The sequence below is a fragment of the Flavobacteriales bacterium genome, assembly GCA_016704485.1.
GTDB lineage: Bacteria > Bacteroidota > Bacteroidia > Flavobacteriales_F > PHOS-HE28 > PHOS-HE28.
In genome coordinates this window covers 2016943-2074613 of sequence record JADJAA010000001.1, presented here as the reverse complement: position 1 = coordinate 2074613, position 57671 = coordinate 2016943, and the positions used below count along the sequence as shown (strand labels likewise).

The following is a 57671-nucleotide window of genomic DNA, read 5'->3' as shown; positions in this document are numbered from 1 at the left end:
CCGTAGTTTATCGATCCGGCCGGGCCAGTCGCAGACACCAGGGCACCGTAATTAGTAGTACCATCACCACCAATTGCCACACCCTTGTACGCATAATTAAACGCGGTTCCGTTAACTCCCTTAGAGTTTACACCATAACTGTTGGCGATATTTCCATTTGCTCCATTCGATTCCGCATGCAATCCATAGCCACTTCCAATGGTTCCTGCACCATTGACCAAACCATGCAAACCCCATGCATTCGTCATAGTACCACCCGCAACGGTAGCCACCGCGCCTCTAGTTCCAGAAGCCTTTGTTAGCGTTCCGCTCGTTGGGCAATTTGCTAAACCTGTGACACCAACAATTTCAGTTGATGCACCACCGATTGCTTGGGCTGTGACCTCTCCACTTATTGCTGTTCCGATATTTTCAACCCCCGTTACACTTGACCTTATCCCTGTCACAATACCCATGCTGGAACCAGCCAATGGTTGAACTACGGTATTGATTCCATAAGTAATCCCGGCTGAGTTCCCTAGGTAATTCACCTTTAGACCTCCACTAAAGTTCGCATCAGCAGCCGAATGTTTTACATCAAGCTTATATAGTGGGTTCCATATACCAATACCAACCGCACGATCTCCTTGCGGGCAACCTGGATTCCCTGGATAAGCAGTAGCAACATTCGAATTCGTTCCTGCGCCACCCGGAAGTGTCCATTCACAAGTACCCGGCAAGTCGGTTGCCGGGCGGTGCTCTAGCAACCCAGTTGCCATATCCACCATCACTACCTCGTCGCTATTACTTACAGCGTCGCTTGGTAATTGCCGAATACGAACTTTCCCACTCCCAACATCCAAACGATCGAGGGGTTCACCACTTATCGCATTAAAATCGCCGATACCTACGTTGATCTCTTGATCATTCTTTGGCCAAAGACGCATGCCTTCCAACCCTTCCAATGAATTCATACCGGTTGGTGTTCCCACCAAATATTCAGATGTAAAAATGAAACGCATTCGGTCGGCCCGTACAAAACCAGGGTTATCGCTCCATTGGATCACCATGTCGGAAACGTCCTGACTTCCGTATTTGTGCCCCACGTAACCATGGTCATCATTACCGGTGAAGGTTATACCATTGCGTTGCCAAAGCCTGTAGCCATGTGGTGAGGCGTTTCCTGTTACGCCCTCTGCTAGATGTAACCTACTGTACGGACTGCCAGCTAGGCCGCTTAAGAACGTATTATCCGGACTGATCAACGTAAAACCATGTGCAGGTGCATTCGTAAAGCCGTTCAACGAAAAAGTTCTCGTAGGGTTGATCCGTGCTCGAAACAACTGCGCTGTGTAAAAGTCGATGGGCTGGTCGCTTGCATCGTGGCGAATCTGAAGGGGTACAATGCTGAGATTGTCCGCTCCGAACCACTCGACTCCATTAATAAAATTTCCGGCTGTGTTCCAATCCGGCGGTTGTGCACTCACATTTAGCGCAAGCGTCATAGCTACTATGCAGCTTAACAATTCTCTCTTTTTCATGATCTTCGATGTTTGTGTCGAAGACCGGATATGTGCTATTTCATCACCACGAAACGAACTTGTCTTCTATTCATACTTCCCAATTTCAGGACGTACTCACCATTTGCCAATTGTTGCACTGGAATGCCTAGTATCGTACTTGTACTAACACCTGCCCCAAGTAATCTACCCATAACATCATACACTTGCCACTCAGTGCCAACATCCACATTCACACTTATTCGGTTTGACGACGGGTTGGGCCAAACATATGTGCCAATTTCTTCGATCTCAGGGACAGTCGTTAAAAACTCACATGGTTGCCCACTTCTTCGAACACACACGCCATCAACGAAATAGTATGCACCCAACGAATTTCCGGGAACTATGTGGAACGTATCTGTAAGCGCATTGCTAAAAAAATTACCAATCACCAAATACTGGTAGGCACTATCAGCTACGAAACTACCACTCACCAAACGCCAATCGACTGTATCACTGTTTACTATTGAACTATTCAAATGAGCATAGTTCCTTGCGTTGAAAGGAGGTTGATTAACTCCAGTCCAAACATTTGGTTCCATAGTGAAAAGCATTCCCATGTTATTGCATGCCCAAGTCGGAGCCCAGTAGTTACCACCGAAAGCTACATTTGTGTAACAACTCATTTCATACGTTTCGCCTACTACCAACGCTTCAATGAGCTGGCATCCTAAGAACTCCCTGTAGTCTACATTTCCTCCAGTTGCCCCATATGCATACATCCCAACATAAGCCTCCCCATGCATAGGGTACTGAAACCCAAATCCATTTAGCGGCACAGAGATTAATGTATCCACACCACCTAAACTACCTGCACAAGAGTGGAAGTAATCCGGTGACTGGTTCCAACCATTCCAGTTTAGTGGTTTAGAATTTCCTTGGAAACCAAAAGTGTATGGGCACGTGTCGTTCAATTCGAAGCTTGGGTTCGGCACTAAGTTTTGAGAAGCACTAGGGGCGATCGCAAAGCACAACAGAAAGCCCAGCAGCAACCAACTGTTGCTGCCGAACCTTCCGTTCTCTGTCTCGGAAAAAAACATTCGTTCGTTATTCGTATTGACCGTATAGCATTGTTCCGGTCTCTGCTGCTTCGATGAACCCCTACCTGCGCAGGTTAAGTGGGGTACCCAATTGAACCGCTTTGGTTCGGGAACGCTGCCCGGCGCTGCCGAGGAGAAGTTCTATCTTTGCGCTGTTCTGTTTCGTTTTCCTTTAGTCGGGTTAAGTGGGACATGAGCAATCGGCCCTCGATGTTAACGCATCGGGGGCTTTTTATTGGATGAAATGCAAGGTGTGGCGCTTACTTTTAGCAGCCATATTCTTTCGAAGTCTCGAAGTCTCGAAGTCTCGAAGTCTCGAAGTCTCGAAGTCTCGAAGTCTCGAAGTCTCGAAAGCTCGCGTGTGAGGCGAAGGCAAATGTGAGTCTTGGCAGCAAGTTTTTATGGTGAGCTTGCAACAACATTTTACCGAATGTACATCGATCTTGAACGATCGGTACTTTTTGTTGAAAAAATAGCGAAGGTCCAATGTGGTCGCGCTCACACCGCTCCCAATCCTACTAGCACGTGGTCTTTCAGTTGGTAGTGATCGTAGATCAACACATTCTTGAACCCGCCGGATGAGCGGCCCTGCATGGCGATCTCCTTCGGAATGGAACCGGATCGGATCGCGGAGTAACCCATCCAAACACCGAGCGCGTTGGCCGTATAAAATTCACCGAACAGTGGTTTGTAGCACGCTATCGTTGCGTTCGGGAATTGGGCACGCACGGTGTCATACGCTCGGTCCTGGGTGTGATCGCCGTTGTAGCCGAGTAGCACAAGGTCCACATCGTTCAACGTTCTATTGTTCTTGGCGAAAAGTTTTTCCGCGCGGTCCTTCACGTGTACTTCTCCGGGTTTGAAGAAGGCATCCACACCGAGGATCTCAACTGCATTTTTTCCCGGTTCGCTATCGAGCACGAAGAATGCTGAACCTTCGCCGGCGAGCGCTCCGTTATCGGTGCTGTTCAGCACTTCGAGGTTCTTTACCGCGTGGTTCTTCCAAAGACCCGTTCTGCGGTGCGTGATATAGAAATCGGGCGTAATAACATCCGCCGCACCGACCAACACATTGCGTGCATCTTCCGACCCCACGTGCATCAACCCATCCATCAACGCACTGGAGAATGACAGTCCGCGTTGCAAGTACGTGTAATTGTATGCTTTGCTATTCACGGCCATGGCGATCTGCCCGGCCAAACTGTTGTGCGTGGAACCGATGAATGCCGTAGGATTTGCCACCGTCTCATCGTGATCGATCATGTTGTCAAGAAAGCGTGCTACACTGTCCTTGCACCCATCGCCGGTACCCATGATCACGGCACTGGGTTCTTTTACATCGGCTCTTTTGAGTGCATTCAACGCCGCCATCAACCCGATGCGCGTATGGCGTGTCATGCGGCGCACGCGATTGGGATCAACGTAGCCCGTAATATCCGGCACGATCACGTTAAGTGGATGGGTATCGTAAGCAACCACTTTCTCCAGATCATCACGATCGAAGGTGGGTTGCGGGGAGATCGCAGAAGCACCGGTTATGTAGACCGGTTTCATCACGGTGCGGAAATAACTAGCGAAGAATTGTTTCCACCGAACCCGAACGAATTGCTCAGTACATGTTCGATCCGTTGATCGCGTAACGTATGCCAAACAGGCGTTACAGCAGCTTCAGGCATAGGGTCCGTGAAGCGAAGATTCGCGAAGCACACGTTGTGTTGGATCGCAAGCGTTGCATACACCGCTTCCACCGCACCCGCTGCACCAAGCGTGTGTCCAGTGAACGTTTTCGTACTGGAGAACGACGGGATAGAATTGCCAAATAACCGTTGCAACGCACGCCCTTCGGAACCATCGTTGTTCGACGTTCCGGTGCCGTGTACGTTGATGTAACTGATCGCTTCCGGCTTCAGCTGAGCGACGTTCAATGCATCTTCCATCGCATGCAAAGCGCCATCGCCCTCAGGCGAAGAAGCCGTCACATGAAATGCTTCGTTGCGATTTGCGTAGCCGGTAACACGCGCCAAACTTTTTGCGTTTCGGGCTTTCAAATGCACATCACTTTCCAGGATCACGTACGCCGCTGCTTCGCCTAAATTCAAACCAGTGCGGCTTGCATCGAAGGGTCGGCAAGGCTCCTTGTCCAGGATCATCAAACTATGGAAACCGTTCACGGTAAAGCGCGACAGTGCATCGGCACCACCAGCGATCACCACATCCAATTGCCCGCTCTTGATCATTCTGCTCCCGAGCATGATCGCATTCGCGGAAGAAGAACACGCGGTGCTAATGTTCGTCAAGAACCCGGTGATACCAAGCTCAGCAGCGATGCGCTCGGCATGTTCACCGGGGTCGTGCGTGCCTACGTATTGTGCCACATCATCGGGCAATTCATCGTCGAACAGTTGCTTATAGATCGGCTCGGACTTATCCATGCCGCCTGCGGTTGAAGCGGAAATAAATCCAACGCGAGGTTGCTGCGGATCAACCCCTGCGTGCGCCAAAGCTTCCTTCACCGCTTTTAGCCCGAGCAGTGCAGTGCGTGTCCAACCGTGCATGGATCGTGGATTCGCTAAAATACCCAGATCCTCATCGCTCAATTTCACCTCAGCCGCAGGATAGAGTTCACTGTGGCGTGTTTGCAGTCGGGTGATCGGTGCAATTCCGGTACGTTCGTTCAACAGTGCATCCAAGTTGGTTGCAACATCATTCCCAATAGCCGAGATGATACCCAAACCAGAAATGTGTACCGTGTTGTTCATTTACGACTCGTAATCCGCTCAGCGAAGATGGCGACTGCAGTGCAGATAGCGGTAAAGATCAGCAACGGCATCAGATATGGCCATAGTTCGGCCATGTTACCATCGCGTAGCAGCACTGCGTTGTAGGCCTCCATGCTCCAGTTCAACGGGGTTAATTCCCCAACGGTACGCATAGCCTTGGGCATAATGTAAAGTGGCACCCAGATCCCGCCCAATGCAGAAAGGATCACCACGGATGTAGACCCGAATACGGCCGATTGTTGTTGCGTAGTGGAGAATGCACCGACCAGAACACCGTAAGAAGTTGCAGCCGCCCCAACAGCCAAGGTCACGAGCAATAACATCAACCAATTGATCGCTTGAAGATCCAATGCGGGCAACCCTAAGATCGGCAACAGGAAAACGCCGATCGCAAATATCAAGGTGGCTTGTGACACACATACGAGCAAGAATGCCATCACCCGACCAGCGATCCGTTCAGCGGCGCCACCGGGCATGGTCAGCATGCGTGCCATGATGCCACTATCTCGTTCCTTCACCATGTTACCGGCCATTAAAACCACGCTAAAGAACATAGCGAAGATGGTCCAGGCGGGTACGTTGTGCTGGGTGGAATCGGCTGCTACGTGGGTGCCGCTCAACTCGATGCCGGCCATCCGTTGTTTCACGCGGATGAAAGGCTCCTGTATACGCAATGGTTCCAGATCATTGCCGGTGAGGTTTTCCATTTGCGTGGTCATGTCCTGGAGCATCCGGTCGGCGCTCAGCCCAGCTAGAACGCGGTTCACTTGGGCGTTCATCAATTCGCGGAATGCCTTTTTTACCACGGGGTCGATCAGCACTTCAACGAACGCGCTATCCGGTTCTGCGGCCGTGATACTATCACCTGCGATCTGTCCGAACAACCCCTTCACCACAGCATCGGAACTCTTCACCAAAACCTCCGAAACACCGGAAGGCACGGTAATACCCACCTGGAATTCCCCGGTGCGAACACGTTCTTGAAAAATGGCATCTGTAGTACCGGCATCACCTGTGATATCCGTTACCATGAACGGTCCTGCATCGTTGAGGCCCTCCAACAGTTGTTTGCCGACCACACCTCCATCGAGATCGCGGTAGAGCACCAACACCTGTTTATCCGAAAAATCCTTGAACGGCGCATCTTGCACAACGGCCATGATGCTCACCAAGCACACGGGCATCAAATAAAGCAGCGCCAATCCACCGCGATCACGCAGCAAGAGCAGCAGCTCTTTTTGGATGTGGGCGAGGATTCTGGACGTCATGTCAATGATCACGGTATTCCATTCCGGTCAACCCTAAGAAAACCGCTTCCAATCGCTCCGTTCCGCCTTGACCTTTTGTATCCGTGACTTCACCAACGATACGGCCTTGATCCATGATCACCACGCGGGAGCAAAGCCGTGCAGCTTCTTCCAAATGATGACTGGTGTAAACGATCGTTGTACCTGCTTTGTTGATCTCTTCCAACAACACCCAGATCGCTGTACGCGATTGTATGTCGATACCCACGGTAGGTTCATCCAAAAAAACGATCCCGGGTTCATGAAGCAAAGCAGTGATCAAATTCAATCGCCGTTGCATTCCGCCGCTCCATGTCCCAACGCGTTCATGCGAGCGGGCAAGCAGGCCAGCTCGTTCCAGCAAATGATCACTTCGCTGACGGATCTTAAGGGCACCCATACCATGCAGCTTTCCGAAAAAAGAAAGATTCTCACGCGCCGTAAGCATCTCGTACAGTGCAATGTTCTGTGGAACGAACCCAATGCATTCATGCACAACATCAGGAACGTTCGCAACATCATGATCTTTGATCAACACGCTGCCTGCTGATGCCGATCGTACTCCGGTGATGATGGAGATCAGCGATGTTTTACCCGCACCGTTCGGACCAAGAAGTCCGAGGAATTCACCGGAGCGTACATCCAGGTCGATATGATCCACGGCATTACCAGCGCGGTTGCCATACTTCTTCACTACCCCACGCACACGGATATCAACGTTGCCTTGCATCACTTACTGATGCGCATCAGGTCCTTGAAGAACATCTGTTCCGCCTTACCGATCACATCCAATTTATCGGCCATGGAAGCAAACGTTGAACCGGCTTCCGCGCGGCCCTTTACCATACGCCCGGCTTCAAATGCAAACTCGCGCCAGAGATCACCAATACGGGTCATTTCCTTGGCCTTTTCGCGCAATTCCGGCTTTTCCAACAAGGCAGCTGCTTCTTGCAAGAACGCGGCATACATGAACCTGAAACCTGCACCACCGGTACCGATCTCCTCTTGCATGCGTATCAGATTCCCCAGAAATAGCAAGGCCCTTCGGTTGCCCAATTTGGTTTCATACTTGCGCAATCTCCCGGCGAGATAAGGAATGCCTTTTGCGCCGAACATCGGCAACGGAGTTGTGGCCATATCGCGTGCAACACGTCGCAAACCTTTGGCGGCGGCCTTCTTCAGATCAGGTCCAGTTGGCACGACCGTGGGGTAGTACATGCGTCCCTTCGTATCCGGTGTTCCCTTGGCAAAACGTGCACGGATCAACGCGGTGCGGTGGATGGTCGTAGTTTCATCCATCACGGGATCGCTCACTAGGTATTCATCGCCCTTGCGACCGAATACCACGATGTTGTGCGCATTGAAATGAAAGCGGAATGCCTTGGGCAAGTAGGGCAAATAGAAGACGCTCGTGAGCATTCCAACAGGCAGACCTTGGTCCAGCACACGATCCAATTCGCGCATCGCTTCATCCTGATCACGGAATGACATACGCTTCATTTCCACTCCGATATTCCTGGAGAAACGTTTGAAGATATGCCCTGGCAGGATGCGGTAAGTGGTTACCGGGATCCCATTCAATTTCAAGAACGGCATGTGGCTATAGAACAGACCGGAACCGATACCAAAGGCCATGGGTTCGCTCACCCGCAGACCATGGAACCGCATCAGATTGGAGATCACGCCCGTTTCGCAATGGGCCGATTGTTGGTGATCGAAAGGAACAGTAATGTCTTTTGTCATACAGGCAATTTCTTCAGCTCTTCAACAGAAAGGAGCAGTGCATCGGCATAGATCTGAAGTGTAGATGCATCAAGTTGCGTGAACTCCGCAGGCTCCAAATGCTTCTTCACCGCACGTGCGGAAAGTCCCGTGTGTTTGCCGAGCAATGCGGCATCCATCATGTTGACCTCCATGTGATAGGCCAATGTGCTTAGGGTCCCGGCTTTTACTTTTTTCCGGGCTTCATCCACTTGCTCATGGACAACATCCCACGCCTGTTCGAGTGCCACGTTCTCTGGCTCCCAGCCTACACTTGGCACTTTCTCGTACTCGCCGTTCTCGTTCACGGCATACTTCACCACCTTGAATTTTCCTTCAAGTATGTTCGCATCATCCTGCGGTACATCTTCTTTTTTCATTGGTAGTAGTTGAGTAACAAAGGTATGGACCGGCATTACGACATGCTTTCCGGGTCTTAACCTAGATAGACATTCCTTATTCGTGCTTGTTCGATGAGCTGATCAAGACCGGGTTCTCAGGTCAGCAATTCATTTGTCTTGAAGGACTTCTTTCACAAGATACAAATGGTAGAAAATCAGAAGTGGTCCAACTTGAAATTGACGCCATTTAGTGCCTGAAAATTCAGATCATAGAGATCATACTTATCAGCGTCATCAGCGTTCCGATCAAACCACCTTCATCAAGGCGAAGCCCAGGCTGAAGCGCGCACTTTCGGGCACCATGAGCAGCAGGCGTTGTCCTTTTTTAACCTTGCCTGTGGCGATCAGGTCGCGGAGCATCAGGTAGATCGATGCGGAAGCAACGTTGCCAACGTCCGGTAAGTTCAGGTACCACCGGTCATAAGGGACGTGGATATTCCGCGCAACCAATTCCTCCTGGATCTTATCGCGGAAGAACATGGACGATAGGTGCGGCATGAAGTGGTCCACCGTATCGATGTCCACCTTCTTTTCTTCCAACACCTCGGCGAGCCATTTCACAGCGAATTGGCACATGTGCTTACCAAGTAGGCGGGTATCCTGCTTCATGCTCATGATCGCATTCGGCGCTAATTCCTCAGCGGAGTATGTTTTCCATCCACGGAAGTCACCTTCAGCATCCTTTTCTCCGCCGAAATACATGCAGGTCTCCAACTCATGTGCGAACGATTTGGAAACGACCCATTCCACTTGCAGATCGCATTCGCCACGGGGTTTGTTCTCCAGTAACATCGCTCCGGAACCATCGCTGAGCATCCAACGAAGGAACTCCTTTTCAAATGCGATCATGGGGTTGGCCTCCAACTGCCCGATCCGTTCCGCTTCGCTCTCAAAATTGCGGGAGAGCATCATGGGTGAAAGCAGTTCGGAACCAACAGCAACAGCATTGCGTGAATTGCCGGATGCCACGCTCATGTGCGCATATTTCAATGCACCCATACCAGCGCAGCAGGCACCACTAGGCGAGATGATCTCCATCGGATGCGGCATGTAGCCATGCACCTGCGACGCATGTGAAGGCATGAATTGGTCGGGCGAAGAAGTTCCAGCAGCCAAGACCTCGAAGTCCTTAAGTTCTATGCCATTACCGGCCAGTCCTTTCACTGCTTCAAAAGCGATCTGAGCATTCGTGTGCGTAAGCTTGCCACCTTTTTCCATGGCATAGTACCGTTGCTTGATACCGTTGTTACGCAGCACCAATTTACGCGCTCGGGAGGGCACACCATTGATGTAGCCCAAATACTCCTCCATCTCATCATTTGAAATGGGGGAATTGGGAAGAAAGCCCGATACGCGTGTAACGAAAACGTCTTGCATACTACTGATCGTGAACAGTTTACTAAGAAATACCTACACCTCACAAGGAACCGCAGGGATGCAAAAATACTGCATCATTCTTACCTGAACACCTCAGAAGCCATTTCGTTCAGTACGAAAGCAGTTCATCCACTTCACGTTGGATCGCTTTGCGTCTGAATATTGAAACCAGAAAAGTGGTGAGTGCGGTGATGGGTGAAAGTATGAAGGCCCCGATCGGCAAGGCAACGGAGAAGATCCGCACCCTTTTATCACGACTCGTTGGATCCGTAGCCACTTTGGCAAGCATGAACGAACGGTATTTACCGAACAGGACCAACGCTCTCTTCTCCAGGATCAGCAAGGCAGGTTTGATCTGTGCCGAGCCAAGCTGCAATATCTTCTTGTTGAAACCATCCCAGTTCCGGGATTCCAGTCGAGCGAGGATCTCCGGAGCAAAACGCGCATTCGAAGCAATATCGGCTTCTCGAATTCCCGCAGGTGGAAAAAGAAAGAACGCCTCCTTCTTGCCCCAGAACATCCAACGGATAATGGTAACAAGGCTTACCATATTGGATGCTCGATCCTCCGCTACGATATTACCAACGGGTATACCACCAAGACCCTTCAGCATTTTCCTCACTTTTTCCTGGGCATGCACCCACATATTACGTGCACCAATAACTGTGAGGACCGGTGTGTTCCGGAACAATGCAGGATCCGCTTGTCTTAAAAAGGAGTTGGCCGGTATTGAAGGGTTCAGGTACCATATTGTATACCCGAAAATGATCAGATCATAGTTGCTACTTGGCGCAGCAGCCGGTAGCAATGGAACCGGGTCACCATTCACGGATTCCGGGAACACGCCGAAGAAGCCCATCCGCGACCACGGGAATGGGTAAGGCGTAACGGGCGTTATCGGCAAATGATCCACTTGCACGCCAGCAAGCGTAAGCGGTTGTGTCAGCGCCTTTAGCACTTCGGTCAGCTGCCCGGTCTGTGAGTAATGGATAACTAATATCTTTTTCATACTGCCAACTCGTGACCCTATCCGGAGCACAAAGCGGTCCGCAAATTTAACGGACTAGGATTTCTACGCACTTTTGCGCCATTATTACTTCATCACGTAATATTCATAACCTGCCTCATTCCGGTCGGGGTCATTCGTGTTATCGATCAAGCTGAACAATGGCGCGAATAACACGGAGAGATATAGATCGCTTAGCCTTTCCGGCTATCATAGCTGGTATCGCGGAGCCGGTGATCAGCTTGGTGGATACAGCATTCGTTGGTCGTTTGGGCACTGCGGATCTGGCCGCTGTTGGAATTGCCAGTAGTTTCTTTCTCTTGGTGGTATGGACATTGGCCCAAACACGGAGCGCGGTCCTAGCTGTTGTTGCACGCTATTATGGGGAGGACAAGTTAGATGAGGTAGCGGGTCTTGTTCCTATAGCCGTGTGGATGAATTTCTTGCTTGGCTTTCTGTTCTTCGCATTAACGAATGCCTTTGCGGAACCCATTTTTCGCATGTACAATGCGCAAGGTGATGTCTTGAGCAAAGCCGTTGAATACTATCACGTTCGCAGTTATGGCCATCCGATCGTATTGGCCACATTCGCCATTACCGGTGCATTCCGGGGTATCCAGAACCTTAAATGGAACATGTGGATCAGCATTGCGGGTGCGTTGGTCAATGGTCTTTTGAATCCGATCATGATCTTCGGTTGGGGTCCGGTCGAAGGCATGGGCATGGTGGGCAGTGCATGGTCCAGTTTGATCGCGCAAGGGGTCATGTTCGTCATGGCCGTTTACATTCTACATACCCGAACACCGTTCTCGCTCTTCCCCAAGGGCATTCACCATCCCGAATTATTGAACTTATGGAAATTGAGCGGCAATCTTTTTGCGCGTACTACAGCATTGAACGTATGCTATTACCTCGGCAACAGGTATGCAACAGGGTATGGTGAAGCCTACATCGGAGCGCATAGTATTGCGATGCAGATCTGGTTGTTCAGCGCTTTTTTCATAGATGGTTATGCAGCAGCCGGCAGTGTTCTGGTGGGTCGCTTGAATGGTGAAAAGAATTGGCGCGATCTCTATCGCGTTTCATGGCAGGTCGTGCGCATGTCCGTAACCATAGGAGTGATCCTATCGGTGATCTACCTGGCCGGCTACAATGTGATCGGTGGTCTGTTCACGAAAGATGGTGCAGTGCTGGATCTGTTCCATGCGATCTTCTGGATGATCGTGATCACGCAACCGATCAATGCGATCGCATTCGCTTTCGACGGAGTGTACAAAGGCTTAGGCGATGGAAAGATCCTACGCAATGTACTGATCGCCTCTACCCTATTCTTCTTCATCCCTGTAGCTGTGGGCGGCAATGCGTTGGATGGGAAGTTGTATGCGATCTGGAGTGCATTCCTGGTATGGATGTTGGCTCGCGGCGTTCTATTAGCAGTGCATTTCGAGAAAAACTTTGGAAAAGCAAGCTTAAAGATCCGCGTGCGCACCTAGGACATCGATCGGATGAAGACGCTTCAGCCGGATCCACTCCCTTTCAGCCCCTGTATCTTTGTCACCATGAAACGCCTATCGTTCATCCTACTGATCGCATTCTGTTCAGCACAGGTCATCTATGGGCAGGACACCGACACTCCGTCCACGCCACCACAAAAGGAGCGAAGAGACACCAGGCCTTTGAAGGAACGGATCTGGTTCGGTGGCGGTATTGGTCTCAGCTTTGGAACAGCAACGTCCATCCAGCTCGACCCTATGGTCGGTTACAAGGTGGATCTAAAAGGCAAATTCACCACGGGTGTTGGCATAAGTTATTGGTATAGCAACTATGCAGGATCACCGAGTCCATTCACAGCCTATGGATATCGCCCTTTCGTTCGCTACAGGATCATACCTCAGCTATACACCCACGCTGAATTCCTGCACATGAACCGCGAGATCTACAACGAACCCTATGAACCGGGCACACGACTTTGGGTGCCTCATCTGTTGATCGGAGGTGGCTATGTACAATCGTTGGGTGGTCGTTCTTCGATATTCATTCAAGCCCTTTTCGAAGTGCTACAGGATCCCAACAGCCTTTATTACGGTCGCGGTCCGATCTTTGGCGGTGGAATTGGCATCGGTTTCTAACAATGATATCCGATACACCACGCAAGGGCCGCGCTTGGCGACGACTAGGCAGAATTGTAATTATCCTTATTTCGCTGATCCTACTTGGCGCTATTGGGTTCGCTATTGATGTATACATACCTGCACCGTTAGCGGATGGCGAAGAAGCTAACCTTCCCGAACGAACAACAACAGCCGATGGCAGATATCACGTAGGCAACAATTGGCTGGGCAGGGATACGGCAGGGTTGTACGAAGTGTATATTGAAGGTGCCGACTTGGAACGCGGCTTAGCCTATGGATCCCTAGCTAAGGAGTTGATCGTTCACCAGGAAGAAGTCTTCATCGATCGGATCCAAGCCATGATCCCTGGAAAAGGGAAGCTCACTTATCTGAAGTATTTCTCGGCGTGGTTCGATCGCGATATCGATGAGTACATACCACGGGAATACTTGCGGGAGATCTACGGTGTGAGCCGAGCATTCAGTGATGAATTCGATGCGGTAGGCCCGAAATTCATCCGCGCCTTGAACTACCATGCAGCTCATGATATTGGCCATGCTCTGCAGGACTTGGCCGTAGTTGGCTGCACGTCATTCGCAGCGTGGGGTGACCGAACAGCTGACAATGAACTACTGATCGCACGCAACTTCGATTTCTGGATGGGTGAGGAATTTGCGCGGGACAAATTGATCACATTCATCAACCCTGATGGCGGCATTCCGCATGTGCTTGTTTCCTGGGGTGGATTCATGGGCGCCACCTCAGCTATGAATCTAGAAGGTCTTACCATTACCATTAATGCTTCGCGATCCAGCATTCCTATGGGTGCTCGGTTGCCGATCTCGCTCTTGGCACGCGATATTGTTGAACATGCAAAGAACATGGAAGAAGCGATCGCAATTGCACGGCAGCATGAGGTTTTTGTTTCGGAAAGCATCCTTATCGGATCCGCTTCTGACGGTAGAGCCGTGATCATTGAAAAGGCACCCGATGGCATGGATGTGTTCGACCCGGATAACGGGCTTGTGGTGTGCAGCAATCACTATCAAAGCAATCGTTTTGCCTCCACAGAGGTGAATGAAGCGAATAAGCGGGAAAGCGACTCCATGGCGCGTTTCAAGCGGATGATGCAATTGGTGGATAGCACACCGGGCCTTGACCCTACCAATGCGGTAAGTATTCTTCGTGATCGGAAAGGCCAGGATGGTTCCGATGTTGGTCTTGGGGATCCGAGTACGATCAATCAGTTGCTGGCGCATCATGCAGTTGTAATGCAACCGGAACAACGCAGAATATGGGTTTCGAATGCTCCGTATCAAGAAGGTGCTTTTGTGTGTTACGATCTTCGTGATGTATTCGCGCGTTGCGAAAATGGAATAGTGCGTGGAGCACTTAAGGACACAGCATATACTATTGCAGCAGACCCGTTCATCCTAACGGATGAGTTTGCTGCACACGAACGTTGGCAACGCGTTCGTATGGCAATTACGGAACGGATACTTACCGGAAATTCGTTCACACTAGATGCCAGGGAAGAAACAGACTTCATTGCCGACAACCCGAATAGTTGGCTCACGTATGCGGCCCTAGGTGATCTTCGCAAAGCCGAAGGAAACCATGGATCAGCGGCGGATCTGTACCGAAAGACATTAACGTTACCGATCTCATCCTTGCAGGAAGAAATGAAGATCAAAAGAAAATTGGAACTTTGTTCGACAGAAAAATGACACCCGTTAGAACAGTATCCGCATTACAGGACCAAGAATTAGCGAGTATGCAAGCGCACGTTGCTGATCTGTTCCAACGCTCACCGTGGTACAAAAAGGTACTACATGACGCGGGTGTTTCGCCGCAGGACCTGCGCATCTGGAAAGATATTCAGGATCTCCCGTTCACTACCAAAGAGGATCTGGCTTTGCACAATGAACGTTTCCTGTGCGTACCGATGAACAAAATAGTTGACCATGTGTTCACTTCGGGTTCCACCGGTCTTCCTGTACCGTTCCAACTATCCGAAAAAGACCTTGATCGGTTGGCCAAAAGCGAAGCAGGATCTTTATCCTCCGCGGGAATAACCAGCAATGATGTGGTACAGATCACCACTACAATGGACAAGCGCTTTATGGCTGGATTGGCATACTGGCTTGGTCTACGTCGGATCGGTGCAGGTATCATACGCAGTGGCCCAGGCAATACTGCAGGCCAATGGGAAACCGCAGAACGCTGCGGCACAACGGCCTTGATCACGGTACCGAGTTTTTTATTGCGCATGCTGGAAGAACGTGCATTACACGTTCAGGACATTCGGAAGACAACGATCAAACGCGCCATCTGTATCGGTGAACCGATAACCGATCCAAATGGAGGGCCGAACGTACTGGCAAAGCGCATTATGGCCTTAAGCGACATTGCGCTTTTCGGCACCTATGCGAGTACGGAAATGGCCACGGCCTGCACAGAGACAAAGCCTTTCGGAGGTCACGTGGTTCCGAACGATCTGATCATCATCGAAGTGTTGGACGAAAATGACCAACCGGTTGCGGATGGTGGAATTGGCGAGGTAATAGCTACGCCATTAGGTGTTGAAGCCATGCCATTATTGCGATTCCGAACGGGGGATATTTGCTCGCATCGAATTATCCTCACAGCAGATGGGTCCGAAAAACGCGTTCTGGGGCCGGTGATCGGAAGAAAAGGCCAGCGTTTGAAAGTTAAAGGGACCACTGTGTATCCTCAGCAGATCGTTGATGCAATGAACAATGCCGCCGGTGTGCGATCATTTGTCATACTGCGGGAACTGGATGAGAATTCCCAGGATGTGGTACGTGTTTTGTTGGAAGCGCCACAGGAGTCTTTAGAACTTGTAGGAACTCTGCTTAGTGATACCTTGCGTGTAAAGCCTCTATTGGAAATTGCGGATCGAAAGACCATCGAAAAACTAAGGAACGATCCACGGAATAGAAAGCCTACACCGTTCATAGACAATACCCACAAACCAAAACCATAACCAAATGAAAAGAACAACTCTATCACTGGCCGTAATGCTTACGCTAGGAGCGGCAGTCAACGCGCAGACCATGGCGGATGCGCTGAATAACAAATGTGCAGTAACATGGATCGGTCTGGATTTTTCTGAAGCAACGTTAGTACCTACCGTAGAGTTCGCTCCGGTACAAGCCGACCCCGGACTAATGATCATGAAGTGGAACAACTTGTTGGAGGCGGAAGCCGAGAAATTCAATATGGCAAAGGCTTTGGGAATAGGCGCTTGCACGAACAATACCTCATACGTACAAGGCGTGAATGATGGTTTGACCGGCACCGATCTTTTGAGCCGAAGCGCTGGTACATTGGACAAGGAAAAAGTACCTGCCATGGTAAAGAAGTACAAAACCGAGGATGGTGAAGGTGTTGGTATCGTATTCATTGTGAGCACATTCAACAAAACACAGGAGATGGCTGAGTATTATGTAACATTCTTCAACATGAAGTCCAAGGCCGTGCTTCACTCTGAGCGTATCTCAGGGAAACCTACCGGTTTTGGATTGCGCAATTTCTGGGCAGGTTCTGTGACCAGTGTATTGAAGAACATTGAAAAGGAATACAGCAAAGCCTGGCTGAAGCGCTTCCAATAAGGGAGCAGGTCCTACATAAGTGTCGCTTATGCGTCCAGTGTTGAGAACGAAAGCCGAATTATGAAATGCCCCGTGCAACAATGGTTTCACGGGGCATTGTACTTTTGGCCCGGTTCTACTGAACCAACTTGTGGAACCTTTCCACACATTGAACATCACCCTTATACGGTATCAAATTAATGGAACACGTTGATGCACTGATCATTGGTGCAGGTCCTTCCGGCACGGTTGCGGCCGCTTGGTTAGCTGATAGAGGACATAAGGTGGCGATCGTAGAGAAGGCGATATTCCCGCGTTTCGTTATTGGTGAAAGCCTATTGCCGTTGAGCATGGGGCACTGGGAACAAACCGGCCTATTACCTGCGCTTAAGGCAAAGAACTATGCCGTGAAGGACGGAGCCAGTTTCTTTCGGGGCGACAAGCTTTTCGACCTGGCGTTCGGCGAAGGTTTCACACCGGGCTGGGACTGGACCTGGCAGGTACCACGAGCTGATTTCGATGATACGTTGGCCAAGGCTGTTGTGGCCAAGGGCGTACCGATCCACTTTGGCCATGCTGCGGTTTCCGTAGATCTGGATCATGCGAAAGGCGTGCATCTGGTAGCACAGGACAAGGACGGAAACACCAAAGAATTCACAGCGCCATTCATGATCGATAGCAGTGGCTATGGTGGCGTACTCGTGCGGCTCTTAGGTCTTAGCGATAAACCGGAGGGCAACGGTCGCATGGCCATGTTCACGCACATTAAGGAAACCGACGAGCATCGATCCAACTTCAAGGAACCTATGCGCATCAGTTTCGAAGTACTGGAACGCGACCTGTGGTTCTGGAGCATCCCGTTCAGCAATGGTAGCACTTCCGCAGGATTCGTGGGGCACAAAAGCCATTTCAACAAAGCGATGGAAAGCGGTTGCAACAAAACGGCCATGCACGAAATGCTGAAGCTTTCCAACGAGTTCAGGGAACGCTTCAAGGGTGCTGAATTCGATTTCGAGCCGCACGTGATCAACGAATACACACACTACGCCGCAGACCTTACCGGAAAGCGGTTTGTACTAACCGGTAATTGTGCGGGTTTCTTGGATCCTGTTTTTTCCAGCGGTGTGGGCTTTGCAACGGAAAGTGGCTTGCGCGCTGCCAAGTTGTTGGATCGCCAATTGAAAGGTGAGACCATCGACTGGAAAACGGAATACGAAGCGCATATTAAGCAAGGTGCCGCGGTATTCAAGAGCTACATCGATGATTGGTATAGTGGAGATCTGCAAGAAGTGTTCTTCGCAGACAATGTAGAGCAGTCACACAAAGAACGGATCGTCAGTGTTCTGGCCGGCTACGTGTGGGACCAGAGCAATCCGTATGTTACCAAGCATGATAGGTTGATCAAGGCCCTAGCTCACACCATTCGTATGGTGAAGAGCTAGCTCGCTGCGAGCACCTTGTTCACTAAGTATTCCTTACCTACCAGCTCGCTACAGGTTGCAATGGCGCTGACCGTTACGCCCAGCAACCCATGCAGATTCATGTTCTGTCCAGTAAGCAACAGGTTCGGCACTTTGGTGCGCGGTGCCAAAAAAGTGCGCATGGGATCGTTGCTGTTCTTATGCACACCGTACATGGAACCAGTAGGCGAGCCAATGTAATCTCGGAAAGAAAGCGGTGTACTGCTATGCATGGACTTCACCTTATTGGAGATCCCTGGAAAACGCTTTTCGATCAACGCCAATAACTCAACTTCCTTCTGTTGTTTGAATTCCTCGTAGTCGGAGCCACGCTCGTCCGGCGAGACAATGGTATTGTAACTCCCACCCCATTTCTCCCATTCGGAATAGCGCATATAGGTCATAACGGTCACTGCATCCGCATAGCCCCCAGCGCGCGAAGAAAGCGGTGTGGTGAACATATAACCCGAAGGCCATGGGTCGTTCGCCTTTTCCACTGCGGACCAAACATTGTCAACATCAGTAGAGTAGATATTGTAGTCCATGTACGGAAACTCGCCGGGCTTCATGATCAGATGAAGGGTGAACGACGATATCGTATCCTCCAACGAGCGTATGCGCGATGCATAGGCAGGCCTCAAATGTCCAGGACCTACCATATCCAACACCAGACTTGGATGCACATTCGCAATACAGTATTTGCACGTGTACACTTCGCCTTCTGCAGTATGAACGGCTTTGACACCGTTGCTGCCGATATCAAAATGCGTAACCGTACTCCGGTTGTGGATCACGGCACCTTCTTTTCTCGCATTGGATGCCAAATACTTCGCGAATTGCGAACCTCCGTCAATGCAACGCCATGCACTTTCTATGTAAGTATTGATCACCAACGCATGCACATAGAAAGGTGAAAAATGATCACCGGCATACAACGCGCTGGTTCCTGCGAGAACATTTCGCAAGGTCAAGTTATCGGTCAATGAGGCGATGACCTGTTCTGCGTTCAAATTCAGTTCCTCTCCCAACCATTGCGATTTGTCATCCAAGCGGACGCGGTATAATGGGAAGAGATCGCATACCTCTTGGATCTTTGCGCAATACGTTTCGATGGCTGCCCGCTCGTTCGGAAAATCCTCGACCATGCGCCGGATGAAATTGGGATAACCTTGAGCGTAATGGTATTGTTTGGGATCACTTCCCAGCTCGATCCGATCGAACCCGTCCATATCCATTTGATGGATCTTCACCTTATCCATGATCCCCATATAATTGAGGTAAGTATGAAGGTTCTGACCGGGTTCCAATCCGCCTATGTAATGCACTCCGGTATCAAGGATCGTCTTATCGCGGCTGAACACCTGAAGGCTACCACCTAGCTGATGATTCTTCTCCAGAACGCACACTGAATAACCTTCACGTGCCAAGATCAAGGCACACTCCAGGCCACCCATTCCCGACCCAACGATCACCACATCAAAATCACTATCGTTCATCCCTTTGTCAAGATCACTAATTCATTCGATGTTCGCATTTCCTTGGTGGCCCACTCCACGTTCAGTCCAGCTTCCTTAGCAATGGCCACAATTCCTTCCTTGGTCATGAAATGCAACTCACCCTTGGCTTGATTGAAACCTAGCCCAACGGAGTAACGCTCGGTTCTTTTCGTTCTATCGTGCCGCTCATCGTTCGCTGCAAAACCATCACGTACAAAGATCGCACCCTTGGGTGAAAGTTCCTTAGCGCATGCCAGAATGAGTTCACGCTGTTCAATTGGTGGAAGGTAGTGCAGCACATCCTTCAGAATGTATGCATCCGCAGGCGGCGGTATCAAGCCTTCAAGGTCAGCAACGGAGAATGTTACGTTGGGGCTTCTGCTATATGCGTTGTTGGCGATCGCCACCTTGTCGGCATCGCGCTCGTACCCTTGAATAACTCGATCCGGAGCACTCCAGCCCAATAAAAAACTCACCATGCCGTGGCCGCTACCAAGGTCAACGATGCGGGCATCTATGGGGATCCGCTTGTGCAAAAGATCATGGAGACCAGCATCCATGCGTGCTTTAATACGCGTATGCCATTCCAGCACAGGGCCTTTGTACATGAAGTTCCGCATCAACTGTTCATGGTACCAGACGGGTCCTTCCTTGGTACTTCTGATCTCTTCGTACTTTGCTTTATACCATGCGCTGATCTTCTTGGTGCGTTCACGATCACCTTCACCGAACTGTGGGTCGCTTGGTTGGATCACGGGCAACGTGCGGATCGTCAATAACGCATTCTTCAACAACGCGTCATTCTTGGACATTGCTTTTCCGAAACCATGTAGAACTACGGGAACTATTGGCACTTGCAGTGCTTCCGCAATATGGAACGCCCCTTTATGGAACCGACCGATCGTTCCATCCTTCGTACGTGTTCCTTCAGGGAAAATGATTACTGAAAGACCTTGAGCCATCGCTTCACGAACGCGTTCAGTGTTCACCTCCACTCCATCTTCCGTCCTGAGGTAACCTGCATAGCGAACTGCTCTGCCGAAGAATGGGCTATTCCATACCCAACGGTTGGTCATCATCACCACGTTGGATGAGAACATAAGCATAGCGAGAATGTCGATGAACGAAGCATGATTTGCGATGATGATCGCTGGTTGATCTTTGATCGCCGGTACGTATCCTTGAATATCCTTGCTCGTATTCGCCATCGCATAAACAAGCGACCCAGTGAAGGCTCGTAGCACATGCCGGAGCCAATGCTGCTTTATTCTCTTCGGGGCAGGGAAGATCAATAGCAACAACCAGATCAACGCTGTAAGGATGCAACCGATCAAAAAGTACAGGAATGCAAAACCGGAGATCAGGAATGAGAATAACGTGAACGGTTGCTTACCGGCGGCCGCACGACCACCAATGAACAAGCGGAAAAGAACGGGTTGTACGGTCAACGAAATAACAAGCAGGACCACCATTCCGATCACACTAAGGGTCGCGATGGAACGCAAAGCGGGATGCTCAGCGAAGAGCAGCACACCCGTACCGATGATCGTAGTAACTACCGAAAGTACCACGGCATTCCGATAGGAACGGGTATGATCCACCCCGGTCTTGTATCGCGCAAGCAGGCCTTCCGTCGTGAAAATACAATAGTCATCTCCCAAACCGAAAACGAACGTGCAGACCAGAATATTCACCAAGTTGAATTGGATCCCAAAAAGTCCACAGATGCCCAGGATCCAGAACCACCCAAGTGCCATCGGCAAGAACGTAAGCAGCGCCAGTTCGATACGACCGTAGGTGAGCAACAGCACAATGAATACGATCAGTGAAGTGCGCCAGAGGATCGCATTCAGATCACTACCGACAAGCTCTTGTATGCGCTCACTGAGCATTCCACGATGCAACACGCTGGTATTCTTCATTGAACCGACCATGGGTTCCAGCGCTGCGATCTCATCCGGTGGAAGAAGCATTCGCCCCGCGATCGTTACGCTATCCGATCCATGGACCAATACGGCATCGCCGATCATACGAACTACTTCGGCAGGTCTTCGTACTTGATCCACGTCCAATTGATCAAGGAATGGATCGAAGGCATCAGGAGTAAACCCGTTCTGAATTGCAGCATTCACGAACCATCTTTTGAACCGGTCTCCTCCTTCACCATGAAAGGATGCCTTCCAATTTGCAACTCGAACCGTCGCACGTTCGTTTGAAGGCCAAAGATCCGTGGGCATTGCTGCTTGTTCCGTAATGGAACCGACCATGGTTCTTCGCACGTGATCAACAGAATTTTCGAGGGCTTGCCTTGCTTCCTCTTCATTCGCACCGGTTGCCGACCAGAACAGAGGAACCGCACGTGCCGTGTCACCTTCGATCCTATCCCGAACAGCACTCATTTCCGGCGATATGTAACTTATGTGCTCCGGGTTATTGTCGTAGCTCACTCGGTTCACAAAGGGCAGCAACACGGCAGTAACAGCACCAATGAAGAGCAGGTTCCAAAGCGCACTGCCCTTCTTTGGTTCAGCAACAATTTCATTGACCGCAGCAGTGTGTTGCGGAACCGGAGCAAAATGTGGAAGGACGAACAGAACGGTCAATGCCGCACCGATCAATAAAAATGCTGCGATGAAACCCAGGTCCGCTAAGATCCGGCTACCTACGAAAGAGAGTGCAGCGAAGGCCAGCACGGTCGTAAAACAACCGAGTAACATCGGACCCGCCACGTCCTTCAATGTTGCTCGTATGCTACCTGTATGTTTCAGATGCGTAAAGAAGTGAAAGCAATAATCCAACGCGATACCAAGCAGCGCTGCGCTAGCACCCAATGACAAAGCGGATATGACAGGTCGAACCGCAGCAATTGCACCCAGACCAATGATAAAACCTACTGCGGGAGGCACAAAGAAGAGCAGCGGAATACGTACACTACGATACCTCCAGATCAGCAACCCAATGATCAGTAGAACGGCTACAATGCTGGTCATTGTTGCGTCGTCCGCAATGCGGTCAGCGTTTGCCACAGCCATTGGCACTGCACCAAAGGCAGTACCGGTAAAATTGGTTGTAGGACCATTACCGATCGCGCCGTTGATCGCTTGCATCAATTCCTTTCCCCGGGTGATCCCTGTGGCACTAGGCATCACTACCACCACCGCCATAGCGCTATCAGTTGTGAATAATTGCCCATCGATCACGGCCATTCCTCCGAGTATGGCGGAACGCATAACGCGATCGATCAACGGATCGGACAGACCAAAAGGGTCCAGAACGATCCGGTCCGCATCCATTTCGGCACCAGGCCGAGCGAGATCATTACGCAAGTCGGCGAAAGCATTCAACAGTGCTACACTATCCCAATGCGCCACAGTTGCTATAACACCGCTATCTGCGTACAAAGGCAAGTTCTTCCGAACCTCGGTAACCGCAGTTTGAAAACCAGTGGGGTCCGGCCGAAAGAAAACGCTATCCACGAGATCTCCATTCGTGGTCTGCAAGAAATGAACGGACCGATCGGCATGGGCCGAAAGGCTATCCATAGACACGGTATCATTACCTGAAAAACCAACAACGATCCGTCCGGTACTGCCCGAAGCATCCAACAGGGTCCTGTAGTTATCCAGCGTTCTTTCGCGTGGCAGGGCATCAAATAGGTCCTCGCTGAAGCGTGCGCGGGAAGCTGACCACAACGAGGCGGCAATAACCGCCAGCACAAGGAACACCCATATCCAGCGCAGCCCTTTCGTTCGATCATAAACTCGTGCTACCAATTCACCCATTACCACTGCCACCCGGCTCCGTGGGTAAACTTATGGCAATATCCAAGAACAGGTTAACTTCGCCACCCTTATTAAAAAAAAGGGCACCACCACAAAACGACAATGGCAGTGGAAAGAATGGATCTGAACGGTTTTATCGACATTGTGTTGAAGAACGCATCCTTCAAGCCTAGCAAGGCTGAGCTGGGCGTTGCGGATAAATCGCATGCATATTTGAAGAAATATGCGGAAGGCAAGGTCATCTACGGCATTAACACGGGGTTCGGCCCCATGGCACAGCGGGCCATTCCAGAGGCCGATCGGTCTTCGTTGCAGTATAATCTGGTTCGCAGCCACTCTTCCGGTGCAGGTGCAGACCTTCCGGATGAAGCTGTTCGGGCCATGTTATTGGTACGTGCCGTCACTTTCTTGAAAGGTGGGTCTGCCGTTACACATGGTGTTCTCGAAGGGTTAACGAATTATTTGAACCTTGGTATTTGTCCACGTGTACCTGAATTAGGCGGTGTTGGAGCCAGTGGTGATCTTGTGCAACAAGCACACTTGGGTTTGGGCCTTATCGGCGAAGGTTTCGGAACCTACAAAGACCAAAAGGATACCATGGCAAATATCCTGAAGAAAGCTGGATTGAAGCCGGTTGAATTGGGCCTTCGCGACGGACTTGCCATATTGAACGGCACCGCCTGTATGACAGGGATCGGGTTGCTCAACATTCACCACGCTTATCGTTTGCTGGATAACGCTATTGCCATGGGATCCGTGATGACGGAGATCCTGAATTCATGGGATGATCATTTGAGTGCCAAATTGAATGGTGCCAAATTCCACCTTGGTCAGCAGGAGGTAGCCCAACGCATGCGCGCTCATATCGAAGGGTCCGAATTGACACGCGATCGCAGCAGCCATCATTATGCGGGCAAGGAAGAGGTGAATACAGAAGGCGTCTTCACCGAGATCGTTCAAGAACATTACAGCATCCGCTGCATTCCGCAGATCCTAGGACCAATTCTGGATACCATTCGCAATGCCGAGAAAGTATTGTTGAACGAATTGCATTCTGTGGATGATAATCCGCTGACCGACCCTGAAAGCGGCGTTTACCATGGCGGTAACTTCCACGGTGATCAAGTTGCTTTGGAAATGGATAAACTACGATTGGCCGTAGTAAAAATGTGCATGTTGAGCGAACGTCAGCTCAATTTCCTGATGAACGATAAGGTGAACCAACGTTTCCCGGCATTCCTCAATATGGAACGGCCTGGCATCACACTCGGAATGCAGGGCATGCAATTCACTGCGACCAGCACCACGGCAGAGAACCAGGCACTTTCAACATCGTTGTACGTGCATAGTATCCCTAACAACAACGACAACCAGGACATTGTGAGCATGGGTACGAATGCTGCCAATGCAACGACACGCGTGCTCAATAATACGGATCGCGTAATGGCCATTCAGGCCTTGGCGGTCGCACAGGCCGTGGACATCAGCGGTGAGATGAAAAAGCTCTCTGGACCGAGTGTTGATTTCTACAATAAGGTGCGCAAAGCCAGCGATGCCATCACATCCAAAAGTGCTCCATCAATGTGCATAGAAGCCGTTGAACGAGCGATCTTCCGACCCATCCCAGCATGGCAGAAGTAAAAACAGCAAAATGGGCATTGGTCACGGGTGGATCCCGTGGCATTGGTCGTGCAATTGCACTCGAGTTGGCGCGCAAGCATGGTCTCAGCATCGTGCTGAACTACGCGAGTAACCAAGAAGCTGCTGAAGCCGCTGCTGTAGAGCTGAAGGAGATGGGCGTTGATGTATTCCTTGCTCCCTTCGATGTAAAAGATCCAGAGGCGGTCAAGTCCGGTGTGGATGCGTGGCGATCGGCCCATCCAGAGGCGAGGCTGGAAGTATTGATCAATAATGCCGGTATTACACGGGACAACCTTCTTGTCTTTATGGAGCCAGCCGATTGGCACGAAGTGATCAACACGCACTTGAACGGATTCTTCAATGTAACCACAGCTGTTCTGCAAGGTCTTGTGCGACAGCGCTATGGCCGCATCATCAATGTGGTCTCCTTAAGCGGAACCAAGGGAGTACCAGGCCAGACCAATTACAGCGCAGCAAAGGCAGGCATCATTGGCGCAACGCGCTCATTGGCGCAAGAAATTGCCAAACGGAACATTACCGTGAATGCGGTAGCTCCAGGGTTCATTACCAGTGATATGACCAAGGATCTGGACGAAGCACAACTGAAACAATTGGTACCGATGGGGCGTTTCGGAAAACCAGAGGAAGTTGCTAGCATTGTTGGCTTTTTGGCGTCTGCTGAAGCGGCATATATCACGGGTGAAGTGATCCACGTAAACGGAGGAATGCACTCGTAGAATTAAAGAATGGAAGAGCGCGTTGTCATAACAGGTATGGGGCTTTGGAGTTGTTTGGGCACCACGTTGGCCGAAGTGGAGGCATCATTGCGTGCTGGAAAGTCAGGAATTATTTTCTCCGAAGAGCGCAAGGAACTTGGATATCGCAGCGCGCTGACCGGAACAGTACCAACACCAGATCTGAAAAGCCGTTTGAATCGCAGGCAAAGGATCGGCATGGCCGAGCAGGCCAACTATGCTTACGAAGCCACTGAGCAAGCAATGAAACAAGCGGGGATCGATATTCCGTATTGTGAAGCGAATGAAGTAGGCATCATTTTCGGTAACGATAGCAGTGCCTTGGCAGTGATCGAATCCGTGGATACCATTCGCGAGAAAAAAGACACTGCATTCGTTGGGTCCGGATCTGTTTTTCAAGGCATGAACAGTACGGTCACCATGAATTTGGCAACCATCCTGAAGCTTCGAGGGATCAACTTCACGCTCAGTGGAGCATGTGCCAGTGGATCACACTCCATTGGTATTGGCTACTTGCTCATTAAGCAAGGCCTCCAACACATGGTTATCTGCGGTGGAGCCCAGGAAGTGAACAAGTACACCTTCGGAAGCTTCGATGGCATATCAGCGTTCAGCATAAAAGAAAGTGAACCGACCAAGGCTTCGAGTCCTTTTGATGCAGGTCGCGATGGCCTTATCCCGAGTGGCGGAGCCGCAGCATTGGTCATCGAGAGTTTAAGTTCAGCCAAAGCACGCGGTGCAACTATCCTAGGAGAAATAAAAGCCTATGGTTTCAGCAGTAACGGCGGGCACATTTCGGATCCCGATCTGGATGGTCAGGTCAGGGCATTGAACATGGCGTTGAAAATGGCTGATCTATCACCAGCAGACATCGATTACGTCAATGCACACGCAACAAGTACACCCGTTGGCGATCGTATTGAGGCGCAAGCCTTGGATGCCGTTTTCGGAGCTACGAGACCGTTCGTCAGTAGCACCAAAAGCATGACCGGTCATGAATGTTGGATGGCCGGTGCGAGTGAGGTGGTCTACTCCATGTTGATGCTTTTAGGTGGATTTATTGCTCCTAATATTAACTTGCACACGCCTGACGAGGATAGTGCCAAGCTGAATTTGGTAACAACTACCCTGGAAAAGCAATTCAATAGATTCCTGACCAACTCGTTCGGCTTCGGCGGAACGAACTCCACATTGATCATAGAACGCTACTCGGATTGACCTTATGAGCCTTACACGACAAGACATCGAAGCCACTACAATTAAATTCCTTAGCGAAGAATTCGAAGTGGACCCAAGCACCATTACGCCTGAGGCACCGATGAAAGAAACTTTGGCATTGGATAGCTTGGATTATGTGGATCTCGTAGTGGTCATCGAACAGAATTTCGGGATGAAAATGAAAGGTGAACAGTTCATGAAGCTCGTCACTTTTTCCGATTTCTACGATCACATTGAGGAGGAATTAGCGGCGAAAGCGTGAGTGAAAAAACTCCCAAATGGTCCGGTAAAAGCAAAGGTTTTCCTTTAGGCTACCGGATCTTTATCTTCGTTATTCGAAATCTCGGCGTTCGAGCGGCCTATTTGGTCCTTGGATTCGTCGTGCCATGGTACGTGCTTACATCGTGGAAAAGCAACAAAGCCTTGGGTGTCTATTTCGCTAGACTTCGCGCTATCGTACCGGGGATCAAGGGCCTCAACTATTTCAGGTCATACATGGCGATGGGCCGCAACATCATCGATAAAGTAGCAGTTCAAGCCGGTCTGGAAGCACGCTACACGTGGGAAAAGGTGAATGGCCAAGGTGTAGCAGATTTGATCGGGGCGCACAAAGGCGGATTGCTTCTGAGCGCGCACGTTGGAAACTGGGAATTCGCAAGTCATTTTCTCAAGGGTCATCCGGGAAAAGTGAACATAGTACTCCTTACTGCGGAGGACGAACGCATAAAAGCCGTTATGGAGAACGAGCTCTCACCGGCGAGCTTTAACATGATCCCATTGAGCAAGGACATGTCGCACGTTTTCAAGATGAACAATGCCTTGATGGATGGCGAAGTACTCTGCATGCACGGTGATCGCAATCTACCGGGATCACGGGTTTACACTGCGGACTTCCTAGGGGCACCAGCTGAATTTCCGGCAGGTCCATTTGCGTTGGCCGCAGCACACAAGGTTCCAGTTTGTATCCCGTTCGTCATTCGCACGGGGCCTATGAAGTATTCGTTCTTCGGCTCCGATCAGATCCCACCAGGCACATCGCGCGACGAAATTTTCAAGCGCTATGTTCAAGAATTCGAGGCCATCGTGAAAAAGTATCCACTACAATGGTTCAATTATTATGACTTTTGGCAACATGCAGACCCCACTAGCGACAGGTAGCGACGCTGTTGCGTTGATCCCACAAAAGCCACCATTCGTGCTGATCGACACCTTGGTAAGTGCCACGAACGACACGTTCAACTCGGCGTTCACCATACCGGCTGATCACGTGTTGGTGCATAACGGCGTATTACTACAAGCCGGGTTGATGGAGAATGCAGCACAAACCGCAGCTCTAGGCATGGGCTACACGGCCAAAGAGCGGAACGAACCGCCACCACTGGGTTTCATTGGCGCGTTAACACGGATCGTCTTCACCGGAAAAGCCGCGGTAGGCAAGCGATTGGAAACCACCGTGGTCGTGAAACACGAAGTCATGAATGCGCGTGTGTTGGAGGCAAGCGTGCAATGTGAAGGCAGATCGATCGCCCAATTGGAATTGAAAGTATTCATTATGGATCCCAATGCTGTCAATGGATAGTATCACAGAATGCGCGATCTCTTTCGGAGACCTTGATCCGATGGCCATTGTATGGCACGGCAACTATTTCCGGTTCATGGAATTGGGGCGTGAAGCATTCGGCAAACACCATGACCTCGATGCTATTTGGATGTACGAACAAGGCTACTTCACACCCATCGTTCAAAGTGTGATCGATCACAAATCACCGTTGGTTTACGGCGATACTGTAACGATAAGAACGTGGATGGAACCCAGCCCTGCCGCGAAGATCATCCTGCACTACGAACTGCGGAACAAGGCCAACGATCAGATCGTCGCCACGGCAAAGACCATCCAGGTATTCTTGGACAAGGATCGTAAATTGATGCTTGAACTACCGGAATTCTACAGCGCCTGGAAGTCGAAGAAATTCCCGTGAACATGACAGTAACCCTCGGAGCAGCACACGTTCTTTCGCCCCTCGGTGAAGGACTTGCAGCATCCGTGGAACGCATGCTGAACGGTGCCACGGCACTGCAACGAACAAGCACCGCCTTCGATACACCAGCCGTTCTGGGCATCATCCCCAAAGAGCTTCTACCACAAGGACCACGGCGCATCCAGCGGCTGATCGATCGGTGCATGCAACCATTGGTACAAGAACTCGGCAACCCGAAGTTCACGGACAGATGGGGCTGTTACATCGCAACAACGAAAGGTGACATCGCCGCATTGGAGAATGGAAATGCGAACGGCGCTGCGTTGTCCGTGATCGCTGACCACGTGCAGAAAACCTATGGCTTCACGGATCGTCCTTGGGTGATCTCCAACGCCTGTGCAAGCGGCACATCGGCGATCGCAATGGCCGGTGCTGCCATCGAACGCGGCTTCGTGGATCATGCCGTTGTGATCGGTGTTGACGTACTATCGCGCTTTGTACTCCGAGGCTTCCAAGCATTGCACGCGGTTAGCGAAGATCCTTGCCTACCCTTCGATGCGAAACGAAAAGGCACCTCGCTCGGCGAAGTTTGCGCAGCGGTCGTTCTCACCAAGGACGCATCGATCCTCAAAGAACCCGATCGGCACCTTCGTCAGTGGTGGCATAGCGCACGATGCCAATCATATATCGGGTCCGTCGCGCACGGGTGAAGGCTTGGTACGTGCGATCCAATGCGCCATGAAAAAGGCGAATTTGAGCGCAACGGAAATCCACGCGGTCAACGCACACGGAACAGGAACGGACTACAACGACGCCATGGAATCCATTGCTTTTGAACGTAGCGGATTATCCGAAGTACCCTTGAGCGGTTATAAAGGTTGGTTCGGCCACACGTTGGGTGCGGCTGGCGTATTGGAAAGTCTGCTTGCCTTGCACGCATTGAACACAGGTCTGGTTTTACGGAATGAAGGCCTCACCGAACTCGGTGTACCCAGCAAAGTGAACGTGTTGGCCAAGGAAATGAATGTCGAAGGCGATCTGCTATTGAAGACCTCCAGCGGTTTCGGTGGATGCAACGCTGCTGTACTTCTCCGCGCAAAAAGGCAATGAAGGACCTTGCACATACGAGCTATCGCAATGGCCATTTCACCGTAAATGGCAAATTGCTTGCAGAACCGACAAGTAGCCCGGATACCGACCTGAACAACGCGTGGTCGGCTTTGGGAATTGAATTGCCCCGTTTTCCACGTATGGATCGGTCTTCGAAATTAGTGGCGATCTGTGGATCCTCCTTCTTCATTGAAGGCGGTGCTTTAGCAGGGCATTCAAAAGAAACCATCGGCATGGTGATCATGGGCAAACACGGTTCCATGGATACGGATTCGAAATACCAGGCACAACTGGATGCGGACAACCACGCTAGTCCCGGCCAATTCGTATACACCCTGCCGAACATCGCGATGGGCGAATTCAGCATACAGCATGGGCTATATGGCAGCGGACTTTGTTTACTGAACAATGCCCCGGATCTCTCGCAAATGCGGGAAGCGTGTGTAATACTTCTGCACGATCACGGTATGGACGCGATAGTTTGCGGCTGGTCCGATATCTTCGCGGACCAAGCAACGGCTACCTTTATGGTGGTAACAGAACGAACATTGGCCGATCGGAACTCGGCGGAATTAGAAAAGATCTTCAATGACCACTGAGAAATCGACCGAATTACGCCAAGAATTGAAGGCGCAGATCATACAACACCTCAACCTGGAGGGGCGCACTGTAGAAAGCATTGCGGACGACATGCCGCTATTCGACGAAGGGTTGGGCCTGGATAGCATCGATGTGTTGGAATTGATCGTGCTAATGGACAAACATTACGGCGTACGCATTGCCGATCCCAAACAAGGTCGTGACGTATTCCAAAGCGTTGCAAGTATGGCTGCGCACATCGAAGCCAACCGGTGAAACAAGGGCGGATAGCGATCACAGGCATGGGTGCGATCTGCTCCCTAGGCAACGACGTTTCCGCCATTTCGGATGCCTTGATCAGCGGTAAACGCGGCATTCGTCCGTTACAGAAACTGGATCTCGGATTCCCCGATCTTTTTTTGGGCGAAGTACAATTGACCAACAAGGAATTGGCCGCTTTGCTACGCGATAAAGTGAAGGACCTTCCGCGTTCTCGTACAGCATTGCTTGGTCTGGTTGCGGCTTTCAGCGCGATCGGAAATAGTACGAGCGAAGAACGGACGGTGGTGATCAGCGCGAGTACCGTTGGTGGAATGGATCTCTCCGAACAGCATTTCAGCAAATGGAATTCCGGTAACTTGGACATGATCGCTGATGCAGTAGAACATCCTGTTGGATCGCACACCGCATACATCGCACAGGCCATTGGATCCAAGGCCATGCGCACAACGATCAGTACTGCATGCAGTTCATCCGCGAATGCCATGATCCTAGGTGGTCAGCTGCTTAGAACGGGTCGCGCGGACCGTGTTCTGGTTGGCGGTTCAGATGCACTCTGCAAATTCACGATCGAAGGATTCATGGCATTGAGTGCGATGGATACCACGGGGGTTACCAAACCCTTCAGCAACGAGCGCAACGGCATGAACCTTGGTGAAGGAGCAGCTTATTTAGTAATGCAGCGTGAAGAGGACGTAACCGACAAGATCGAAATTCTCGCGTATTTCCTTGGCGGTTCGAACAGGAACGATGCATACCACCAAACAGCAACATCTCCGGATGGTCATGGTCCGTATTTGGCAATGAAGGATTGCATCGAAAAAGCAGGGCTGAAACCAAACGATATCGACCACATCAATGCACACGGCACTGGCACTGAGAACAACGACAGCACCGAGCTGGCTGCTATGGAAAGGCTCTTCGGGAGTGTTCCGGATTTCACGACCACCAAAGCATTAACCGGCCACACCTTAGCTGCAGCCGGAGCGTTGGAGGCGGTGATCGCAATCATCAGCATGCGCGAAGGAATTATCCCGGTCGGCTATTCCACAACCGCGCCGATCGAAGGTCGTAGCGCGATGCCCGTATCAAAAAGCATACGCAGACAAGTAAAGAACGTGTTATCCAATTCTTTGGGATTCGGCGGTAACGACACATCGATCCTACTTTCATCAGCAGAGTAATCGCGTTGATGAAAACCCTTCAATTTAAGCTTTGCATTTTACCTTTACTGATCAGTGCTTGCATCAATTCAGACGTACACAATTCAATAAAGGATGTCCAACTGGAATTAGTGGATACTATTCAAACCAGAGCGACAATACCATATGACTCGATAAGTGTGACCGAAATTGATACACTTGAGTCAATACAAACCAAAACTGCCAACAAAAAGTTAATTGATGAGGCCAAAGAATGGAAAGGAACACATGACGTAAAACTTGCACTCAATGAATTCAAAGTTACAGACAGCTCATTCTATTCACTCCTTGATTCGATTGTTAGGACTGAGAAATTGTGCTCTAACTCGAGTTTAGACGACCTTCACTGGATATTATTCAAGTGGAAGCATAACGTCTATTACCTTACAATGGCAAGTGATGGTGGAGGCTATGATTACAGCGGTTTCTTTGTTATTGATGACATGCTTTTCTTGACAACAGAAAGTCTACCAGGTAAACTGACATTAACAGACAACATTGAAAAATTCACCTTTGAGGGTAAAAATTATCCTTATCCTGAGGATTACTCAACCTATTTCTTGGCGAATATGAACGGACAAATGAAATTAGTGAAATCATATACGCTTCCTTGCCACTAAAAATAAAATGTACATCCGTGGCCACCATACCAACACAGAACCTGTACCACCACTGGTAATTCCCGCAGGTGCAGCACGTCGCATGGCGAAGCTCCAACGCGGATCGATCGAATACATCCTTCAGCATTTGAACAGCATCGGTCAACCGACCATTGATGGCATTTACGCGAGTACTGCATTGGGATGTTTGGAAGACACGGAGAAGTTCCTGGAAGAGATCACAGGTCCATCCACTTCGCTACGTTCTCCTCTACCCTTCATGCGAAGTACGCATAACACGATTGCTGGTCAGTTGGCGCTGTTGCTGAAGATCCATGGACCCAACATCACCCACTCGCAAGAACTATTCGGATTCCACTCGGCGTTACTGAATGCCTTATTGCACTGCGAAGAGGAACCGAAAAGCACGTTACTAGTATTCGCTACGGATGAGGAGACAGAGCTTTCCGCTAGTCTACTTAACGCGTTGCATCCAGCAGACAACCTTAAGTTAGGTGCGGGCTACGCATGCTTCGTAGTTGGAATTGAACCAAAGGCCAACGACAGAGCCAAGATCACATTGAACGAGCAAGGCGCTGTAAGCGATACAGAGCATTGGAACAACATCATTACTGCATCCAAAGCAGAACACATCTATTGGTCGGCCTACCCGGCCAATGCGGAGTTGCCTGCTTTCCCTGCAAACGCAAAAGCTGAACGTTATGACCTGGAAACTGGTCACCACGGCGCACAAACTGCACAAGCATTGGCCCTATCGATCGAGAATATCGCAACTAAGAAGATCACCGGACCGTGTATGATCCTTGACATTTTCGATGACCGGATCGGCGCACTAGTGGTGGAACCATGCTGACCCATCGTTCCACGTTCTGGCCGTTGGTCGTGGTGCATGTGATAGCATTAGCGTGTTGGCAATACGCCTATTGCTGCGAGTGGGCCCCGGTATTCACCATCGTATGTCATCTTGGTTTATTGGCACACGGAAGTGCTGCGCCCAAGGCCGGGTTCTTCATTCCCATGCAACTCCACGGAGCAACCGGAACCATGGCATTGACGTATGATGACGGCCCAGTTCCGCAGCACACCGAAGCCATCCTGGACCTATTGAGAACCGAAGGCGTCAAAGCCACATTCTTCTGTATTGGCAAACGCGTAGCCGCATCACCAGAAATTGCAGAACGCATTGTTTCAGAAGGCCACACGATCGGCGTACACACCCAGAACCACCATTGGAGCTGGGGATTTTCGAGTAAGAAAAAAGCATTGAGAGAGATCGAGGAATGTGCGCAAACCATTGAAACCATCACCGGCGTTAAACCGAAATTATTCCGCCCGCCCTTCGGTGTAACCAGCCCGAACACCGCCTATGCGATCAATAAAAGTGGCTTGCGACCAGTTGCGTGGGATCTTCGCACCTTTGATACCTCGGCTAACGATGAGAAGGCGCTGATCGAGAAGACCGTGAGAAAAATGAAAGGTGCCACCATCATTCTGATGCACGACCCGGAACCGGTTGCATTGGCATTGACCAAAGCACTGATCAACAAGGCAAAGGAAAGTGGTACGCAGCTTGTAAGTATACGTTGAATGAGGAACGTGTTATTCACCGTTATTGCATCTTTCGGGTTGTTGTGTGGTTTCTCTGCACAAGCGCAGGACCGTATCCCGATCGATCGAAGCGATGCAACCGTTCAAGCGTTGTTGGAGCATTCAAGAACGACCACCAGTCTTAAAGCAGATTTCGTTCAAGAGAAACACTTGAAAATGTTAGCAACGCCAGTGGTCTCCACGGGTATCATCCGGTTCAAGAAACCGGGTCAATTACGCTGGCAGGTTGATACCCCGGAACCAAGCGTTGCCGTTGTTGATGGTAAGACCGTTATGATCAGTAAAGCCGGAAAAGAGGACGACGTTACAGCGGCGGATCGACAAGCATTCAGCGCAATAACCAATTTGATCGAAGGGATCGTTTCAGGCGAGTTGCTCGATGGTAAAAGCATGGTAGCAACGTTCTTCACAACAAAAGAAGGACTGCTTGTTGAGCTACTCCCGACCGATCCGCGCATGGCGAAACGACTGAAGCAAGTGACCCTTTTGTTCGATACCACTACCCATATCTTGCGCGAACTCCGCATGGAACAACCCAGTGGCGAATTCACGTTAACGCGTTTCAGCAATGCGAAATTCGGTGTGGCACATGGTGCTACGACCTTCAAACTATGACCGGTCTAAAAGGACTCTTCACGCTGAAAGACACACCGGCAACGGGTAGCCTCGAAAGCGAAGTATGGGTCGAGATCGATCCAACACATCCGATATTTGAAGGACATTTTCCTGACCAGCCGGTATTGCCAGGTGTATGTATGGTGCAGATCGCACTGACAATTGCAAGTGCAATGCACGGAAAACCGTTGCGCATGCTGAATGCACGCACCATCAAATTCCTGACACCTGTGGATCCTCGCATTTCACCGGAGCTGCTTTTTCGCACTACTCTAACAACATTGGAGAATGGCATCAAGGCAGAGGTCAATGCAACCGCAGGCGAAGCAAGTGTGCTGAAACTAAGCGCCGAATTGGTTCCGGAATAGTACACGAATGGGATCGACCTCGCTTGGAGATGGTATTGGCGTGCTGATCCCTACGTACAACAACGCGGTAACATTGGAAGGAGTGTTGCATCATGTTCAGCAATACGCAAGTTCGAATGTGTTGGTGGTGAATGATGGCTCCACGGATGGAACGCAGGAGATCCTGGCCAAGTTCCCGGACATTAATATCGTTAACCTTCCTACAAACAAAGGCAAGGGAAACGCATTGCGCACGGGTTTTTCTGAGGCACGTAAACTGGGTTGGAAATATGCCATAACCATTGATAGCGATGGCCAGCATGACCCCGCCGATCTTCCAAAAATGGCCAGCATGGTCCGCGAGAACCCGACCGCCATGGTCATGGGAGCACGCGACATGGGCCAGAGCGAAATACCCGGCAAGAGTTCATTCGGGAACAAGTTCAGCAACTTCTGGTTCAAGGTCGAGACCGGTATCACCTTGCCCGACACCCAGACCGGTTATAGAGCTTGGCCGCTCGAGGCATTGGGTAAATTCAAGACAATAAGCAATCGCTTTGGGTACGAGATCGAGAGCATTGTAAAACTGGCTTGGCGCGGCACACCCTTCAAAGTCGTTCCGGTAAGTGTCCGTTATGATTTTCCGGAACGTGTATCGCACTTCAAGCCGTTCCAGGATTTTTCGCGCGTAAGCGTAACGCACACGTGGATGGTTACCGTTGCGTTGCTCTGGTTCTGGCCGAAGCAGTTGTTCTTCAAAGGTGGGTTGGTCCGGATTTTAAGAGAGGAATTCAATCGTCCTGAAGAAAGCTCCATTCGGAAATCGCTATCTGTGGGCTTCGGGTTTTTCATGGGTATTGTACCGCTTTGGGGGTTTCAATTATTGATCGGTATACCGGCGGCAATCTTCATGAAGTTGAACCGCGTCCTGTTCATTACAGCGGCCAACATCAGCATACCACCCATGATCCCGCTGATCATTTTTGCAAGCTATATGGTCGGCGCTCTGTTCATGGGCACCGACGCTGTCACTATGGAATTCTCGCAGCAACTCACCCTAGGTCGCGTGCAAGAACACCTGATCCAGTATTTGATCGGTAGCGTAGTCTTAGCAGTTACTGCTGGCATCATTGGGACGGTGATCACGTTCATTCTCTTACGACCGTTCCGCAAAAGGTAGGATCGTTCCACAGTATCGGAAACTGACTTTATGGCCGTAGGCCTCTCCGGCATTATCTTTGCGAAACGTTCTTTCAATGGGGCCGATCTGGATTCGACAGCGGCTTTTGTATTTCGAGTAAGCATGTCGGGCGTGAGGTGCGGCCCGTATCCCAGTGCCTCAACGCTGTAACAGGCAACACAGACTACGCTCTCGCAGCTTAATAGCCCAAGGCTATTCGGCTTAATTCGTGCGAATCATAGTACCACGAACGAGTACCCCTCGGTGAGGCCCGTCAACCTCCTTGCCGATCACGGGGTGTCATTATGGAAGACTGGCTTGTGCGGTGATCCGTAGTACAGGTAAGACAAAGGATCTAAGCTTTCGGTGGGGTGCCGCTTCCCAGCTGAAGGTCGAAAACCAATAAGTCGGCTACACATGTAGAAAGCTTGTTATGCGGTCGTTTGGACGAGGGTTCGATCCCCTCCGGCTCCACAGGAGGCGGAGCCGCCACCGATCTTTCGGTGGCGGCTCTTCGCTAGAAGAACATGGATCGAGGTTTACCTCGGTGAAAACCGGGGATCTCCTCCTCCCGCAATGATGCGAGATCCACAGAGACGGACCCCGGTTTACCGCATGGCAGATCGGGGTTCTTTGTTTCAAAGAATAGGGAGAGAAGTTTATCCCGTTCTTCGGATTGCCTCATATTGCTCGAAATTGGCCTTTCCAGAATAACAGTGAAAACGGCTATATTCGTAAGCCTTATTCAATTGAGGCGCAACTGACCAAACATGTTCATCTCAAGAATCACTGGTCGCATTTTTATTGTGACGTTTGCAATGTCCCTCATCCCTATGCTTCGGGCACAGGTCATCGATCCTTTTCCTCCTGTTGGTGAAAACATAAATTGGATCTATCAGCGGAGTAACAACAATTTGCAGGGTTTGCAGGAGTTCTACCATGCTGGCGAGGACCAAGCGATCGATGGCAATACCTATTCTGTCATTCGATCGAACCATCGGTATGTGACCACATTGGGAATGGGCAATACATCCATCAGCGAGAGTTATGGCGACCTGTATTGCTACCTCCGTCAGGATTTAACAGGTGTGGTCTATGTTCGTTCAACACCGAGCGATCCAGAGTTGATCCTTTTCGACCCCTCGATCGAGATCGGCGATACGGTGCCATCCACGTGGCGTTGCGTCCAAAGTGCTTACTACACCAATGTGGTCACAGTTTCGGCAATCGATACGATCCTTGACAATTTCGGTACGCCACATCGTGTGCACCATTTCAATGCACCCGGATATCCCGTTCCCACTTACTTCACCAATGGGATCGGCTGCGGTAATGAATTCTTGAGTCTGTTCGCCAGCAGTTCTGGCGCGCCACTTTCCACATTCCGTTGCATCCGGGTTGACGAGGAGACCCTTTTAGGTAGTAATTGCGTTTCGCTCACGGTTGGTTATTCCGATCATAGTGGAACGCACACAAGGTGTATCGCAGCCCTTTCTAACTTAGTAACGGATGTGCTAATAATAACCGGTGACCTTCCAACAGATGCGCAATACTTTATGCTTTCGCCCTTGGGGATAGTGCTAAGCAGAGGCGCATTGCGTGAAAAACGGATCGATGTAGCCGACCTACCGGCTTCGACGTACACGCTTGTGGTAACAGATCGCAGTGGTGTCAGCATTGGTACGCTCCGGTTCGCAAAGGTGTAGTTTTACAATTGACCACCTCTTTCGTAAGCGGTAAGTTTGCGGCCCGAAAATGCCAACAGCTTACAAAAAGATCGGTGTCATCCGTGAAGGTAAAACACCTGCGGATCGCCGCGTACCGTTGACCCCTGCGCAATGCAAAGAGGTCATGCAGCGCTTTCCCGACGTGGACCTGGTCGTACAACGCAGCCCCGTTCGTGCCTATACGGATGCTGAATATGAGGCGTTCGAGATCCCGATGGCAGATGACCTGGCCGATCGCGACCTGATCCTGGGCATCAAGGAAATTCCGATCGATATGCTGGTTCCGGGTAAAGCACACCAATTCTTTAGCCATACCATTAAAAAACAGCCCTCGAACGCAAAGCTCCTAAAAGCCGTTCTGGATAAAAAAGTGCGATTGATCGACCACGAGCTTCTAACGGATGTGAACGGCGACCGTGTGCTTGCTTTTGGCTATTGGGCAGGCGTAGTAGGTGCATACAACGCATTCCGTGGCAGACAATTTTCGCGCGGTGGCAAGCCCATGAAACCGGCCAACGAATGCCACGATCTGGAAGAACTGGAGACGCAGTTACGTGCCTTTTCATTTCAAACCGATCTGCGTGTGGTCTTAACAGGCGGGGGGCGTGTAGGAAAGGGCGCAATGGGTGTTCTGGAACGCGCCGGAGTTACCCGCGTTGATAATGATGTCTTCATGAAGACGGATCATCCAGGTCCGGTCTATACCGTTCTGGGTAGTTCTGGAATGTTCGAGCGTATGGATGGAAAACCATTCGACAGAGAAGCGTTCCACGCAGACCCAAGCGGACACCGATCCAAATTCCTGCCTTACGCGAAACGCGCTCACATGTACATTGCCTGCCATTATTGGGATGCACGCGCTCCGAAGATCCTAACGGCTGCGGATCTGCGCGAACCCGGTATCAGTTTGGATGTGATCGCAGACATTAGTTGTGATATTGGTGGCCCTATAGACAGCACATTGCGTGCAACTACGATCGCTGATCCATTTTATGGTTACGATCCAACAACAGCAAAGGAAAAGCCTGCGGGCAGCGAAGGCACGATAACCGTAATGTCCGTGGACAACTTACCTGCTGAATTACCCCGCGATGCTTCCGAAGCCTTTGGGCGTGATCTGATAGAACGTGTAATTCCTAGCTTGACCGGAATAGATACCAACGATCTTATAGCACGGGCCACCATCGCTAATAATGGTGAACTGACCAACTCGTTCAAGTATTTGGCGGATTATGCGAATAGTTAGGACCGTTCGACCTTGGATCTGTCCTTGAGTTGAATTGATACTATTCAACCCACGCACAGGGACCCTCTACCGTAGCATTTGTTCGTACGTTCTTGAAATTCAAGCATGTCCATGATGGACCATGCTGTGTTGGGGATGATCGAATAGTTTGTTCTGTTGTGTGGAACGATCCTTTTGAGGCGTTATATTCGACGCCATACCCACAACAATTATGGAACGTTTTTCCGCCCGCGCAGGGACCATATTCATAGCTGCCATTGCGATCTTGTTCTCGTCATTTGAAGCTTCAGCGCAACAAACGATCACGATCGGAACCGGAACCGTTACTAATTTCTCCAACGAGTATCCTTCGCCCTATGGCAATTTTCAGCGCGGAGCGAGGCATCAAATGCTGATCCTGGCCAGCGAGCTACAAGCTGCTGGAATGACAGCTGGTGACATCAGTAGTGTGGCTTTCGACATTGCGCAGGAAGCAGCGAACCAGTTGGAAGGATTCACTGTAAGCATAGGTGCGACCACGGTCACGCAAATGACCGCTGCGTGGACCACAGGAACTACTGCGCTATATGGCCCTTTGAACTATGTGGACCAGAACGGATGGAACGTGCATCCGTTCACATCCGACTTCACGTGGGATGGCACTTCGAATATTGTAGTTGAGACCTGTTTTTACAATAGCCAGAGCAACTTCAACCCACAATTCAACCAAAGCACCACATCATTCACGAGCACGTTGGCGCGGAGCACTCCTAACCCGAACATTTGTACCGCGGCCACCGGGACCTTGATCACCTATGACCAGCGACCGAACATGCAATTCGAGTGGACCGTTGCTGAAGCGCCACCGATCGGCAACTATGATCAGAATACAGTGTTCAGCTGTGATGGCATTGTGCAATTCACGGACCTTACCACATTCGCGCCAACAGCTTGGATATGGGATTTCGGAGATGGAACTACCTCAACGGATCAGGACCCGGAGCATACTTACGTGACCGACGGCACGTTCACGCCGACACTAACGGTCACCAATGCATTCGGAACAGATACCTATAGTGGTGCTTCGATCACGATCAATGTTACTGGACCTGTACCGGTTCCGGCATGTACACCCGCCTCAACGGGCACTGTCGCTGGGTTCGGTCTTACCAGTGTTACGATCGGCAGTATGACCACCGCCAGTGCTGGAGCCGCGATCGAAGGATATGCGGATCGTACCTGCCAGATCGAAACGGTTCTTTTAGGTACCACGTTGCAATTGGCGTTGGTCACCGGAACATCTGCGACGCATAATGTCCGGATTTGGATCGACTGGGACAACAGTGGCACATTCATTAGTACTGAACTTGTCCTTTCACAGAATAGCGTGTTCACCGCTTCCGGTTCTGTGACCGTACCAGCATTTGCGACGCTCGATACGCCGTTGCGAGTGCGCGTAATGGCGGATTATGATTTCAGTCCATTGCCGCAACCTTGTCTTGATCTACAATACGGTCAAGCTGAGGACTATGCATTGTTGGTGCAGGAGAACGTATCCGCTCCAATTGCTTCGTTCACTGCAGATCCGCAATTCAGTTGCACTGGAGATGTGCAATTCACGGATGCATCACAGAACGTCCCGAGCAGTTGGACCTGGAGTTTCGGTGATGGTGGATCCAGCAATGATCAAGACCCTTTTCATACATACACCACCAGCGGAATATACACCGTGCAGTTGAGCGTTACCAATATCCATGGAGACGATCTCATCGTTTTCACGGACCTGATCACCGTGGACCTGACCGGTCAATTGACCGCAGCATCGTGTACACCAGCGACCCAAAGTTATTGCTGCGGGTTTGGACTGATGGCATTCAATTTTGCAGGTATATCCAGCACGAGCGGAGATGGAATAGAGGGGTATCAGGACCGTTCATGCGGCAATGTTGGCACGGTCACTGAAGGCACTGCGTATCCCATCAGTGCTATGACCGGGGGCACCCTCTCGCATGATGTGCGCGTTTGGATCGACCTGAACAATGATGGCGTTTTCACTGGTACGGAACACGTATGGAGCGCATTGGACCAAGTCAATCCCAGTGGTACGGTGATCATCCCTACCGCAACTGTTTTCGGCACTGCGGTACGTGTTCGTGTGGTGGCAGATGTTGTCGGAGAGACCACAGATGCATGTGAATCTCCGTTATACGGACAGGTGGAGGACTTCGCTGTGATCATCTCTCCGAACCAGAACCCACCAACAGCTCAATTCAGTGGTTCACCAACAAGCACCTGCACTGGTTTCGTTCAATTCACGGATGCCAGTTTGAATGCACCTACAACGTGGACCTGGGACTTTGGAGATGGAGGAACAAGTATGGAACCTTCCCCACTCTATCAATACATGAACCCGGGCAACTACACCGTTTCGCTAACGGTCACTAATGCGAACGGATCGGACATGCAAACGAACACGAACTATATCACGTTCAATGAGCCTTGGTCATGCGATACGTTAGAGATCCCGGGGTTCCAATCAGATGAGAGTAACGCATGCCAAGGTGTTCTTGCTGATGATGGTGGGCCTAATGGACCGTATACCAGTTTCGGAGATGGCACCTTCACGATCGCGCCCACTACCGGCGATGTGGTTGTTCTGAGTTTTTCTCAGTTTGCGTGGGGCAACAATCAGAACCGCTTTTTAGCGATCTACGATGGTCCGGATAATACAAGCCCATTGATCGGACAATATAACGGCAACGGATTGATCCAATTACCCAATAACGGTGTGATCACTTCCACCGGACCGAGCATTACCCTTGAACAAGTTAGCAATGCCGGTGGACCTCAGAACAATGCCGGATTCCTGTTGACCTGGAGCTGTTCCTATGTTGGCATTGAAGAGAGTGTCGGTCCACTGGGTGCTGTTTGGCCGCAACCTGCGGATAACGTGTTGAGTTTGAGTTTTAACCAAGAAGCTGGTTCCGGATGGCGCATTGTGCTAAGCAATGTTCTGGGTGAAAAATTGCGCTCTGAAAGCGTTGCGATCGGGAGCACATCACATACGTTGATCACCGAAGATCTCCTTGTAGGTAGTTACATACTTAGCCTTGAAACACCGGAAGCACGTTGGGGTAGAATGATCATCCTGAATTGATCTGTATATCAATTGACATTTACATGAAGATACTGAACCGAATACTGATCTTACTGACCTTGTCACTAGTAACTCAGCAGGTAGTGGCCACTCACTTGGTAGGTGGGAATCTGGGGTATACCTACCTTGGAGAAACAGCACCGGGCAGTCAGATCTACAGGTACCAGATCAACATGCAGTTCTACATGAACTGCGGTGACAACAGTAATTTCGAGACATTCCAGGATCTACTGAACACTTCGCAGAATGGTACGTTACCCGTTGGTGTATACTTACAGGATCCACAGAACCCGAATTCAGATAAAGTTCAGCAAGCGATCGTGGAATTGGCATTGATCAGCGACATCCAGATCGTACCGCCTTTTCCGCCCGGATGTGATGTGGGCGATGGCCTATGCACGCTACTCGGTGATTTCCAAGGAACGGTGGACCTACCCTTGAATTTCAACGGTTACCATCTCTATTTCCAGATGTGTTGTAGAAACCTGGACATCAGTAATCTGAACAACCCCAATCAAACAGGAATTGGTTACTATGCTTACATACCACCAACGTTGGTGCAGAACAGTTCGCCCGTTTTCTTTGGTGTTCCCACCCCCTTCTTATGCACCGCCGATACCTCTACGTTCATCAATAGTGCGAGTGACCCTGATGGAGACCAGTTGATCTTTTCATTTGAGAGACCATACAATAGCATAAGCATTGCTGGTGGTGTTCAAAACCCACCTGGAACACTTCCATGGCCAATTCCTGAAGTTACCTATGGCGGTGGATACAGCATTGCACAGCCATTCGGTGCCGGAGGCTATTCGTTCATCAACGGAGCAACCGGATTAACGCGTTACTTATCACCAATACAAGGAAACTATGTGATCGCTGTGGAGATCAAGGAATTCCGCAACGGTCAGTTGATCGGAAGAACGCGACGTGATCTGCAATTACAAGTTGTTCCATGCGCACCGAATACAACACCAGCGGTTTCTGGAACGTTGCCATTAAGCTATACGGTTGACGCCGGCGACCAGTTGTGTTTCGATATGAATTTCGGAGACACCGATGTAGATTCTCTTTTCCTTACTGCAAGCGGCACCATATTCGATGGTACTCAGTTCAACCCACCTGCAACAATAACGCCCATAGCCAGTGCTATTGGCACCGCTGCTGCGCAATTCTGTTGGGCTACCGCATGTGAACAAGGTCAATCCCAGCCTTATTTATTCAGCGTTACGGTCGTTGACAATGGGTGTCCGCCGAAGAATCTTGATGTAGTGTTCCAGGTCAATGTGGTCCCTTTTGTAGGACCCACAGTGATCAACGGACCATTGCAGATCTGTAGTGGTGTAACCGGATCCGTTTATAGCACGGATGACATTTCCGGTGCGACATACAATTGGGTCGTGAACGGCGGCACGTTGGTCTCCGGACAAAGCACCTCGGACATCGTTGTGGACTGGGGACCTTCGGGAGCAGGTTCCGTTCTGGTAAGTGCAACGAACAGTTTGGGATGTACGAGCGACCAGATCAGCACAAGCGTATCCATTGCCGCCTTACCTGTGGCGAATGCTGGAGCTGACATAACGATCTGTGATGGAGACAGTATTGCGATCGGCGGTAGCCCGACCGGGCCAGGAGGATCCAGTTTCTCATGGTCACCGAGTGCAACACTGAACAGTGGTTCCAATGCAAATCCAGAAGCAACTCCGCTTATAACGACGGATTACATCGTTTTAGTAAGCAACAGCGGTTGTACGGATCAGGATACGATCCGCGTCAATGTATCCGTACCATCTGTTTCAGCTGGAACTGACCTTGCGGTATGCGTAGGTGACAGTGTGCAGATCCAAGCACAAGGAACAGGTTCAGTGGTATGGTCACCTGCTGGTGGACTGAGTGCGACCAATGTGCTCGACCCTTTTGCGTTTCCAATCGCCACAACGGATTACATCGTAACACTCACCGATAGCGCAACGTGTATTGCACAGGATACGATCCAAGTATTAGTGAACCAGTTGCCCGTTGCTAATGCCGGAGCGGATACGAGTGCATGCACGAATGAGATGATCGTGATCGGTGGAGCACCTACGGGGCCTTCCGGAAGTACGTATACATGGAGTCCTGCAGGCGGGTTGAGTGATGCGAACAGCGCGAATCCTACTGCGACCATTACTGGAACACAGATCTACACGGTTACTGTGACCGATAGTAGTACGTGCAGCAGTACGGATGTCATCACGATCAATGCATTGGCCATACCGAACGTTGATGCGGGACCCGACACAACGATATGTGCAGGTAGCACAGTGCAGTTGAATGGAACAGGAAGTGGAACATTACAATGGACACCGATCTTCGGATTGAGCGATCCCGACATCGGTAACCCATTCGCAAATCCAGAAGCAACTGTTACCTACACGTTGACCGTGACCGGTGGAAATCTATGTGTGAATACGGATCAGACCACCGTAACGGTGAACGTACTTCCGAATGCGAATGCAGGTCCTGATCTTTCAATTTGTGCCGGCGATTCCATTCAACTGCAAGCAACAGGACCAGGTACATACAACTGGTCTCCTGCAAATACCTTGAGCGACCCGAATGCACCTACACCGTTTGCATCTCCGTTGGTTACTACGACGTATGTGCTCACGCTTAGTGACCCGATCGCTTGTGCCAACACGGATACGGTTGTTGTAAGTGTAAGCGTACCTGCAAATGCTGGAACGAATGGATCAACCACATTGTGTGGAACATCCGGCCAGCCTATAACATTGATCGACCTCGTTGGTGGAACGCCTGACCCCGGTGGTATATGGACCGGACCGAATAATACAAGCAGCGATGGCACTTATGTTCCCGGTACAAGTCTCGAAGGTGACTATACTTATACATTGCAATCACCAGCACCGTGTACGCCAAGCACCGCGGTCGTTAGCGTGATCGTTATTCCGGATGCGAATGCTGGGGACGATTCAACCCTGAACATATGCAATACGAGTCCAGAGATCAGCCTATTCACCGTTTTAGGAGGTTCACCGCAATCCGGTGGTTCATGGGTCGATGGGAACAGTATGCCGAACTCGGGCATCTTCGATCCCGCAACAGGTACTTCACAGACCTTCACATATACCGTACCTGGAATTGCTCCATGTACGGATGATCAATCACAGGTTGTTGTCAATGTGATCCCCGCACCGGACCCAGGAACTGATGCTTCGTTTTCTACCTGCACCAGTGGCGTACCATTTGACATGACCAGTCAACTTGGAGGTACACCGGATCCAACTGGAACATGGACATCGCCTTCGAATGTATCACACGGAAGCAATTTCGACCCGGCTATTGATGAAGATGGTGTCTGGGTATTTACCGTTCCGGGAGGTGTAGGCTGTCCTGATCAACTTGCTGAGCTCACCATAACGGCAACAACCCCGAACAGTTCCATATCCGGCGATGACACCATCTGCATCGGTGACACAACACAACTCTCGAACAGCGGAAATGCCATCTACTTATGGACACCTGCAACCGACATCAGTGATCCAGCCATCGGTGATCCGTTGTTCTTCCCGACCACAACAACCGTGTACACCTTGACCGTTACGGATACTGCTGGTTGCATTGGAAGTAGTGACATTACGATAACCGTCAATGCGCTACCTATGGTCGATGCCGGTCCGGATGCAACCGCTTGTACCGGGCTTTCAGTTACTATCGGCGGTTCACCGACCGGGCCAACAGGTAGTACATACACATGGGAACCGTCGGCAGAATTGAACGACGCGACTTCATCAAATCCTGATGCTGACCCTACCCAGACCACAACATTCATAGTCACGGTCTCTGATGGGAACCAATGTGTGAATAGTGATAGTGTTGTCGTGAACATTGTCCCGCTACCAACATTGGATGCAGGTCCGGATAGTGGGCTCTGTATTGGTGGTTCTGTGCAATTGAACGCAACTGGCGCCGGTCAATTCCAATGGACACCGAATGATGGATTGGATGCGGACAACATTGCCGACCCTGTTGCATCGCCTGCTGCAACTACCCTCTATACCGTAACACTAACGGATGGAAACAATTGCGTGAATACGGATGACATCCTTGTTTCCGTGAATGCGATCCCAACGGTCAGCGCTGGAGATGACCGCTATCTCTGTCCGGGCTTTGCTGCTCAATTAAATGGAAGCGGAACAGGGAATGCAAGCTGGTCACCAACAACAGACTTGAACGATCCTGCCAGCCCAACACCGCAAGCGTCACCAGTGATCACCACGACCTACACGCTGACCATCACGGATGGGAACGGCTGTACTGCGAGTGATGCTATGAATGTTCAAGTAAGCACGGACCCTCCGCTTGATCCCGGTCCGGACCAGACCATTTGTGATGGTCAACCTGTTATCCTCGGAGGCAACCCAACGACGATCCCTGGCGTAGCGATCTTCTGGAATCCGGCTTCGGATCTGAACGATGCCACTTTGCTGAACCCAACAGCTTCACCGACCGGAACAACGATCTATACAGTAACGGCGCAAAGCGATACATGTACCAGTCAGGGTTCGGTCACGGTAACAATTCAAGGTAGTCTTAACGTCCAGTTCGACATTACACTGGAGCCGAATTGCGACGGTGTGCGTGCCTTCTTCACGGATGCATCATCAGGTGCAACGAGCTGGTTCTGGGATTTCGGTGATGGCGCGACCAGCACGCAACAGAACCCGCAACATCAGTTCGCATACGGTGGATCCATCAATGTGACCCTCACAGTTTCCGATGGCGTGAATTGCGATGGCATGCTTACACAAACAATAGATCCGGGAAACTTCTCCGATCACGTAAGCTTCGATATCCCGAACGTATTCAGTCCGAATGGTGATGGCGTCAACGATGTGTTCACCTTCAATACCGACGCAATTCTTGGCGCGTGTACTTCCATGGAAGTATTCAACCGTTGGGGACAGGTCGTTTTCCAGAATACAGGGAACAACATAATATGGGATGGGCGCAGCTTAGCAGGTGAAACGTGTGTTGATGGAACCTATTTCTATACCATCGTAATTGGCAGTACCGAATTGAAAGGCAACGTATTCCTGAGTACAAAGCGGCGGTAAGGAATATGTGGCTGAACTAGTGGTCAGATCCTTATTCCGGTAACACGAAGAAGAACCAATGGTGAAAGGTTGGAGCGGAATTGCTGTGATCACTTGTCTCGTTATGAGTTGCACGAACGAAGCACCCAAGAACGCGAACACACCTGAAGATGAACCTGCTCTGAATGGGTTTTCCGGTCCGTTGGAATACGCAGTGGTTCCGGACAACGTAGTACACGATACGCTTCTCGTGCAAGTAGCCTTGAACCTTCAGGACGGCACCAATATCATGGTTGCATCGAACATCGAAGAGAAATTCGAAGGGTTGCGGCTTTATCATTATCGTGCGCTACCGGACAGTTCTGCGGAGGTCCTATCCGTATCGGTACCAGCTTACGACAGTTGGTCGATGTTACCGACCTTCTTCGGTCCGGGAAAGGGTATGAATGGCTCATGGATGGCAGCCAATTTCGGTGAACGCGAAAGCTGGGGGCAAAAATTATTCTGGTGTGAGAACGGATTTCAGGACCGTGGTTTCATTGACCTGGCATTTCCTGAACACGTAGTTGAGGAGGACACCTCCTATTTGAAGCGAACGACCATTGCGCCATTTATGCGCGTTGGATACAGCAATGACACCACGCTTTTCATGTTTGATTGTGATAGTGTCTATATCTATGATGACCTCAAGGGCCACGCCGATTATGTGGTTCCTTCAGCTTCCATTCGATACACGTATCATCCGACTACCGGACTTGTACTCTGGATGAACGGTGTCCCGCGAACTCCAAAGCCGAACACGTAATACCAATTCGAATTCCAACATAATGAAGACCAAGTACGTCGTCATTTCTTCAGTGCTCCTCATGCTACTGAGTTTGATCGGCCCTGTTGACGCCTACGGCCAAAAGAAGAAGATCAAGGATCTGCCGACGGTATCGGACCCGGGTGGCAACTGTGATAACAACACATACAAGCTCGTCTTCCAGGATGAGTTCGAGGGCAACGAATTGGACCGGACGAAATGGATCACCCATTTCCCTTTCAGCGATGACGGAAGCGAAAATTGCGAATCATGTCGCTATCTAGGAAGCAACAACAGTGTCTTCATGGACGACCAAGTAAGTGTGACGGATGGTATGCTGAAACTTGCCGTAGAACAAAAAGAAACCACGTGGTATAGTAAAACCACGCAGCACAGAGGAAGTGCTATCCGCTCGATCGGCAGTGCTGAATTCACGTATGGAAAATATGAGATCCATTGTCGCATACCCAATGGCCGTGGTCTGTGGCCTGCATTCTGGATGTTCGGCGGAGAAACAGAGATCGATGTGTTCGAGATCTGTGGCGAACGCCCAAAATGGCTCAAAGGATCTTTGCATCAGTGGGGTGATACACGCTACTCCAACACCGGAAAGTATAAAGGTGTGGATCATAGTGCCGACTTTCACACGTACGCCGTTGAATGGGACCGCGATGAAATAAGATGGTATCTGGACGGAGAGGTCATTTATGTGCGCGGTCGGTATGTTGACCGAAGAGGCAGACCTTTGCCGGGATGTGATCGCCCCTCGGGTTCGAATCGCATTGCGCCCTATTTTCCAAGACCACAGGACAAGGTCAACGTGCTCGCAGACAACAGCGTGGACAAACCGAAAGGATATTGCAACGGACCAAAGAAACCGGAACCCTGGCCTACCGAAAGCGCAATGCTCGTTGACTATATCCGAGTGTATCAACGCGTGCCGCAGGAAGGGTTGAGTGATCTCTGCTCTGCACCGAAGAAGCTGACATTATCGCCGTCAAATGCTGTGCTGAAGAATTCCGATCAACGCAATGTAGAACTCACCGGAGCGCATGGAAGCTTGCTTTGGGAGTGCAGCGAAGGATTGCAGATCACAGAACGGACCTACAACGGAGTTACTGTGAAGGCAGTGGGCAAAGCAGGGAAACAATGGATCCGCGTAGTATCAACGAATGACCCTTGTTCAACAGAAACCGTAACGCTTGAAGTGCCTCTTGAGATCGTGCTATAGGCAAGCTCACTGTACGATCGGGATAAGACCGCGGATCCCCATATCTACCACTACATCGCCGGCCGCCGGTTCAAAGTATCCATCGCCATTATCGATCCATTCGAAACTTTGGTTAGTGGATAACGACACCACGATCTCGATATCCTCGGTTTCATTTCCGGTGATCACCAACGGTGTTGCAAAACCTCCGGTGACCAAACAAGAACCGGCAGGGATCGGCGAAGAGTCGAAGATCGGGTTGGGAACGGTGGTAACGCCGGGTGCTTGACCGACCGTTGGAGCTGGCGTCGGAATAGGAGCTGGCAACGGATCCACCTCAAAGGCCCAGAAACCTTGGAGCTTATCGTCATTCACCGTTACACTCTGCTGCCCCACATTGAACGTGCCGATGTATGTATTGAAGCCGATGAAGGAAGCCAAGGTTCCTGTCAGATCCATCGCACCCTGGCCGAACTGGGTATCCGTGTATCGGAAGTTGATGTTATAGTTCTGATAAGCAAGTGAAACACGCAGATACTCATACGTTCCGGCAGCAAGTTGCGAGAGCGGAATGTTCAGGAAAGTTCCGTTCTGTCCCGCGTTCACGCTTTGGTTAAAGTCGATCGCATTAGCACCACCCGCCGTTGTTTCTGGAGCATGGTACACTACCGAACCCGTTCCGGGCAAAGTCCATGCAGTTGGTGCGAACTCCACGTAATGGCTGCTCATGGTATTGAAGCGCGGGTTCTGGGCCGCATGGCCTGCTGGCAAAGTCAGTTGCGGTTGACCTTGCCCATTCAAGCGAACCTGCGTGCTGTCGAATCGGAACTTCAGGATCAAACGCGGGCCGTTGTCCACTGGTGTTGGCGTGGTTGGTACGGGATCCGGATCATCCTTCTTGCAGGAGCCGAATGTGATCAATGTGATCGCCAAGAACAGTAAGGATAACTTTCGCATGGTGGGAGTCTGTTTGAATATGGAACGCAAACGCAGCCGCTAAAAGTACACGGATGATCCGTTCCGTGATGACCGCCGGTTTTTTTATACGTTATGCGTGCATACCATTAGTCATTACCTTAGCCCTTCGCATCGCATGAAACCCGAAGAGACCATCGACTTCCCGATCCGCAAAGTGTGGAGCCGCATCTCGCGGATGTACAACAGCGAGGCGAGCAAGTACGGCGGCACCATGGCGATCGGGCAGATCCTGTTGAGCATTGATCCAGGAGGCACACCAAGCACCAAGCTCGGACCCAAGATGGGCATGGAAAGCAGAAGCCTAGTGCGCATCCTTCAGAACATGGACGTTGAAGGATTGATCAAACGCGTGCCGTGCGGTGATGACAAGCGGATCGTTCGGATCCACCTTACAGCAAAAGGCAAAAAGATGCGCGATGTCAGCCGCGATACGGTGATCAAATTCAATGAAGCCGTTCAAAGTCGCTTTACGAAGAACCAACTGGATAGCTTTCGAGCGGTAATGACCGAACTTGATCGGATACTGGAAGAAGAACAACTATTCTGAATTGAACCGCAACGGCTCGCCATGCGGCGGGCGACGATAACGCAACGTAGATCAACAACCCAATAGACAAGCGATGATAACTCGACCTCTCAACAACTCCTTGGCATTTCGCCGCGGACCCGTTGCGTCGTTGCGCCGTCGCGGTCAAATGCATTCACACCAATGAATAACCGCAACATCAAGAAAGTAGCCGTCCTCGGCAGCGGCGTTATGGGCAGCCGCATCGCGTGCCACTTTGCTAACGTGGGATGTGAAGTCCTGCTGCTGGACATCGTCCCGAAGGAGGGTAACGACAAGAACAAGATCGTCAATGACGCCTTGGCCTTCGCACTGAAGAACAACCCCTCTCCTATCTACGACAAGAAATTCGCGAGCCGTATCAGAACCGGAAATTTCGACGATGACCTGCCGAAGATCAAGGACTGCGACTGGATCATCGAGGTGGTGATCGAACGCTTGGACATCAAGCAGCAGGTGCTGGCGAACGTGGAGAAGTACCGAACACCGGGCACTTTGATCACGACTAACACGAGCGGCATTCCGATCCACGCGATCGCGGAAGGACGCAGCGACGATTTCAAGAAACACTTCTGTGGAACGCACTTCTTCAATCCGCCGCGCTACTTGCAGTTGTTGGAGATCATTCCTGGTCCGGGAACAGATCCTGCTGTACTTAGTTTTCTCGAAGACTACGGCCAGCACATCCTCGGAAAAGTAACTGTGCTCTGCAAAGACACGCCCGCGTTCATCGCCAACCGCATCGGCGTGTTCGGCATCATGGGCCTGTTCCACTTGGTGGAAGAAATGGGCCTAACTGTTGAAGAAGTTGATCGCCTCACTGGCCCTGTTTTGGGTCGTCCGAAAAGTGCCACCTTCCGCACTGCGGATGTGGTTGGATTGGATACGCTCGTGAAAGTCGCGCAGGGCGTGAAGGACAATTGCCCGAAGGACGAACAGAACGCGCTCTTCACCATACCCGGCTACTTGCAGCAGATGGTGGACAAGAACATGCTTGGCAGCAAGACCGGCAAGGGCTTCTTCTTCAAGGACCGCGCGGCCAAAGGCGAGATCATGGCGCTGGATCTGAAGACGCTCGAATACCGCGCGCAAGTGAAGCCCAAATTTGCGACAATGGACGCTGCGAAAAAGGAGGACGACCTCGTGAAGCGCATGCCGATCCTCTACACCGGCACCGACAAAGCAGGGGATTTCTACCGCAAGAGTTTCCACGGATTGTTCGCCTACGTGAGCCACCGCATTCCAGAAATAACCGACGACCTCTACAAGATCGACGATGCCCTACGTGCCGGTTTCGGTTGGGAGCTCGGGCCCTTTGAATTATGGGATGCCGTTGGTGTGAAGACCGCACTCGATGCGATGAACGCAGCCGGAATGACGGTTGCACCATGGGTTGCTGAAATGTTAAAGGCAGGCAATACCAGCTTCTACAAAACAGAGGGCGGCAAGCGCATGTACTACGATGCCGCGAGCAAAAGCTACAAGCCGATCCCGCGTGCCGAAGGACTAATCGTTCTCGCCGACCTACCGGAAAGCAGCGTTGTTTGGAAGAACAGTCAAGCCGTGGTGCGCGACCTCGGCGATGGCATCCTTAGCGTGAGCTGGACCAGCAAGATGAACACCATCGGCGCGGAAGTCATCCAAGGCCTCAACAAAGCCATCGACCTTGCGGAAGCAGGCTACAAGGGACTCGTGGTCTACAATGATGGCGCCCTCTTCAGTGCAGGAGCCAACGTCGGCATGATTTTCATGATGGCCGTGGAGCAGGAATACGAGGACCTCGACATGGCCATCCGCACCTTCCAGAACACCATGATGCGCATGCGCCACAGCAGCATCCCCGTGGTGGCCGCACCGCACCAGCTCTGCCTCGGCGGCGGCACCGAACTCTGCATGCACGCGGACAAAGTGGTCGCGCACGCCGAGACTTACATGGGCCTCGTGGAATTCGGCGTCGGCGTGATCCCCGGCGGCGGCGGCACCAAGGAATTCGCGCTGCGCCTCAGCGACGAACTGAAGGAAGGCGACATACGCATCAACCGCATGCGCGAGCGCTTCCTCACCATCGGCCAGGCCAAAGTGAGCACCAGCGGCGAGGAAGCCTTCGACCTCGGCTACCTCCGCCCCGGCCAGGACGAAGTGATCGTGAGCCGTGCCCACCAGCTCGCCCACGCCAAGGCCTGCGCGCTCGACCTCTGGAGCAAGGGCTACACCAAGCCGCCCATGCGCCGCGACATCAAGGTGCTCGGCAAGGAAGGCCTCGGCATCGTCTACGTCGGCGCCAACAGCATGCAAAGCGGCAACTACATCAGCGAGCACGACGCGCTCATCAGCGAAAAACTGGGATATGTGTTGTGCGGTGGGGATCTTTCAGAGATCACCGAAGTGAGCGAGCAGTATTTGCTGGATCTGGAGCGGAAAGCGTTCTTGGAATTGTGTATGCAGAAGAAGACGTTAGAGCGGTTACAGAGCATCATTACTACGGGGAAAGTGCTTCGAAATTGACCGAGATGATAAATCCTCGGAAATTATTGGAGAACAATGCGGAAGACGTCCGTATGTTGGTGAGATATGAAGAATTCGTAGCGGCACTTGTTGCCTTTCGAGAAAAGTTCGAAGATTTTCCCGTTTCTCAAGTAAACAGTGAAGATTCCTTGAAAACGGTAATCCAAGAGATCGATTCCATCATAAAAGAGCAACAACTCTATGTTACGGAGAGTTGCACACCCGATTTAGCGGGAACGCTTGATCAGCTATTGCGGACAAGCGTTGCCTATGGTGCAATGGGTAAGCAATCACTTGCTCAGCGAATAAATCGATTGAAAGATAGATTGACTCAACGTGTGCGTTCTATCAATTACGTTTTGGCGATTGTCTCCATCAGTGATCCGCTAACTCTTGGTCAAACATTCATTGAGGAAAGAGCGGAACTGACAGTTGATGCGAAGGCGATATTCCTTCTCGAAAAGCTCTATGCACTCAGAAAGTTAGACCAGTTCTGGGATACCGGATTGATTTTCTACCTGAATCAAGTTGCACTCGACTGGTACGATGACTCTCGTAACATTGTCAAACTACTGGAACGAGACGGATACGTTGACGTATTTCCAGCGTCAATGCGAACAGATGCCAAGATCACAGTTGATGGCAAGGCATACGTTGAGAGACGGTTAGCGGCTTCCAAGGCAAGTTCAGACGATGAGGAACAGACCTCTGACTCGCATCCCGACTTTGTCAATTCAAACCGGGTCAAAGAGCTTCAGAATATTTCCCATCCGAACTTCGACTTTACTCGTCTCGTTCAGCTGTGTCGCGAACTAAACGACAACTACGAGCGAGGTAACTACCTCAGCGTTGCAATGGTCGGTCGATCAATAATCAACCATGTTCCACCACTCTTTGGTCACCAAACCTTTGACCAAGTAGTCGCACAGTACGGCGGACGAAGCTTTAAATCTCTTATGTCCCAGTTGAACACTTCACTCCGGAGCATAGCCGATAGTTATTTGCACTTGCCCATCAGAAAGACCGAAACGCTGCCCAACGCCACCCAAGTCAACTTTTCACATAATATGGATGTGCTTCTTGAAGAGGTTGTGCGAATATCCAAGTGACCGATGAACATCAGCACGAACAACTCTTGCGTGAGGGATAGCAGCGGAAAGCCCGGAGCGGCGTCTTCGCCGCGAGGACTTGCAGCGAATAGCCCGACGGCGTTGCATTTGAACGCCTGCACGCCCAAACAAACGTACTAAAAGCATTAGCACATGAACGCATACATCATAGCCGGATTCCGGTCCGCAGTAGGAAAAGCCCCACGTGGCAAATTCCGTTTCACACGTCCCGATGACCTCGCGGCGAACGTGATCAAACACCTGATGGCCAGCGTGCCGAACCTAGCGCCCGAACAGGTGGACGATGTGATCGTGGGGAACGCGACGCCCGAAGCCGAGCAGGGCCTGAACATCGGCCGAATGATCGCGCTGATGGGCCTGAACAACGAGAAGGTGCCGGGCATGACGGTGAACCGCTATTGCAGCAGCGGCAGCGAGACGATCGCCATCGCCAGCGCCAAGATCCACAGCGGGCAGGCGGACGTGATCATTGCCGGTGGCGTGGAGTGCATGAGCCCGATCCCCTTCGGTGGCTGGCGCATTGTGCCGAACCACACCGTGGGCAAGGAGAACCCGACGTACTACTGGGGCATGGGCCTTACCGCTGAGGCCGTGGCACGCGACTTCAAGGTGAGCCGCGAAGACCAGGATGCCTTCGCGCTGGCGAGCCAAGAGAAGGCCTTGGCTGCGATCGCCGCTGGGCGTTTCAAGGACGACATTGTGCCGGTGGAAGTGGAGCGCGTGTTCCTGGATACCCAGGAGAAGCGTCAAGTGGAGAAGTACGTGGTGGACACCGATGAAGGTCCGCGCGCGAGCAATTTGGAAGCGCTGGCGAAACTGCGTCCGGTGTTCGATGCGCGGGGCAGCGTAACAGCAGGCAACAGCAGTCAAACCAGCGATGGCGCGGCTTTCGTGCTGGTGGTGAGTGAGCGCATGCTGAAGCAACTGAACGTGAAGCCGATCGCGCGCCTCCTCTCCTACCACGTGGCGGGCGTGGATCCGCGCATCATGGGCATCGGTCCGGTGGCGGCGGTACCGAAGGCGATCGAGAAGGCCGGGCTTAAGCTGAAGGACATCGAGCAGTTCGAGTTGAACGAGGCGTTCGCGAGCCAGAGCTTGGCGGTGATCCGCGAGCTGGGGCTGGACCCTTCGATAGTCAATGTGAATGGTGGTGCCATCGCATTGGGACATCCGCTGGGGTGTACGGGCGCGAAGCTTTCTGTGCAGTTGTTCAACGAGATGCGGAGGCGGAAGCAGAAGTATGGTGTTGTTACGATGTGCGTTGGGACCGGGCAGGGCGCGGCTAGTGTGTTTGAGTTGTTGAACTAGCAAAAGCACCAATGTCCGGACCGAGCATCACACTCCTCTTCTTACTCACCGCTACTCTTGGACTGTGCCAGGGGCCCCCGAGCGACTCGCTGTTCCAAAAAGCCAAAACACTAGAATTGGAACAAGAGTATCTTGAGGCATGTATCATCTATGACACACTGGTACAGCGTGGTTATAGAGTGGACGAGATCCAATCAAAACGGCTCTATCGCCAACACCGAGAAATGGAGGACAGATTTCTAAAGGAGATGGAGGCGGGCGATGCTGCCTTTGCCACGTCCAAGTTCATCGAGGCTCGCGAGGCATACTACCGGGCGAATAGCCTGCACCCCGAAGACACGTATCCAAAAGATCAGATCAAGAAGATCAACGAACTGCTCAAGGCAAAAGAACGATGAGGACGACAATTGCTTTCTTAAACGTGAAGCTGAGCGTGCAGCTCTTCAACGAGATGCGGCGCAGGAAACAGAAATATGGTGTGGTAACGATATGCGTAGGGACCGGGCAGGGGACAGCGAGTGTGTTTGAGTTGTTGAATTGAGCAACATGGGTCCCTACAATTTCATGACCGTTACGCTGAAGATCGAGGATCAGACTTCCCTGGCCATCCTCATGCATAAGGATGGCACGATCAACCGCAAAGGCGATGGCTCAATCAACATTGACCGTAACATGTTCATGGGCGTTGCGAAGGAGCCATTGTTCGACAGATTCATTGCGACCCTCCACCCTGACCTTGACCAGATCCTTGGTAAGTCCGGCGAGATGCCTGACCAGAAGGGAAAGAAGTGCAGTGTGGAGATCGCGCTGGGGGATGGGAAGGAAGGGACCGGTTCACTGATCACATATGGCTCCGACTCAATGGGGCCGCCGCTACCGATCGTCGAGTTCGTGAACAATGCGGTGCGGATCACTGATCCGTGGTACCGTGAGCAACAGCAGGTCATCAGGAAACGCGAGAAGAAGTGGTGGCAATTCTGGAAGTGACCATGAACCCTGCGCTCAGCATCGTATGTTGCTCAATGCGCGTTGACGAAGGAACCATCGCCGCTGAAAAAATGGAATGCAGCATTTCATTTCTACCGTTCTAAATCGATCACCAAATTCGATTATGCCGCAATTCAAACAACACCGACCCGCTCCGATTTTCACACCCGACGAGTCTTGATATCACATTTGG

50 protein-coding genes and 1 other RNA gene (1 of these 51 running past the window's edge) are annotated in these 57671 nt (G+C 51.0%); 38 read left to right on the top strand and 13 right to left on the bottom strand.

Annotated features, from left to right (window positions below; all coding sequences use genetic code 11):
* The 10 genes from IPF95_08835 to IPF95_08790 form a co-directional block, all read right to left on the bottom strand.
* A protein-coding gene (locus IPF95_08835; GenBank protein MBK6474805.1) for a tail fiber domain-containing protein crosses the window boundary here: on the bottom strand, nucleotides 1-1520 show its 5' portion. 859 nt of this gene lie to the left of the window's left edge; the window shows 1520 of its 2379 coding nt (coding positions 1-1520); its start codon is at nucleotides 1518-1520; its stop codon lies off the left edge, out of view.
* Between the two features lie 35 nt (nucleotides 1521-1555).
* Nucleotides 1556-2167, bottom strand: coding sequence for a T9SS type A sorting domain-containing protein (locus tag IPF95_08830; GenBank protein ID MBK6474804.1), 612 nt, complete (start codon nucleotides 2165-2167; stop codon nucleotides 1556-1558).
* A 912-nt stretch (nucleotides 2168-3079) separates the two neighbouring features.
* Nucleotides 3080-4135: a beta-ketoacyl synthase chain length factor gene (locus tag IPF95_08825; GenBank protein MBK6474803.1), complete on the bottom strand. Its 1056-nt coding sequence runs from the start codon at nucleotides 4133-4135 to the stop codon at nucleotides 3080-3082.
* Nucleotides 4135-5340 (bottom strand): beta-ketoacyl-[acyl-carrier-protein] synthase family protein, encoded by a 1206-nt coding sequence (locus tag IPF95_08820; GenBank protein MBK6474802.1) that lies wholly within the window; start codon nucleotides 5338-5340, stop codon nucleotides 4135-4137. The genes IPF95_08825 and IPF95_08820 overlap by 1 nt, the downstream gene beginning before the upstream one ends.
* The gene (locus IPF95_08815; protein ID MBK6474801.1) at nucleotides 5337-6629 is read right to left on the bottom strand and encodes an ABC transporter permease; all 1293 of its coding nucleotides are present in this window, start codon (nucleotides 6627-6629) and stop codon (nucleotides 5337-5339) included. Before IPF95_08815 ends, IPF95_08820 begins: the two co-directional genes overlap by 4 nt.
* Nucleotide 6630: 1 nt before the next feature.
* On the bottom strand, nucleotides 6631-7377 hold the full coding sequence (locus tag IPF95_08810) for an ABC transporter ATP-binding protein (GenBank protein MBK6474800.1): 747 nt from the start codon (nucleotides 7375-7377) through the stop codon (nucleotides 6631-6633).
* Entirely contained in the window at nucleotides 7377-8378 is a 1002-nt protein-coding gene (locus tag IPF95_08805; protein ID MBK6474799.1) for a BtrH N-terminal domain-containing protein, read from the bottom strand. The genes IPF95_08810 and IPF95_08805 overlap by 1 nt, the downstream gene beginning before the upstream one ends.
* Before the next feature lie 8 nt (nucleotides 8379-8386).
* Entirely contained in the window at nucleotides 8387-8788 is a 402-nt protein-coding gene (locus IPF95_08800; protein ID MBK6474798.1) for a hypothetical protein, read from the bottom strand.
* Between the two features lie 267 nt (nucleotides 8789-9055).
* Nucleotides 9056-10186 carry a beta-ketoacyl-ACP synthase III gene (locus IPF95_08795; protein MBK6474797.1) on the bottom strand — a complete coding sequence of 377 codons (1131 nt, stop codon included), beginning with the start codon at nucleotides 10184-10186 and terminating at the stop codon, nucleotides 9056-9058.
* Nucleotides 10187-10295: 109 nt separating this feature from the next.
* Nucleotides 10296-11195, bottom strand: a complete 900-nt coding sequence (locus IPF95_08790; GenBank protein MBK6474796.1) for a dialkylresorcinol condensing enzyme DarA — start codon at nucleotides 11193-11195, stop codon at nucleotides 10296-10298.
* 158 nt (nucleotides 11196-11353) lie between these two features.
* Between IPF95_08790 and IPF95_08785 the strand changes: the two genes are divergently transcribed.
* From IPF95_08785 to IPF95_08760, 6 genes are all read left to right on the top strand, one after another.
* Entirely contained in the window at nucleotides 11354-12685 is a 1332-nt protein-coding gene (locus IPF95_08785) for an MATE family efflux transporter (protein MBK6474795.1), read from the top strand.
* Between the two features lie 66 nt (nucleotides 12686-12751).
* Nucleotides 12752-13321 (top strand): hypothetical protein, encoded by a 570-nt coding sequence (locus IPF95_08780; protein MBK6474794.1) that lies wholly within the window; start codon nucleotides 12752-12754, stop codon nucleotides 13319-13321.
* Between the two features lie 2 nt (nucleotides 13322-13323).
* Nucleotides 13324-15030 (top strand): peptidase C45, encoded by a 1707-nt coding sequence (locus IPF95_08775; protein MBK6474793.1) that lies wholly within the window; start codon nucleotides 13324-13326, stop codon nucleotides 15028-15030.
* On the top strand, nucleotides 15027-16310 hold the full coding sequence (locus IPF95_08770; protein MBK6474792.1) for an AMP-binding protein: 1284 nt from the start codon (nucleotides 15027-15029) through the stop codon (nucleotides 16308-16310). Before IPF95_08775 ends, IPF95_08770 begins: the two co-directional genes overlap by 4 nt.
* A gap of 4 nt (nucleotides 16311-16314) precedes the next feature.
* Entirely contained in the window at nucleotides 16315-16938 is a 624-nt protein-coding gene (locus tag IPF95_08765) for a hypothetical protein (GenBank protein MBK6474791.1), read from the top strand.
* A 179-nt stretch (nucleotides 16939-17117) separates the two neighbouring features.
* Nucleotides 17118-18359, top strand: coding sequence for a tryptophan 7-halogenase (locus tag IPF95_08760; GenBank protein MBK6474790.1), 1242 nt, complete (start codon nucleotides 17118-17120; stop codon nucleotides 18357-18359).
* Here the strand turns inward: IPF95_08760 and IPF95_08755 are convergent.
* Nucleotides 18356-19873 carry an NAD(P)/FAD-dependent oxidoreductase gene (locus IPF95_08755; protein ID MBK6474789.1) on the bottom strand — a complete coding sequence of 506 codons (1518 nt, stop codon included), beginning with the start codon at nucleotides 19871-19873 and terminating at the stop codon, nucleotides 18356-18358. The two genes, IPF95_08760 and IPF95_08755, sit on opposite strands and share 4 nt — an antisense overlap.
* The gene (locus IPF95_08750) at nucleotides 19870-23667 is read right to left on the bottom strand and encodes a 1-acyl-sn-glycerol-3-phosphate acyltransferase (protein ID MBK6474788.1); all 3798 of its coding nucleotides are present in this window, start codon (nucleotides 23665-23667) and stop codon (nucleotides 19870-19872) included. Before IPF95_08750 ends, IPF95_08755 begins: the two co-directional genes overlap by 4 nt.
* 90 nt (nucleotides 23668-23757) lie before the next feature.
* Here IPF95_08750 and IPF95_08745 point away from each other — a divergent pair, with 90 nt between their 5' ends.
* The 25 genes from IPF95_08745 to IPF95_08625 all read left to right on the top strand — a co-directional run bounded on the left by IPF95_08745 (nucleotide 23758) and on the right by IPF95_08625 (nucleotide 50026).
* Nucleotides 23758-25296: an aromatic amino acid lyase gene (locus tag IPF95_08745; protein ID MBK6474787.1), complete on the top strand. Its 1539-nt coding sequence runs from the start codon at nucleotides 23758-23760 to the stop codon at nucleotides 25294-25296.
* Nucleotides 25284-26033 carry a 3-oxoacyl-ACP reductase FabG gene (fabG, locus tag IPF95_08740; GenBank protein ID MBK6474786.1) on the top strand — a complete coding sequence of 250 codons (750 nt, stop codon included), beginning with the start codon at nucleotides 25284-25286 and terminating at the stop codon, nucleotides 26031-26033. Before IPF95_08745 ends, fabG begins: the two co-directional genes overlap by 13 nt.
* A 9-nt stretch (nucleotides 26034-26042) precedes the next feature.
* Nucleotides 26043-27269: a beta-ketoacyl-[acyl-carrier-protein] synthase family protein gene (locus IPF95_08735; protein MBK6474785.1), complete on the top strand. Its 1227-nt coding sequence runs from the start codon at nucleotides 26043-26045 to the stop codon at nucleotides 27267-27269.
* 4 nt (nucleotides 27270-27273) lie between these two features.
* A complete protein-coding gene (locus tag IPF95_08730) occupies nucleotides 27274-27531 on the top strand; it encodes an acyl carrier protein (GenBank protein ID MBK6474784.1) in 258 nt (85 codons plus the stop codon).
* Nucleotides 27528-28427 carry a lipid A biosynthesis acyltransferase gene (locus tag IPF95_08725; protein ID MBK6474783.1) on the top strand — a complete coding sequence of 300 codons (900 nt, stop codon included), beginning with the start codon at nucleotides 27528-27530 and terminating at the stop codon, nucleotides 28425-28427. The genes IPF95_08730 and IPF95_08725 overlap by 4 nt, the downstream gene beginning before the upstream one ends.
* On the top strand, nucleotides 28402-28848 hold the full coding sequence (locus IPF95_08720; protein MBK6474782.1) for a pseudouridylate synthase: 447 nt from the start codon (nucleotides 28402-28404) through the stop codon (nucleotides 28846-28848). The genes IPF95_08725 and IPF95_08720 overlap by 26 nt, the downstream gene beginning before the upstream one ends.
* Nucleotides 28841-29248 (top strand): acyl-CoA thioesterase, encoded by a 408-nt coding sequence (locus IPF95_08715; GenBank protein MBK6474781.1) that lies wholly within the window; start codon nucleotides 28841-28843, stop codon nucleotides 29246-29248. Before IPF95_08720 ends, IPF95_08715 begins: the two co-directional genes overlap by 8 nt.
* Nucleotides 29249-29250: 2 nt before the next feature.
* A complete protein-coding gene (locus IPF95_08710; protein MBK6474780.1) occupies nucleotides 29251-29958 on the top strand; it encodes a hypothetical protein in 708 nt (235 codons plus the stop codon).
* 28 nt (nucleotides 29959-29986) lie between these two features.
* Entirely contained in the window at nucleotides 29987-30358 is a 372-nt protein-coding gene (locus IPF95_08705) for a hypothetical protein (GenBank protein ID MBK6474779.1), read from the top strand.
* Nucleotides 30355-30957 carry a hypothetical protein gene (locus IPF95_08700; GenBank protein MBK6474778.1) on the top strand — a complete coding sequence of 201 codons (603 nt, stop codon included), beginning with the start codon at nucleotides 30355-30357 and terminating at the stop codon, nucleotides 30955-30957. Before IPF95_08705 ends, IPF95_08700 begins: the two co-directional genes overlap by 4 nt.
* The gene (locus tag IPF95_08695) at nucleotides 30947-31213 is read left to right on the top strand and encodes an acyl carrier protein (GenBank protein ID MBK6474777.1); all 267 of its coding nucleotides are present in this window, start codon (nucleotides 30947-30949) and stop codon (nucleotides 31211-31213) included. The genes IPF95_08700 and IPF95_08695 overlap by 11 nt, the downstream gene beginning before the upstream one ends.
* Nucleotides 31210-32400, top strand: coding sequence for a beta-ketoacyl-[acyl-carrier-protein] synthase family protein (locus tag IPF95_08690; protein ID MBK6474776.1), 1191 nt, complete (start codon nucleotides 31210-31212; stop codon nucleotides 32398-32400). Before IPF95_08695 ends, IPF95_08690 begins: the two co-directional genes overlap by 4 nt.
* 8 nt (nucleotides 32401-32408) lie before the next feature.
* Nucleotides 32409-33038 (top strand): hypothetical protein, encoded by a 630-nt coding sequence (locus tag IPF95_08685; GenBank protein MBK6474775.1) that lies wholly within the window; start codon nucleotides 32409-32411, stop codon nucleotides 33036-33038.
* 7 nt (nucleotides 33039-33045) lie between these two features.
* Nucleotides 33046-33891 carry a beta-ketoacyl synthase chain length factor gene (locus IPF95_08680; protein ID MBK6474774.1) on the top strand — a complete coding sequence of 282 codons (846 nt, stop codon included), beginning with the start codon at nucleotides 33046-33048 and terminating at the stop codon, nucleotides 33889-33891.
* A complete protein-coding gene (locus IPF95_08675; protein MBK6474773.1) occupies nucleotides 33885-34625 on the top strand; it encodes a polysaccharide deacetylase family protein in 741 nt (246 codons plus the stop codon). The genes IPF95_08680 and IPF95_08675 overlap by 7 nt, the downstream gene beginning before the upstream one ends.
* Nucleotides 34626-35261 (top strand): outer membrane lipoprotein carrier protein LolA, encoded by a 636-nt coding sequence (locus tag IPF95_08670; GenBank protein MBK6474772.1) that lies wholly within the window; start codon nucleotides 34626-34628, stop codon nucleotides 35259-35261.
* The gene (locus tag IPF95_08665; GenBank protein MBK6474771.1) at nucleotides 35258-35629 is read left to right on the top strand and encodes a hypothetical protein; all 372 of its coding nucleotides are present in this window, start codon (nucleotides 35258-35260) and stop codon (nucleotides 35627-35629) included. Before IPF95_08670 ends, IPF95_08665 begins: the two co-directional genes overlap by 4 nt.
* Nucleotides 35630-35636: 7 nt before the next feature.
* Complete coding sequence (locus IPF95_08660) at nucleotides 35637-36788, top strand: DUF2062 domain-containing protein (GenBank protein ID MBK6474770.1); 1152 nt, start codon at nucleotides 35637-35639, stop codon at nucleotides 36786-36788.
* Nucleotides 36789-36866: 78 nt separating this feature from the next.
* Nucleotides 36867-37265, top strand: a transfer-messenger RNA (tmRNA) gene (gene ssrA / locus IPF95_08655).
* Nucleotides 37266-37606: 341 nt separating this feature from the next.
* Nucleotides 37607-38494, top strand: coding sequence for a hypothetical protein (locus tag IPF95_08650; protein ID MBK6474769.1), 888 nt, complete (start codon nucleotides 37607-37609; stop codon nucleotides 38492-38494).
* A gap of 49 nt (nucleotides 38495-38543) precedes the next feature.
* A complete protein-coding gene (locus IPF95_08645) occupies nucleotides 38544-39761 on the top strand; it encodes an alanine dehydrogenase (protein MBK6474768.1) in 1218 nt (405 codons plus the stop codon).
* Nucleotides 39762-39972: 211 nt separating this feature from the next.
* Nucleotides 39973-42897, top strand: a complete 2925-nt coding sequence (locus tag IPF95_08640; GenBank protein MBK6474767.1) for a PKD domain-containing protein — start codon at nucleotides 39973-39975, stop codon at nucleotides 42895-42897.
* A 23-nt stretch (nucleotides 42898-42920) separates the two neighbouring features.
* Nucleotides 42921-48011 (top strand): gliding motility-associated C-terminal domain-containing protein, encoded by a 5091-nt coding sequence (locus tag IPF95_08635; protein ID MBK6474766.1) that lies wholly within the window; start codon nucleotides 42921-42923, stop codon nucleotides 48009-48011.
* Between the two features lie 58 nt (nucleotides 48012-48069).
* Entirely contained in the window at nucleotides 48070-48795 is a 726-nt protein-coding gene (locus IPF95_08630) for a hypothetical protein (protein ID MBK6474765.1), read from the top strand.
* Between the two features lie 22 nt (nucleotides 48796-48817).
* Entirely contained in the window at nucleotides 48818-50026 is a 1209-nt protein-coding gene (locus tag IPF95_08625) for a glycoside hydrolase family 16 protein (protein MBK6474764.1), read from the top strand.
* 6 nt (nucleotides 50027-50032) lie between these two features.
* On the opposite strand, the gene IPF95_08620 is transcribed toward IPF95_08625, so the two are convergent.
* Complete coding sequence (locus IPF95_08620; GenBank protein MBK6474763.1) at nucleotides 50033-50962, bottom strand: hypothetical protein; 930 nt, start codon at nucleotides 50960-50962, stop codon at nucleotides 50033-50035.
* A 136-nt stretch (nucleotides 50963-51098) separates the two neighbouring features.
* Here IPF95_08620 and IPF95_08615 point away from each other — a divergent pair, with 136 nt between their 5' ends.
* From IPF95_08615 to IPF95_08585, 7 genes are all read left to right on the top strand, one after another.
* Nucleotides 51099-51530: a winged helix-turn-helix transcriptional regulator gene (locus tag IPF95_08615; protein MBK6474762.1), complete on the top strand. Its 432-nt coding sequence runs from the start codon at nucleotides 51099-51101 to the stop codon at nucleotides 51528-51530.
* Between the two features lie 162 nt (nucleotides 51531-51692).
* Nucleotides 51693-54053 (top strand): enoyl-CoA hydratase/isomerase family protein, encoded by a 2361-nt coding sequence (locus IPF95_08610; GenBank protein MBK6474761.1) that lies wholly within the window; start codon nucleotides 51693-51695, stop codon nucleotides 54051-54053.
* Nucleotides 54050-55162, top strand: coding sequence for a hypothetical protein (locus tag IPF95_08605; GenBank protein ID MBK6474760.1), 1113 nt, complete (start codon nucleotides 54050-54052; stop codon nucleotides 55160-55162). Before IPF95_08610 ends, IPF95_08605 begins: the two co-directional genes overlap by 4 nt.
* Before the next feature lie 153 nt (nucleotides 55163-55315).
* Nucleotides 55316-56491 carry an acetyl-CoA C-acyltransferase gene (locus IPF95_08600; GenBank protein ID MBK6474759.1) on the top strand — a complete coding sequence of 392 codons (1176 nt, stop codon included), beginning with the start codon at nucleotides 55316-55318 and terminating at the stop codon, nucleotides 56489-56491.
* A gap of 11 nt (nucleotides 56492-56502) precedes the next feature.
* On the top strand, nucleotides 56503-56889 hold the full coding sequence (locus tag IPF95_08595) for a hypothetical protein (protein MBK6474758.1): 387 nt from the start codon (nucleotides 56503-56505) through the stop codon (nucleotides 56887-56889).
* Nucleotides 56886-57032, top strand: a complete 147-nt coding sequence (locus tag IPF95_08590; protein MBK6474757.1) for a hypothetical protein — start codon at nucleotides 56886-56888, stop codon at nucleotides 57030-57032. The genes IPF95_08595 and IPF95_08590 overlap by 4 nt, the downstream gene beginning before the upstream one ends.
* Before the next feature lie 5 nt (nucleotides 57033-57037).
* Nucleotides 57038-57478, top strand: a complete 441-nt coding sequence (locus IPF95_08585) for a hypothetical protein (protein MBK6474756.1) — start codon at nucleotides 57038-57040, stop codon at nucleotides 57476-57478.
* Nucleotides 57479-57671 lie beyond the last annotated feature (193 nt).

Bases quoted from the DNA above. Each gene is read 5' to 3' on its own strand.
- IPF95_08830 (MBK6474804.1), bottom strand. From the start codon at position 2,167: ATGAGTTGTTACACAAATGTAGCTTTCGGTGGTAACTACTGGGCTCCG.
- IPF95_08825 (MBK6474803.1), bottom strand. From the start codon at position 4,135: ATGAAACCGGTCTACATAACCGGTGCTTCTGCGATCTCCCCGCAACCC.
- IPF95_08820 (MBK6474802.1), bottom strand. From the start codon at position 5,340: ATGAACAACACGGTACACATTTCTGGTTTGGGTATCATCTCGGCTATT.
- IPF95_08815 (MBK6474801.1), bottom strand. From the start codon at position 6,629: ATGACGTCCAGAATCCTCGCCCACATCCAAAAAGAGCTGCTGCTCTTG.
- IPF95_08810 (MBK6474800.1), bottom strand. From the start codon at position 7,377: ATGCAAGGCAACGTTGATATCCGTGTGCGTGGGGTAGTGAAGAAGTAT.
- IPF95_08800 (MBK6474798.1), bottom strand. From the start codon at position 8,788: ATGAAAAAAGAAGATGTACCGCAGGATGATGCGAACATACTTGAAGGA.
- IPF95_08795 (MBK6474797.1), bottom strand. From the start codon at position 10,186: ATGCAAGACGTTTTCGTTACACGCGTATCGGGCTTTCTTCCCAATTCC.
- IPF95_08790 (MBK6474796.1), bottom strand. From the start codon at position 11,195: ATGAAAAAGATATTAGTTATCCATTACTCACAGACCGGGCAGCTGACC.
- IPF95_08785 (MBK6474795.1), top strand. From the start codon at position 11,354: ATGGCGCGAATAACACGGAGAGATATAGATCGCTTAGCCTTTCCGGCT.
- IPF95_08780 (MBK6474794.1), top strand. From the start codon at position 12,752: ATGAAACGCCTATCGTTCATCCTACTGATCGCATTCTGTTCAGCACAG.
- IPF95_08775 (MBK6474793.1), top strand. From the start codon at position 13,324: ATGATATCCGATACACCACGCAAGGGCCGCGCTTGGCGACGACTAGGC.
- IPF95_08770 (MBK6474792.1), top strand. From the start codon at position 15,027: ATGACACCCGTTAGAACAGTATCCGCATTACAGGACCAAGAATTAGCG.
- IPF95_08765 (MBK6474791.1), top strand. From the start codon at position 16,315: ATGAAAAGAACAACTCTATCACTGGCCGTAATGCTTACGCTAGGAGCG.
- IPF95_08760 (MBK6474790.1), top strand. From the start codon at position 17,118: ATGGAACACGTTGATGCACTGATCATTGGTGCAGGTCCTTCCGGCACG.
- IPF95_08755 (MBK6474789.1), bottom strand. From the start codon at position 19,873: ATGAACGATAGTGATTTTGATGTGGTGATCGTTGGGTCGGGAATGGGT.
- IPF95_08745 (MBK6474787.1), top strand. From the start codon at position 23,758: ATGGCAGTGGAAAGAATGGATCTGAACGGTTTTATCGACATTGTGTTG.
- fabG (MBK6474786.1), top strand. From the start codon at position 25,284: ATGGCAGAAGTAAAAACAGCAAAATGGGCATTGGTCACGGGTGGATCC.
- IPF95_08735 (MBK6474785.1), top strand. From the start codon at position 26,043: ATGGAAGAGCGCGTTGTCATAACAGGTATGGGGCTTTGGAGTTGTTTG.
- IPF95_08730 (MBK6474784.1), top strand. From the start codon at position 27,274: ATGAGCCTTACACGACAAGACATCGAAGCCACTACAATTAAATTCCTT.
- IPF95_08720 (MBK6474782.1), top strand. From the start codon at position 28,402: ATGCAGACCCCACTAGCGACAGGTAGCGACGCTGTTGCGTTGATCCCA.
- IPF95_08715 (MBK6474781.1), top strand. From the start codon at position 28,841: ATGGATAGTATCACAGAATGCGCGATCTCTTTCGGAGACCTTGATCCG.
- IPF95_08710 (MBK6474780.1), top strand. From the start codon at position 29,251: ATGACAGTAACCCTCGGAGCAGCACACGTTCTTTCGCCCCTCGGTGAA.
- IPF95_08705 (MBK6474779.1), top strand. From the start codon at position 29,987: ATGAAAAAGGCGAATTTGAGCGCAACGGAAATCCACGCGGTCAACGCA.
- IPF95_08700 (MBK6474778.1), top strand. From the start codon at position 30,355: ATGAAGGACCTTGCACATACGAGCTATCGCAATGGCCATTTCACCGTA.
- IPF95_08695 (MBK6474777.1), top strand. From the start codon at position 30,947: ATGACCACTGAGAAATCGACCGAATTACGCCAAGAATTGAAGGCGCAG.
- IPF95_08685 (MBK6474775.1), top strand. From the start codon at position 32,409: ATGAAAACCCTTCAATTTAAGCTTTGCATTTTACCTTTACTGATCAGT.
- IPF95_08680 (MBK6474774.1), top strand. From the start codon at position 33,046: ATGTACATCCGTGGCCACCATACCAACACAGAACCTGTACCACCACTG.
- IPF95_08675 (MBK6474773.1), top strand. From the start codon at position 33,885: ATGCTGACCCATCGTTCCACGTTCTGGCCGTTGGTCGTGGTGCATGTG.
- IPF95_08670 (MBK6474772.1), top strand. From the start codon at position 34,626: ATGAGGAACGTGTTATTCACCGTTATTGCATCTTTCGGGTTGTTGTGT.
- IPF95_08665 (MBK6474771.1), top strand. From the start codon at position 35,258: ATGACCGGTCTAAAAGGACTCTTCACGCTGAAAGACACACCGGCAACG.
- IPF95_08660 (MBK6474770.1), top strand. From the start codon at position 35,637: ATGGGATCGACCTCGCTTGGAGATGGTATTGGCGTGCTGATCCCTACG.
- IPF95_08650 (MBK6474769.1), top strand. From the start codon at position 37,607: ATGTCCCTCATCCCTATGCTTCGGGCACAGGTCATCGATCCTTTTCCT.
- IPF95_08645 (MBK6474768.1), top strand. From the start codon at position 38,544: ATGCCAACAGCTTACAAAAAGATCGGTGTCATCCGTGAAGGTAAAACA.
- IPF95_08640 (MBK6474767.1), top strand. From the start codon at position 39,973: ATGGAACGTTTTTCCGCCCGCGCAGGGACCATATTCATAGCTGCCATT.
- IPF95_08635 (MBK6474766.1), top strand. From the start codon at position 42,921: ATGAAGATACTGAACCGAATACTGATCTTACTGACCTTGTCACTAGTA.
- IPF95_08630 (MBK6474765.1), top strand. From the start codon at position 48,070: ATGGTGAAAGGTTGGAGCGGAATTGCTGTGATCACTTGTCTCGTTATG.
- IPF95_08625 (MBK6474764.1), top strand. From the start codon at position 48,818: ATGAAGACCAAGTACGTCGTCATTTCTTCAGTGCTCCTCATGCTACTG.
- IPF95_08620 (MBK6474763.1), bottom strand. From the start codon at position 50,962: ATGCGAAAGTTATCCTTACTGTTCTTGGCGATCACATTGATCACATTC.
- IPF95_08615 (MBK6474762.1), top strand. From the start codon at position 51,099: ATGAAACCCGAAGAGACCATCGACTTCCCGATCCGCAAAGTGTGGAGC.
- IPF95_08610 (MBK6474761.1), top strand. From the start codon at position 51,693: ATGAATAACCGCAACATCAAGAAAGTAGCCGTCCTCGGCAGCGGCGTT.
- IPF95_08600 (MBK6474759.1), top strand. From the start codon at position 55,316: ATGAACGCATACATCATAGCCGGATTCCGGTCCGCAGTAGGAAAAGCC.
- IPF95_08595 (MBK6474758.1), top strand. From the start codon at position 56,503: ATGTCCGGACCGAGCATCACACTCCTCTTCTTACTCACCGCTACTCTT.
- IPF95_08590 (MBK6474757.1), top strand. From the start codon at position 56,886: ATGAGGACGACAATTGCTTTCTTAAACGTGAAGCTGAGCGTGCAGCTC.
- IPF95_08585 (MBK6474756.1), top strand. From the start codon at position 57,038: ATGGGTCCCTACAATTTCATGACCGTTACGCTGAAGATCGAGGATCAG.